Below are 55989 nucleotides of genomic sequence, written 5' to 3' on the forward strand. Positions count from 1 at the left end.
CGACCGCCACGGCGGGGGCCGGGGGCGGGGCCGGCGGGAACACGGTGGTTTCGATGGACCGGATCTGGCCGCCGCCGCTCACCGAGCCCGAGACATCGCCCTCGCCGCGCACCATGCGTTCGCAGACCTCGCGGTCTTCGGCGATGGTGTGCACCTGGCAGCGCTGCAGGGCGTTGCGCTGAAGTTCCGCCTGCGAGACGGGCGCGCGTGGCTGGCGTTGTGCCTGTTGTCGCGCGGCGCCCACGTCGCGCAGGCAGTTGGTGCGCGCCTCGGGGCTGCTCATGGCCGCGCAGGCGGCGCGTTCCTGTTGGTAGCGGCTGTCGGTCGAGGTCTTGGCCGTGCCCTGGGCCCACGCGGGCAGCGTGAGCGCGATGGCCGCGGCGGCCAGGCAGTGGCGGGTGAAGGAAACGTTGGAAAGGCTCATGGGGGGTTCTCCTGTGCGCACCCGGGCCAGGCCCTGGTGCGTTCACCCATGCTAGGCAGGGCCTGGCCTGGCGCTTGTAGGAGGGGTCCGACCCGCGCGCCGGACAAGGCCCGTCACCGATCGTGACGGGCTCGGTGGCGCCGCCTCAGCCTCCCGCGCGCTCCAGGGCCTTGGCCATGGTCTTGCCCAGCTCCACGCCCCATTGGTCGAAGGCGTTGATGTTCCAGATGGCGGCCTGGCAGAACACCTTGTGCTCGTACAGCGCGATGAGCGCGCCCAGGCGCTCAGGGTCGAGCCGGTCGAGCCAGAGGATGTGGCTGGGGATGTCGCCGGGGAACTGGCGGTGCGGCGCCAGGGCGTGCGCGGTTTCGGCGTCGGCGCCGTCCTGCAGCAACTGCGCCTCGGTCTCTTGCAGCGTGCGGCCCAGGGCCATGGCCTGGGCCTGGGCGCGCAGGTTCAGGTTGACCACCGCGTGGTGCGCGCCGGCCAGCGGCAGCGGTGTGTCCTCGCTCTGCACGCCGATGAAGTCCACCGGCAGCGCGTGCCGGCCCTGGTGCACGAGCTGGAAGTAGGCGTGCTGCCCGTCGATGCCCAGGCCGCCCCAGACGATGGGGCCGGTGTCCACCGCCGCCTCAGTGCCATCGAGTTGCATGCGCTTGCCGTTGGACTCCATGTCCATCTGCTGCACGAAGGGCACGAAGCGCACCAGGCGAGAGGCGTAGCTCGCGATGAGTTGCGTGGGCATGCGCAGGAAGTTGCGGTTCCACACGCCGTGCAGGGCCAGGCGCACGGGCAGGTTCTCGGCCAGCGGCGCGTGTTGGAAGTGCTCGTCCATGGCCCGCCCGCCCGCGAGCAGTTGCCGGAAGGCCGCCGCGCCGATGCCGATGGCCAGCGGCAGGCCCAGCGAGGACCACAGCGAATAGCGCCCGCCCACCCAGTCCCAGAAGAGGAAGGTGCGTTCGGGGTCGTAGCCCAGCTCGGCGGACTTGGCCGGCGTGGCGGTGATGGCCACGAGGTGCTTCGCGATCGCGTCGGCGGGCACGCCGTTGTCGGCCAGCCAGTGGCGCGCGCTGGCGGCGTTGGTCAGCGTTTCCTGCGTGGTGAAGGTCTTGCTGGAGACGATGAACAGGGTGCGCCTGGCGTCGAGCCCGCGCAGCACGCTCCACAGCGCCCAGGCGTCGGGGTTGGAGACGTAGTGCACGCGCACCGCGTCGCTGGCCAGGTGGGCCAGCGCGTCGGCCGCCATGCGCGGGCCCAGGTCGGAGCCGCCGATGCCGATGTTGACGACGTCGGTGAAGGCGTCGTTGGCGTGGCCGCGCGCGGTGCCGGCGCGCACCTCTTCGGCGAAGCGGCACACGCGGTCGAGCTCGCGCTGCACCTGGGCGTGGATCTGGTTGCCCCAGGGGCCGCCGGATTCGCCGCCGCGCAGCGCCACGTGCAACACGGGGCGGTCTTCGGTGGTGTTGATGGCGTCGCCGCGGAACATGGCCTCGCGCCGATCGGCCAGGCCGCTTTGCGCGGCGAGTTCGAGCAGGGCTTGCTCGATGGCGGGCGTGAGGCGCTGGCGGCTCGCGTCCAGCGTGAGGCCGGCGGTGGACCAGGTCAGGCGCTCGGCGCGGCCGGGTTCGGCGAGCAGTTCGCGCAGGTGCGGCTGGGCTTGGGTGGCGAGCCGGTCGAGGCTGTGCCAGGCGGGCAGGGCGGTGGGCAAGCTCATGTCAATTCGTGTTCGCGATGGTGGTGGCCTCGCGTGCCAGCTTCGTGACACGCGCCCAGTCGCCGTCGCGCAGCGCGTCGGCCGGGGTGAGCCAGGAGCCGCCGGCCATGGCGACGTTGGGCAGGGCGAGGAAGTCGCGCAGGTTCTCCGGGCTCACGCCGCCGGTGGGGCAGAAGCGCACATCGGGAATGGGCGCGCCCAGGGCCTTGAGCATGCCCAGGCCGCCGGCCTGCTGCGCGGGGAAGAGCTTCATCAGCGTGAAGCCCTGGTCGCGCGCGCGCATCACCTCGCCCGGCGTCATCACGCCCGGAATGAAGGGCAGGCCGGTGGCGCGCATGGCGTCCACCAGCGCGTCGGTGCAGCCGGGCGAGAGCGCGAAGCGCGCGCCGGCGTCGATGACGCGCGGCACGTCGCTGGCGCGGGTGACGGTGCCGGCGCCCAGGTGCATCTCGGGCACGGCCTTGGCCACGGCTTCGATGGCGTCGAGCGCGACGTCGGATCGCAGGGTGATTTCCATGACGTCGATGCCGCCTTCGAGCAGGGCGTGCGCGAGGGGCACGGCCTGCTTCGCGTCGGCCAGCACGATGACGGGCACGACGCGCGAGGTGAAGGCGGGGTGGCTGAGGTGTTGGTCTTGCATGGCGATGAAGCAGATGGCGGTATCAGGCAAACAGTGGGGACGCACCCTGCTCGGCGCCGCTGACATTGGCGCGGAACAGGCCGAAGAGCTCGCGGCCGGTGCCGTGCGTGTTGTGCGACAGGTCGGGCTCGGGCAGCGCGCGCGCGGCCAGCGTGGCCTCGTCCACGTCCACCTTGAGCAGGCCGCGCTCGGCGTCCAGCGTGATCATGTCGCCATCGCGCACACGCGCGATCGGGCCGCCGGCCAGGGCCTCGGGCGTGAGGTGGATGGCCGCGGGCACCTTGCCCGAGGCGCCGGACATGCGGCCGTCGGTGACGAGCGCGACCTTGAAGCCCTTGTCCTGCAGCACGGCCAGCGGCGGCGTGAGCTTGTGCAGCTCGGGCATGCCATTGGCGCGCGGGCCCTGGTAGCGCACCACGGCCACGAAGTCCTTCTCCAGCTCGCCGGCCTTGAATTTGGCCAGCAGCTCCAGTTGGTCGTGCACCACCACGGCGGGCGCGCGCACCACGCGGTGTTCGGGCTTCACGGCCGACACCTTGATGACGCTGCGGCCCAGGTTGCCGGTGAGCAGGCGCAGGCCGCCGTCGGCGCTGAAGGGGTCGCTGGCGGGGCGCAGCACGTTCAGGTCGGCGCTGCGCTCGGGCACGGGGCGCCAGGCCAGGCGCTCGCCGTCCAGCCAGGGTTCCAGGCCATAGGCGTCCAGGCCAGGGCCCATCACGGTGTGCACGTCGGCGTGCAGCAGGCCGGCACCGCGCAGCTCGCGCATCAGCACGCCCAGGCCGCCGGCCGCGTGGAAGTGGTTCACGTCGGCGCTGCCGTTGGGGTACACGCGCGCCAGCAGCGGCACCACGGCGGAGAGTTCGGCGAAGTCGTCCCAGTCGATGAGGACGCCGGCCGCGCGCGCCATGGCCACCAGGTGCAGGGTGTGGTTGGTGGAGCCGCCCGTGGCCAGCAGGCCCACGATGCCGTTGACGATGGCCTTCTCGTCCACGATCTGCCACAGCGGCAGGTAGGGCTGGCCGGTGCGCCCGCTGTTGGCCACGGCGCGCTCCACGGCGGCCTTGGTGAGCGCCTCTCGCAGCGGCGTGCCCGGGTTCACGAAGGAGCTGCCCGGCAGGTGCAGGCCCATGATCTCCATGAGCATCTGGTTGCTGTTGGCGGTGCCGTAGAAGGTGCAGGTGCCGGGGCTGTGGTACGCGCGCGCTTCCGATTCGAGCAGCGCCTCGCGCCCCACCAGGCCTTGCGCGTACTGCTGGCGCACCTTGGCCTTGTCCTCGTTCGACAGGCCCGAGGTCATGGGCCCGGCCGGCACGAACACCGTGGCCAGGTGGCCGAACTGCAGCGCGCCCATGAACAGGCCGGGCACGATCTTGTCGCACACGCCCAGCATGAGCGCGGCGTCGAACACGTTGTGCGAGAGCGCCACGGCCGTGGCCAGGGCGATGGTGTCGCGCGAGAAGAGCGAGAGCTCCATGCCGGCCTCGCCCTGGGTGATGCCGTCGCACATGGCGGGCACACCGCCGGCCACCTGCGCGGTGGCGCCCACCTGCTGCGCGTGCCAGCGGATGAGGCTGGGGTAGGCCTCGAAAGGCTGGTGGGCGGACAGCATGTCGTTGTACGATGTGACGATGCCCACGTGCGGCGCGCGCTCGGCGTGGATGCGCAGCTTGTCCTCGGCGGGCAGCGCGGCCGTGGTGTGAGCCATGTTGGCGCAGCCCAGGCCGGCGCGCTGCGTGCCGCGCGTGCGCTGTGCGGCCATGTGTTCCAGGTAGGCGGCGCGCGTGGGCGCGCTGCGTTCGGTGATGCGGCGCGTGACGCGCTCGAGGATGGGGTTGGGTGGGGTCTTGTTCATGGTCGTGGGGCGATCAGGCGAGCCACACCTGCACGGGCGTCGTGTGCTGGTGAAGGACCAACGAGATCGGCAGCGTGTCGTCTTCGGACAGCCGGGCCTGCTGGTACACGCGCAGCTTGGCGGGGCCGATGAGGGGCAAGACCAGTTCCCGCGTGGCCAGCAGCGCGGGAAGGGTCATGGTGAGGCGCGCATGGGGCGCGTTGAGCGGGCGCGTCCAGGCCACGGGGCCGCTGGCGTGCAGGGCCTGCGTGAGGCCGGGCGCGTGGGGAAACAGCGAGGCGGTGTGGCCGTCTTCGCCCATGCCGAGGATGGCGAGGTCCCAGGGCCAGGGCTGGGTCGCCAGCCGTTGGCCGGCGGCGTCGGCGAGGGTTTGCAAGGCCGCGTCGTCCAGCGTGTCGGGCAGTTCGTCGAACCAGGGCACGAAGGTGGCGGCCGAGGCCGGGCCCTGCAGCAGGTGCGTGCGCACCAGGGCGGTGTTGCTGTCGGGGTGGTCGTGCGGCACACAGCGCTCGTCCACCAGGGTGATGCTCACGCGCGACCACTCCAGCGGCTGCGCGCGCAAGGCCTCGAACAGCGGCACCGGCGACTTGCCGCCCGAGACCGCCAGCACCGCGTGGCCACGCCCGTCGATCGCCTGGTGCAGGCGAAGGCCGATCCACGCGGCCAGGCGCTGCGCGAGTTCGGCGGGCGTGTTGCAGGGGTGCTGGTTCATGCGATCAGTTTTCTTCCGACCAGGTGGAGTCTTCGCGCGCCATCAGTGCCGAGGACGCGGCCGGGCCCCAACTGCCGGCCGCGTACGCGCGCGGCTTCTCGCCCAGGGACTTCCAGCCGTCGATGATGGGCTCGACCCAGGTCCAGGCGGCCTCCAGCTCGTCGCGCCGCATGAAGTGCGTGAGCCGGCCCTTGATGACGTCGATGAGCAGGCGCTCGTAGGCCTCGGCGCGGCGGCCCGCCAGGGCGGACTGCAGGTCCAGGTCGAGCGCGACGGGGCGCAGCTTCATGCCGCTGCCGGGTTGCTTGGCCATCATCTGCAGCTGCACGTGTTCCTCGGGCTGCAGGCGGATCAGCAGGCGGTTGACGGGCTGGCGCGGCGCGTCCGGGAACAGCGAGTAGGGCAGGGGCGCGAACTCCACGACGATTTCGCTGCGCCGCTCGGCCAGGCGCTTGCCGGTGCGCAGGAAGATGGGCACGTTGGCCCAGCGCCAGTTGTTGATGTGCGCGCGCAGGGCGACGAAGGTCTCGGTGTCGCTGCCGGCGGGCACGTTGTCTTCCTGCAGGTAGCCCACGGCGCGCTCGCCGCCCACGTTGCCGGCGGTGTACTGGCCGCGCACGGTGTCGCGCGCCACGTCGGCCACCGTCATGGGCCGCAGCGAACGCAGCACCTTGAGTTTTTCGTCGCGCACGGCGTCGGGGTCGAGCGAGACGGGCGGCTCCATCGCCACGATGCACAGCAGTTGCAGCAGGTGGTTCTGCACCATGTCGCGCAGCGCGCCGGTGCCGTCGTAGAAGCCCGCGCGGCTGCCCACGCCCACGGATTCGGCCACCGTGATCTGCACGCTCTTGATGCTGGGGCTGCGCCACAGCGGCTCGAAGATGGCGTTGCCGAAGCGCAGCACCATGAGGTTCTGCACCGTCTCCTTGCCCAGGTAGTGGTCGATGCGGAAGGTCTGCGATTCGCTGAAGTACTTCGCCACCTCGTCGTTGATGGCGCGCGCGGAGGCGAGGTCGTGGCCCAGGGGTTTTTCCAGCACCACGCGCGAGCGCGGATCGACCAGGCCGGCGCCGTGCAGGTGGGCGCAGATGGTGGTGAACAGCGTGGGCGCGGTGGCGAGGTAGTAGACGCGGTCCACGTTGGCGCGCAGGGCTTGGCCCAGGGCGGCGAAGTCCTCGGCGCGCGTGGCGTCGAGCGAGACGTAGACCAGCCGCTGCACGAAGCCCTGCCAGGCCAGCGCGTCAAGCGCGTCGCTGGCGATGAAGCCGCGCACCTTGTCGTCGATGAAGGCGGTGAAGGCCGCGCGGTCCCAGGCGTGGCGGCCGAGCGCGACGATGCGCGTGTCGTCCGGCAGGGTCTTGTGCAGGTGCGCCATGTACAGCGCGGGCAGCAGCTTGCGCAGGGAGAGATCGCCCGCGCCGCCGAAGATGACGAGGTCCAGGGGCGCGTCGGTTGGGGTGCTGGTCTCCATCGTTCTTTCTCGGGGCTTCATGAGTTACGAAGTGGTCCGATGATAGTGAAATAAAGTTACCAACGGGTTACCTTTGGTTCGCGACGCAGGGTCCTTGCTCAGGGTGCGACCGTGTCGCACCGCGCGGGTTCCGTCAAGTCGGCGCGGGGTCGGCCCGCAGGCCATCGGCCGTGAGCCGCAGCACGCGGTCGGCGCGGCGCGCGGCGGCGTCGGCGTGCGTCACCAGCACCAGCGAGGCGCCGTGCTCGCGGGTCTGCGCGCAGAGCAGGTCCATCACACGCGTGGCGGTGGCAGGGTCCAGGTTGCCGGTGGGCTCGTCGGCTAGCACGATGGCGGGCCGGTGCACCAGGGCGCGCGCGATGGCCACGCGCTGCAATTGCCCGCCGGAGAGTTGCGCGGGCAGCCGCGCGCCCAGGCCTTCGAGTCCCACCGCGTCCATCAAGGCGCGCACGTGCGCGGGGTCGGGGCGGTTGAGCAGCAGCAGGGGCAGGCCGATGTTCTGCGCCACGTCCAGGTGCGGCAGCACGTGGAAGGCCTGGAACACGAAGCCCAGGTTCGCGCGGCGCCAGTGCGCGCGCTGCGCTTCGTCGAGCGTGCCGAGGTCGGTGCCGTTGTGCAGCACGCGGCCCTCGCTCCAGTCGTCCAGCGCGGCCAGGCAGTTGAGCAGGGTGGACTTGCCCACGCCGGACTCACCGACGATGGCGATGAACTCGCCGGGCTCCACGCGCAGGTCCACGTGGCGGAACACGGGCGTGTCGCCGTAGAGCTTGCCGAGGTTCTCGGTGACGAGGCTCATGCGGAAACCTCGAGCCAAGTCCGTGCGCGCGCGAGCACCTGCTCCAGCGCGTCAGGCGCATCGGCCGGCACCACCGCGCGCTTCGGCATGGAGCGCAACCAGGTGAGCTGGCGCTTGGCGAGCTGGCGCGTGGCGAAGACGCCGCGGTCGCGCAACTCGGCGAGCGCGGCGGCGTCGGGCACGGGGTGGGCGTCGAGCGCGGCCCAGGCCTGGCGGTAGCCCACGCAGCGCATGGACGGCAGATCGGCGTGCAGGTCGCCACGCGCGCGCAGGGCGCGCACCTCGTCGAGCAGGCCGGCGTCGAGCATGGCGTCGAAGCGCTCGGCGATGCGCGCGTGCAGCCAGGCGCGGTCGCTCGGTTCAAGCGAGATGAGATGGGCCTCGTCGAGCGGGCCATCGCGGTCTCGCTCGCGGCCCGAGTGGAAGCTGGAGAGCGGGCGGCCCGAGACCTGGAACACCTCCAGCGCGCGCTGGATGCGCTGCGCATCGTTGGGGAACAGGCGCGCGGCGGTGACGGGGTCCACGCGCTGCAGCTCGGCGTGCAGCGCGGGCCAGCCCTCGGCGCGGGCGCGCGCGTCGAGTTGTGTGCGCACGGCGGGGTCGGCGGCGGGCAGATCGTCCAACCCGTCGAGCAGGGCCTTGAAATAGAGCATGGTGCCGCCCACCAGCAGCGCGGTGCGCCCGCGCGCGGCGATCTCGTCGATGAGGCGCGTGGCGTCGCGCGCGAAGTCGGCCGCGCTGTAGGCCTGCGCGGGGTCGCGGATGTCGATCAGGTGGTGCGGCACGGCGGCGAGCTCGGCCGCCGTGGGCTTGGCGGTGCCGATGTCCATGCCCCGGTAGACCAGGGCCGAGTCGACGCTGATGACCTCCACCGGCCAGCGCGCGGCGATGGCCAGGGCCGCCGCCGTCTTGCCGCTGGCCGTGGGGCCGGCCAGGGCGATGCTGCGCGGCGCTGGTCTGTTCACGTGGTCGCGACCCGGGTCGGCGGCGTGTGCGGCTCGCCGTGGCGCTGCACCAGCGTCCAGGCCGTGGTGGAGATGACCACGCACCAGAACCACACGCTGTCGGTGAGCGGGCGCACGGTGCCGGCGCCCAGCGCGGGGTCGGCCAGCGCAAGGCCCAGCCAGCCGCCGATGCCGAAGGCCACCACCATCATGATGAAGCCGGCCAGCGCCGAGGCCGCGCCCGCCGCCTGCGGAAAGGGCGCCACCGCGCCGCTCTGCCCGCAGGGCTGGTGCACGCCGTGGGCCAGCATGAAGAGGTAGAAGGGCAGCAGCACGCTCCAGAGGTTTTGCACCCCCAACAGGGGCAGCACGCCAACGAGCGTGCCGCCGGTGAGCGTGACGCAAGCCGCCAGGCCCACCGTGCGGCGCACACCCAGGCGCACCAGCAGACGGCGGCAGATGAAGGTGCCCACGATGTAGACCAGCGACATGGTGAACATGACGATGCCGTACTGCGTCTTGCTGAGACCCAGCACACCGATGAGCACGAAGGAGGAGGACGCGAGGTAGCTGAACAGGCCCGCGTAGGAGCCGGTGGCCAGCAGCGTCCAGGCCCAGAAGGTGGGGTTGCGCGCGATGGTGGACCAGTTGCGCAGCAGGGGCCCCGGGCGCAGCGCGTCGGGGTTGAGGCGGGGCACGGTTTCCTGAAAGCGCGTCACCAGCACCACCAGCGTGCCCGCGCCGAACACCGAGAGCGCGAGCAGGGCCACGCGCCAGCCGAAGTGGTCGGACAGCACGCCGCCCAGCGGCGCGCTCACGCAGGCGATGACGCCCAGGCCGGTGAGGCCCTTGCTCATCATGCGTGCGCCCTCGGCAGGGGCATACAGGTCGCGCACGATGGCGCGCGCGCACATCACGGCCGCGCCCATGGCCACGCCCTGCAGCGTGCGCCAGGCGATGAGCTGTTCCATGGACTGCGAGAAGGCGCCGCCGGTGGTGGCCAGCATGTAGAGCACCATGCCGCCGATGAGGATGGGGCGGCGCCCGAAACGATCGGACAGCGGCCCCCACACCAGTTGCGATACGCCGAAAGCCAGCAGCAGCGCGGTGAGCGTGAACTGCGCTTGCGCGACGCTGCCGCCGAAGCCCTGCGTGAGCGTGGGCAGGGCGGGGAGGTAGAGGTCGGTGGTGACGGGTTGGATGCCCAGCAGCAGCGTGAGCACGAGCACGACCAGGCCCGGCGACATGGCGGAGGAGGGGGCGGACATCCGGCTGAGGGTAGCAGATGCCTTGCGGGTTTTCCCGGTACCCCCGGGGGGTGAATCAGCGCTCGACGACGCGGATCGTGTCGTCCAGGCCGAAGAGATCGGCCAGGGCCGCGCGGTACTGCGCCTGGCCCACCGAGTTGGTGTTGTGGTGTGAGCCGCCTTCCACCATCACCAGCGCCTTGGGCTCGCGCGCGGCCTCATAGAGGCGTTGGCCCAGCTCGGGGAGGATGAGCTTGTCGTCGGTGCCGTGCACCACCAGCAGGGGCGAGCCGATGTCGGGCACGCGCTTGATGGACTCGAAGCGCTGCGTGATGAGCAGCGACACCGGCAGCCAGCCCCACTTGAAGGTGCTCACCACGTCGGGGATGGAGGTGAAGGTGCCTTCCACCAGGGTGCCCTTTTCATCGCTCACGTGGGTGGCGAGTTCGATGGCGATGGCGCCGCCCAGCGAGTGGCCGAAGATGTACCGGGGCCGGTCGGGGTAGCGCTGGGCCAGCCAGTCCCAGGCGGCGCGCGCGTCCTCGGCGGCCGTGCGTTCGGAGGGCAGGCGGTTGGTGCTCTGGCCGAAGCCGCGGTAGTCGATGCCCAGCACCGAGAAGCCCAGCTCTTCCATGCGGCGCATGCGAAAGGCCGAGCCGGTGACGTTCCAGCGCGCGCCGTGCAGGTAGAGCAGCACCGGCGCCTTGGGATTGGCGGCGAAGTTCTCGTGCTGCGCCCACAGGCCGTGCAGGCGCACGTCCTCATCGTCTTGCGCCGAGTGGAAGTCGATCCACACGTCCTCCATGGACTCGGCGGCGTATACACCGCCGCTCCAGGCGCGGTCGGAGGGCTGGAAGATCCAGACGCGCTGCTTCTCGTCCAATGTGGCGCACCCGGCCAGCAGGGCCAGGGCGGTGGCGAGGATGAGCAAGAGTCGGGTCATGGACCGGGATAGTGAGGCCGCTTGCACCGGAAAAGTTCATGTCGCTGGGGTAAATCCCAGGCAAGCAAGTGCGATGCCGGGCCGATGGCGCCGACTTTTTCACGCCGCCCGCTCCGCGCGGGCGGGGGCTCAACGGCCTCGCAGGAACAGGGCGTCGAGCTCGCGCAGGCTCAGTTGCCGCCAGGTGGGGCGGCCGTGGTTGCACTGGTCGCTGCGCTCGGTTACTTCCATCTGGCGCAACAGGGCGTTCATCTCGTCCAGGGTGAGGAGCCGGTTGGCGCGCACCGCGCCGTGGCAGGCCATGGTGGCCAGCAACTCGTGCTCGGCGCGCTGCAGCACGTGGCTCGCGTCGTGCTGGGCCAGTTCGGCCAGCACGCTGCGGGCGAGTTCCACCGGGTCGCCCTGCGCCAGGGTGGTGGGCACGGCGCGCACCGCCAGGGTGCGCGCGGACAGGGGCGCCACGTCCAGGCCCAGCGCGGCCAGTGCCTCGGCACGGCTCTCCGCGGTGGCTGTTTCCTCGGGCGTGGCCGCGAAGGTGGCGGGGATCAGCAGCGGCTGGCTGGCCAGCGCGCGCTCGGCGAGCTGGCGCTTGAGCCGTTCGTAGACGATGCGCTCGTGCGCCGCGTGCATGTCCACGATGACCAGGCCCTGCGCGTTCTCGGCCAGGATGTAGATGCCCTGCAATTGGGCGATGGCGCGGCCCAGGGGCCAGTCGCCGTCGGGGAGGGGGGTGTGGGCTTCGACTGACTCAGCACGAACGGGCGAGGTGGGGCCGTCGCCCAGGGGCGTGGGGGCGCCTGCTCGGGCGCCACCCCACAGCGCCGCCACATCGCTGATCCGGTGCCCCGCCGTTTCCTCGCGCGGCGCGAAGCTGAAACCGCTCTGTCGCACGGGCGGCGTCCAGGCGGGCGCTGCCATGGGTGTTGCCGCCTGCGTGGGCGTCTGGGCACCCGCCTCCGCCGCCTGCCCCGCGCGCGGCACCGCCAGCGCCGCGTCCACCGCCTTCTGCACCGCGTGGTGCACCTCGCGGCTGTCGCGAAAGCGCACCTCGATCTTGGTCGGGTGCACGTTCACGTCCACGCGCTCGGGCGCGATCTCCACGAACAGCGCATACACCGGCTGGCGCTGGCCGTGCAGCACGTCGTCGAAGGCCGCGCGCACCGCGTGCGAGATGACCTTGTCGCGCACGAAGCGGCCGTTGACGTAGGCGAACTGCTGGTCGGCGCGCGAACGCGCCGCGTCGGGGATGCCGGCGAAGCCGCTCACGCGCAGGCCGCGCGCATCAGACCCATCGGCCGGCCACATCAGCGGCACGGCGCGTTCGATGAAGTCTTCGCCCAGCACGTCGGCCAGGCGCCGCGCGATGCCGTCCAGCCCCGGCAGCGGCACGGCGCGCCACTGCGCCGACAGCTTGCCCTCGTGCCAGATGGCGAAGCCCACGTCGGGCCGCGCCAGCGCGTGGCGGCGCACGGCCTCGATGCAGTGCGCGAGTTCGGTGTTGTCGCTCTTGAGGAACTTGCGCCGCGCGGGCGTGGCGTAGAACAGCTCGCGCACCTCGATCGAGGTGCCTGGCGAGCGCGCGCCGGGCGCGAGTTCACCGCTGCGCACGTCCAGTTGCCAGGCGTGGCCGTCGCCCTGGGTGCGCGAAAGCAGGCCCATCTCGGCCACCGAGGCGATGGCGGCCAGCGCCTCGCCGCGAAAACCCATGGTGCCCACCGATTCGAGCTCGGCCAGGCTGGCGATCTTGCTCGTGGCGTGGCGCTTCACCGCCTGCGACAGCTCGGCCTGGGGAATGCCCACGCCATCGTCCTCCACCGCGATCAGCCGCACGCCACCGCCGAGCAGGCGCACGGTGATCTGCTTCGCGCCCGCGTCGAGCGCGTTGTCCACCAGCTCGCGCACCACCGAGGCGGGCCGCTCCACCACCTCGCCCGCGGCGATCTGGCTGATCAGCTCGTCCGGCAGTTCGCGGATGGGGCGGCGTGGGGGCAGGGAGGTCATCACGGCATTGTAGGAAGCGGCATTGATAATGCCCCGCCATGGAACTGATCTCCTTCCTCATCGACTTCATCCTGCACGTCGACCAGCACCTGCAGGCCTTCGTTCAGGCCTACGGCCCGTGGGTGTACGCCCTGCTGTTCCTCATCATCTTCACCGAGACGGGCGTGGTGGTCATGCCCTTCCTGCCGGGCGATTCGCTGCTGTTCGTGGTGGGCACGCTGTGCGGCGCGGGGCTGATGAGCCTGCCGCTGGCCATGGCGCTGCTGGTGGTGGCGGCCGTCCTGGGCGACCAGACGAATTACTCCATCGGCCGCTACTTCGGCCCCAAGGTGTTCCAGTGGGAGAAGTCCCGCCTGTTCAACAAGGACGCTTTCAACCAGGCGCACATGTTCTACGAACGCTACGGCGGCATCACCATCATCCTGGCGCGCTTCATGCCCTTCATCCGCACCTTTGCCCCCTTCGTGGCGGGCGTGGCGGAGATGACGCGCAGCAAGTTCACCGCCTACAACGTGATCGGCGCGCTGATCTGGGTGATCGGCCTGGTGGGCGCGGGCTACCTGTTCGGCAACCTGCCCTGGGTGCAGGCCAACCTCAGCAAGATCATCTGGGCGTTGATCATCATCCCGGGCCTGATCGCCATCTTCGGCGCGTGGCGCGCCCGGCGCCAGGCCGCGCGCGACGCCGCCGGCGTCTGACGCGGTTCAGGCCGCCACCGCCACCGTGCGGTGCAGCACGGGCGTCTCGGGCACCGGGTAGCCCGCCGCGCCGAAGGTGCTGACGATGGCCTTGTGGGTGTCGAAGTAGACCTGCCAGTAGTGGTCGGTGTGCGTGTAGGGCCGCACGCACAACAGCGGGCCTTCGGGCGTGAACTGCAGAATCTCCACGTCGGGCGCGGGAGAGTCCTTCACGTTGGGTATGGCTGCCACGGCGGTGCGCAGGCGCTGCATGGCGTCGGCCACGTCCACGCCATTGGCCACCTTGGCCACGCAGTCCACGCGGCGGAAGGCCTCGGTGCTGTAGTTCTGGATGTTGTCGCCAAAGGCCTTGTTGTTGCCCACGATGGTGGTCACGTTGTCGGGCGTGAGGATGGTGGTGGCGAACAGGCCCAGCTCCTTGACCGTGCCGGTGACGCCGCCCGCGCTGATGAAGTCGCCCACCTTGTAGGGCCGCAGCACCTGCAGGAAGATGCCCGCCGCGAAGTTGGCGAGCATGCCGCTCCAGGCCGCGCCGATGGCCAGGCCCGCGCCGGCCAGCAGAGCCGCGAAGGACGTGGTGCGGATACCGAAGATGTCCAGGATGGCCATGATCAGCACCACGGTCAGCAGCACCGAGAGGATCGACTTCAGGTAGCGGATCAGCGTCATGTCGATCTTGCCGCCGCGCTCCATGGTCACGCCGATCAGTCGCACCGCGATGCCGATCAGCCAGCGGCCGATGATCCAGGCCGCGATCGCGCCCAGCACCTTCAGGCCGAAGTCGGCCCCCTCGGTGACGATGAAATTCCAGATGACTTCCGTGTTCATAATGCTCCTGCCTTCCCGTTGGTGGATGGTTCCCTCGCGGCCTGGCCGCGGACGAGAAGGTAGCGCTGCGCACCGATGAAAAACACGAATCCCCTGCCCGAAGTCAACATCTCCGAAGACGGTGAGGTGCGTTTCCTGCACCTGGGCACCGAATGGATCCAGGGCTCCATGCTGCTGGACGCGCCCTTCGACATCGAGCTGGAGTACGTGCAGCGCATGATGGCCTGGCTGCTGTTCGTCGAGCCCGATTCGGTGTCCCGGCGCAGCGCGCTGCAACTGGGCCTGGGCTCGGCCGCGCTCACCAAGTTCAGCCACAAGCGGCTGCGCATGGACACCACCGCGATCGAGATCAACCCGCAGGTGCTGGCGGTGTGCCGGCAGTGGTTCAAGCTGCCGCCCGATGGCGCGCGCCTGCGCGTGCTGATGGGCGACGCGGGCGAACTGATCCGCCGGCCCGAGCACCTCGGGCGCTACGACGCGCTGCAGGTGGACCTGTACGACCACGAGGCCGCCGCGCCCGTGCTCGACTCGCCGGATTTCTACGCCGATTGCCGCCACGCGCTCACCGACGAAGGCTGCCTCACCGTCAACCTGTTCGGCCGCCACTCGAGCTACGAGCGCTCGCTGGAGAGCCTGTGCGCGGCCTTCGGTCAGGACGCGGTGTGGGCCTTCAAGCCCACGCGCGAAGGCAACACGGTGGTGCTGGCACAGCGCCACGCCTCGCGTCCCTCGCGGCTGGAGCTGCTGGCGCGCGCCGAGGCGGTGCAGCAGCGCTGGGGCCTGCCGGCCGTGAAGTGGATGCGCTTATTCAAACCCGTCGCCGCCTGATCCATGAAGACCACCACCGCCGCCGCACCGCCCGCCACGCCCTCCGGCCCGCTCGACTGGCGGCTCGTGCTTCGCTGGCTGACGGAGGACAGCGTGATCAGCGAGGGCGAGGCGCGCCGCACCGAGGCGCGCATCTCGTCGGCCCACAGCGCGCAGCACCCGCTGCAGCGCCTGGCCGTGGTGGGCATGGCGCGCGCGGCCGACGGCCACGTGCTCGACGCCGAGGCGCTGACGCAATGGCTCGCGCAGCGCTGCGGGCTCACGTATCTGCGCATCGATCCGCTGAAGGTGGAGGTGGGCAAGGTGGCCGACGTGATGAGCGCGGGCTACGCCGAGCGCCACAAGGTGCTGCCCGTGCAGGTGGGCCCGGCCGAGGTGGTGGTGGCCACGGCAGAACCCTTCCTCACCGACTGGGTGGGCGAGGTGGAGCGCCAGACCCGCAAGACCGTGCGGCTGGTGCTGGCGAGCCCGGCCGAGATCACGCGCTACACGGCCGAGTTCTTCGCACTCGCGAAATCCGTGCGCGCCGCGACGAAGAGCGGCGGCAGCGCCGGCTTCCAGAGCTTCGAGCAACTGGTGGAGTTGGGCAAGGGCAACAAGCAGATCGATGCCAACGACCAGGGCGTGGTGCAGGTGGTGGACTGGCTGTGGCAATACGCCTTCGACCAGCGCGCCAGCGACATCCACCTGGAGCCTCGCCGCGAGCAGGGCGTGATCCGCTTCCGCATCGACGGCGTGCTGCACCCGGTGTACCAGTTGCCGCTGGGCGTGATGAACGCGATGACGGCGCGCATCAAGCTGCTGGGCCGCATGGACGTGGTGGAGCGCCGCCGCCCGCAGGACGGGCGCATCAAGACGCTCAAACCCGGCGTCGGCGGCGCCAAGGGGGACGAGGTCGAGATGCGCCTGTCCACGCTGCCCACGGCCTTCGGCGAAAAGCTGGTGATGCGCATCTTCGATCCCGAGTCGACGGTGAAGGACCTGGCAGCGCTGGGCTTCGGCGCGCACGACGCCGCGCGCTGGGAAGGCCTCACGCGCCGCCCGCACGGCATCGTGCTCGTCACCGGCCCCACGGGCTCGGGCAAGACGACCACGCTGTACGCCACGCTCAAGCGCCTGGCCACGGAAGAGGTGAACGTGAGCACGGTGGAGGACCCGATCGAGATGATCGAGCCGGCCTTCAACCAGACGCAGGTGCAGCCGCACCTGGACCTGGACTTCGCGCAGGGACTGCGCGCGCTGATGCGGCAAGACCCGGACATCATCATGGTGGGCGAGATCCGTGACCTCCCCACCGCGGAGATGGCGGTGCAGGCCGCGCTGACGGGCCACTTGGTGTTTTCCACGCTGCACACGAACGACGCACCCTCGGCGGTGATGCGGCTGATGGAGCTGGGCATTCCGCCCTACCTGATCAACGCGACGGTGCTGGGCGTGCTGGCGCAGCGGCTGGTGCGCACGCTGTGCGCGGCCTGCAAGACGCGGGTGGAGAAGGACGAAGCGGCCGAGGCGCGCGAGCAGCTCGCGGAGCTGGTGAAGCCCTGGCAGATCACGGGGAGCTACCGGCCGTACCAACCGGTGGGTTGCGTGGATTGCCGGATGACGGGGTTTCGGGGGCGCATGGGGCTGTACGAACTGCTCACCGTGACCGAGGCGTTCAAGAACCAGGTCATTCGCGAGCCCAAGTTGGAGACGATGCGGGCGCAGGCGGTCACGGATGGGATGCGTCCGCTGCGGTTGGCGGGGGCGGCGCGGGTGGCCGAGGGCTTGACCACGCTGGACGAGGTGCTGGCTACAACGCCGCCGGTGCAGTAGTTTTTCTTTCTGCGTTTGGTGTGGGTTTTCTCCGGCTGGTCCGGTCGGCGGCGCTCGGGTGTCCGGCTCCGCGACTGTCCCCCGGAGCGGATCGCTGGCGCGCTCCGCTCCTCCTCCTTTATGTCGCTACGCCGGACACCCGATCACCACCGACCTCGTTGGCACTCGTCTGTCGGAGCGCCACCGCTCCTTCTGCTCGCGGACGCTGGGTGCGCTGCGTAGCGAAATAAAGGAGGAGGACGGCGCAGCCGTCCGGGGGACATTCGCGGAGCAGCGCACCCAGTGGCCGCGAGCAACCGCGAGGTGCAGCGAGCGAAACGCCACAAGCACCAATAGCCCACAACAAAAGCGGCTCATGCAACGCCACAGATAATCACAGGCTCATGTCGCGCGACCCCCACCCCCACCTCGCCTCCGGCCTCACCCTCGCCATCCTCGGCTCCATCGCCTTCAGCGGCAAGGCCATCATCGTGAAGCTGGCGTACCGCTACGGGGTCGACGCGGTCACGCTCATCATGTACCGCATGCTGTTCGCGCTGCCGCTGTTCCTGGCGCTCACCTGGTGGTCCACCCACCGCCCCGGCCTCGCGAAAAAACCCGAACCCCTCACCCGGCGCGACTGGCTCGGCGTGATGGGCCTCGGCGTCACCGGCTACTACCTCGCCAGTTTCCTCGACTTCTGGGGCCTGGAGTACATCACCGCCAGCCTCGAGCGCCTCATCCTCTACCTCAACCCCACCCTCGTGCTGTTGCTGGGCTGGCTGCTCTACCGCCGCCGCATCAGCGCGCTGCAGGCCGTGGCCATGGCCGTGAGCTACGCCGGCGTGCTGCTGGTCTTCGGGCACGAACTGGGTGAACAAGGCCCCAACGCGGCCCTGGGCGCCTTGCTGGTGTTTGCCAGCGCCATCAGCTACGCCATCTACCTCGTCTACAGCGGCGAGCTCGTCAAGCGCCTGGGCTCCACGCGCCTGGTGGGCCTGGCCACCACCGTGGCCTGCGTGCTGTGCATTGCGCAGTTCGGGCTGCTGCGCCCGCTGTCGGCCGCCGAGGTTGCGCCCGAGGTCATCTGGCTGTCGCTGCTCAACGCCACGCTGTGCACCTTTGCGCCGGTGCTCATGGTCATGATGGCCATCGAGCGCATCGGCCCCGGGCTGGCCGCGCAGACCGGGATGATCGGCCCCATGTCGACCATCCTCATGGGCGTGTTCATCCTGGGTGAGCCGTTCAACGGCTGGATCATCGTCGGCACGGTGCTCGTGCTCTCGGGCGTGTTTCTGGTGACGCGCTTCGGCGCCCCGAAGGCGCCGGCCGCCCCCATCAAAACTGGAGATTGAAGAACATGGATCTGGGCATCAAAGGCAAATGGGCGCTGGTGGGTGGCGCCAGCAAGGGCCTGGGGCTGGGCTGCGCGCAGGCGCTGGCGGCCGAGGGCGTGAACGTCGTGATGGTGGCACGCGGCGCCGAGGCGCTGCAGGCCGCGGCGCAGGCCATCCGCGCCGCGCACCCGGGCGTGCAGGCGCTGCCGGTGGCGGCCGACATCACCACCGCCGAAGGCCGTGCAACGGTGTTCGGCGCGGCGGGCGGGCCGGGCAAGGCCTTCGACATCGTGGTCACCAACGCGGGCGGCCCGCCGCCGGGCGACTTCCGCCAGTGGGACCGAGACACCTGGATCGCCGCGCTGGACGCCAACATGCTCGCGCCCATCGAACTCATCAAGGCCACGGTGGACGGCATGGCCGAGCGCGGCTTCGGGCGCATCGTGAACATCACCTCGGGCGCGGTGAAGGCGCCGCTGCAGGTGCTGGGCCTGTCCAACGGCGCGCGCACCGGGCTCACGGGCTTCGTGGCCGGCCTGGCGCGCAGCGAGATCGCCGCGCGCGGCGTGACCATCAACAACCTGCTGCCCGGCGCCTTCGAGACGGACCGCCTGCGCACCACGCTCGGTGGCCTGGCGCAGAAGCAGGGCAAGAGCTATGAGGCCATCGCCGACGGGCGCCGCCAGAACGTGCCCGCCAAGCGCTTCGGCGAGGCGGGCGAGTTCGGCGCCATCTGCGCCTTTCTGTGCAGTGCGCAGGCGGGCTACATCACGGGCCAGAACGTGCTGGCCGACGGCGGCGCTTACCCGGGCACGTTCTGAGGCACCGCCGGCGGCGCGGGGCGCGCCGGGGGTCAGGCGTGCACCAGTTTTGCGCAAATCGTGCACCAGCTTCGAGCAAATGCGCGCCTCTTCGGTGAATGTGGCGCGAGACGCTCAATTCGCCGGGTGAGCCGTCGATAGGCGGGACAGACAGGCTCGAACGCGGGATGCGCCGCGCGGGCCGCTGCCTCCGACCCGACCGAACGCTCCCATGACCTCCTTCATCCAGAACCTGCGCCTGGCCCGCAAGCTGATGCTGCTCGGTGCCGTCGCCGCGCTGCTGGTTGCCGTGCCGCTCACGGCCTACGTGCGCAACGCGCTGGCCGACCTGAACACCATCGCCACCGAGCGCGCCGGGCTCGCGCCCTCGCGCGCCCTGCTGGAGGTGGTGCGCCTGGCGCAGATCCACCGCGGCATGACGGCCACCGTGCTGGGCGGCAAGGCCGACGCGGAGCCGCAGCGCCAGGCGCGCGCGGCCGAACTGCAAAAGGCCATGCAGGCCTTCGACGCCCTGGTGGTCAATCACGTCGGCGATGCGCGCATCCGTACCGACTGGCAGCGTGGCAGCCAGCAGTGGCAGGCACTGTCGCAAGCCATCGGCGCGCGCGGCGTCACGGCCGCGGAGAGCTTCGCGCGCCACACCGAAATGATCGCCGGCTTCATCGAACTCAACGACCGCGTGGCCGACCACTTCGGCCTGACCGCGGACCCGGAAAAAGCCACCTACTTTCTCATCATCGGCACGCTGCAGCAGATGCCGCGCCTCACCGAAATGCTGGGCCAGGCGCGTGCGCGCGGCTCGGCGCTGCTGGTGCGCATGACGGCCTCGCCCGAGGAGCGCGCCGAAGTGGCCAGCCTGGTCGATCGGGCCCGCGTGGGCGTGCGCGAGTTGGGCATCAGCATGGAGAAGTCCTTCGAGCAGGACGCCGCCATCAAGGCCCGCCTGGAGACGCCGCTGACGCAGTCGCGCGCCACTTTCGAAGGCGCGATCCAGCTCGCTCGCGAGCAGATCGTGCAGGCGCAGGCGCTGCAGTACGCGCCGGCCGACTACTTCAAGGCCACGACGCAGGCCATCGACGGCATGTACGCGCTGAGCGACATGGCCGCCCGGGAGCTGGACACGGCGCTGGGCCAGCGTTACGCGGCGCGCCGCACCGAGATCGCCGTGGTGCTGGGCGCCATCGGCGCGCTGCTGGCGGCGGGCCTCGGGTTTGCGTTGCTGGTCGGCCGCTCCATCATCCGCCCGGCCGAACTGGCGCGCGAGGTGGCGGCGCGCGTAGCCTCCGGCGACTTGAGCCAGGCCGTGCCCGAGGGCGGGCGCGACGAGATGGGCCAACTGCTCACGGCCATGGCGCGCATGCAGGCCGCGCTGACCCAGGTGGTGGGCAGCGTGCGGGGCAACGCCGAGGGCGTGGCCGCCGCCAGCTCGCAGATCGCGCAGGGCAACAACGACCTATCGGCCCGCACCGAGCAGCAGGCCTCGGCGCTGGAGGAGACGGCGGCGTCGATGGAGGAGCTCAGCTCCACCGTGAAGCTCAACGCCGACAACGCACAGCAGGCCAACCAACTGGCCATCAGCGCGTCCTCGGTGGCCACGCAGGGTGGCGACGCGGTGGCGCGCGTGGTGGACACGATGAAAGGCATCAACGACAGCTCGCGCCGCATTGCCGACATCATCAGCGTGATCGACGGCATCGCGTTCCAGACCAACATCCTGGCGCTCAACGCCGCCGTGGAAGCGGCGCGCGCGGGCGAGCAGGGCCGTGGCTTCGCGGTGGTGGCGGGTGAAGTGCGCAACCTCGCGCAACGCAGCGCAGGCGCGGCGCGCGAGATCAAGGAGCTGATCCAGCAGAGCGTGGAGCGCGTGGAACAGGGCTCGGCCCTGGTCGATCAAGCCGGCAGCACCATGGGCGAAGTGGTGGCCAGCATCCGCCGCGTGACGGACATCGTGGGCGAGATCAGCGCTGCCAGCCGCGAGCAGAGCTCGGGCGTGTCGCAGGTGGGCGAAGCCGTCACGCAGATGGACCAGGCGACGCAGCAGAACGCGGCGCTGGTGGAAGAAAGCGCCGCCGCCTCGCAGAGCCTGAAGCAGCAGGCCGCGCAACTGGTGGACGCGGTGGCGGCCTTCCGCCTACGTTGAGGCCTTGCCGCGCGACGAGATGAGGATGCCGCCGACGATGAGCGCGAAGCCCGCGAGGTGGTGCAGGCGTGGCAGCTCGCCCAGCATCGCCGCCGACAGCAGTGCCGCGAACAGCGGCGTGAGGTTGGTGAAGAAGCTGGCCACGGCGGGCCCCACGCGCGCCACGCCAGCGCCCCAGAAGCGGTAGGCGAGCAACGAGGGAAAGATGGCCACGTAGGCCAGGGCCTCTACCAGCGGCCAGCCCCAGGTGATGTGCAGGTCGGCCGCCGGCAGGTAGACCCATTCGGCCGCGGCCAGCGCGCCCGACCACACCAGACCCAGCGCCACCTGCGCCATCAGGAAGGCGGCCCAGTCGCCCTTGATGTCGGGCGGATCGCCGCCCTCGGGCGGGCGCACCAGCAGCCAGCTGTACCAGGACCACACCAGCGTGGCCAGCAGGATCCAGCCATCGCCCGGCACCAATTGCACGGCCAGCAAGCGGCTCAGACTGCCGCCCGACAGCACCACCGCCACACCGCTCAGCGAGAGCGCGGCGCCAAAGGCCGCGCGGCGCGTCACCGGCACGCCGTAGAGCATGCGGCCCACCAGCAGCATCCACACCGGCATGCTCGCGGCCACCAGGGTCACGTTCAGGGGCGTGGAGGTGCGCAGCGCCAGGTACTGCAGCGCGTTGTAGCTGCCCACGCCCAGCGCGCCCAGCAGCGCGAAGCGCCGCCAGTTCGGCCACAGGCTGCTACCCGGGCGCAGCACCCAGGCGGCCAGGGGCAACAGCACCAGCAGCGCCAGCGTCCAGCGCAGGAAGTTGAGCGTGCTGGGTGGCACGGTCTGGTTCATCAACCGCCCCACCACCGCGTTGCCGGCCCAGAACAACGGTGGCAGCACGAGCAGGGCGATGGTGGACGGGCTCAGCCGGCCAGGGGGTGCAGCGGACATGGGGCGCGACTGTAGCAAGCGACGGAAGACCTGCGCCGCTGCGGGGGCGCCACGGTCGAGGGCGGGACAGGCGCGCGATTCGTGGCAGCATCGGCCCCGATCCGCCCCTTGCCCAAAACGAACAGGAGACTCCCATGAGCACCAGCAGCCGCGCCGTCCGCATCCACGCCAATGGTGGCCCCGATCAACTCGTGATCGACACCGTCGAGGTGGGCGAGCCCGGTCCGGGCCAGGTGCGCATCCGCCACCACGCGATCGGGCTGAACTTCATCGACGTGTACCAGCGCACGGGGCTCTATCCCTTCCCCATGCCGCTGTCGCTGGGCATGGAGGGTGCGGGGGTCATCGAGGCCGTGGGCGAGGGGGTGACGCACCTGAAGGCGGGCGACCGCGCGGCCTACGCGTCCAACCCGCCGGGCAGCTACAGCGACGCGCGCGTGATGCCGGCGATGAACGTCTGCAAGCTGCCCGATGCGATCGATTTCGAGACCGGCGCGGCCATGATGTTGAAGGGCCTGACGGCGCAGTACCTGCTCAAGCGCTGCAAGCCGGTGGAGGGCCTGGAGGCGGGCGACTTCGTGCTGTTCCACGCCGCTGCGGGCGGTGTGGGCTTGATTGCCTGCCAGTGGGCCAAGGCCCTGGGCCTGCGGCTGATCGCCACCGCGGGTTCGGCGGACAAGTGCCAGCTCGCGCTGGACCACGGCGCTGAGCACGCGATCAACTACCGCACCGAGGATTTCGCGGTGCGGGTGAAGGAGATTACCGGCGGGCAGGGCGTGAAGGTGGTGTACGACTCGGTGGGCAAGGACACCTGGGACAAGTCGCTGGACTGCCTGCGGCCGTTCGGGCTGATGGTGAGTTTCGGCAACGCCTCGGGCCCGGTGGCGCCGTTCGCACCGGGCATCCTGGCGGGCAAGGGCTCGATCTACGTGACGCGCCAGACGCTGTTCACGCACATCAACAACCGCGAGCGCACGCAGCAGATGGCGGACGATCTGTTCGACGTGGTGGTGAGCGGGAAGGTGAAGATCCGCATCGACCAGCGATTCCCGCTGACGGAGGTGAAGAAGGCGCACGAAAGTCTGGAGGCGCGGGCAACCACCGGTTGCACGGTTTTGCTGCCTTGAGTGTTTGATTTCTCGGAGCCGTGTCTGGTGGCCCGAGGCCACTGGGTGGCCAGCTCCGCGAATGTCCCCCGGACGGCTGCGCCGTCCTCCTCCTTTATTTCGCTGCGCTGGCCACCCAGCGTCCTCGGGCAGCCAACGCGCAGGCAGGCCACCGTTGGTGTGCCTGCCTCACCTCTGGATCGGGTGACAGGGCGCTCTGTGTAGCGAAATAAAGGAGGAGGGCGGCGCAGCCGCCCGGGGGACATTCGCGGAACAGAGCGCCCTGGCGCCCGATCCCCGCGAGGTCTTGGCGCGCTGGGACGAGCGCCCGACCGCTAGGCCTCCGAGACGTCAGGCCGCGCGGGCCTCGCGCAAGGGCGCCACGCGTTGCAGGGCGGCTTCAAGGCGCGCCACGGTGGCCGGCACGTCGTGCCACTTGTCCAGGCCGAACAGGCCGATGCGGAAGGTCTTGAAGTCCGCGCCTTCGTCGCACTGCAGCGGCACGCCTGCGGCGGTTTGCAGGCCCAGGGCCAGGAAGGCCTTGCTCGACTGCACCTCGGCGTCGGTGGTGTGGCTCACCACCACGCCCGGGGCCTTGAAGCCCTCGGCCGCCACGCTGGGGAAACCGTGGCGTTCCACCACCTCACGCACGGCCTGGCCGAGCGCGATCTGTTCCTGGCGCACGCGATCGAAGCCGTACGCCTCGGTCTCCAGCATGGTGGCATGCAGGCGGGCCAGCGCGTCGGTGGGCAGCGTGGCGTGGTACGCATGACCACCGCCTTCGTAGGCCTCCATGATCTGCAGCCACTTCTTCAGGTCCATGGCGAAGGTGGTGCTTTGCGTGGCGTCGATGGCCGCCCGCGCGCGTTCGCTCAGCATCACCATCGCGCAGCAGGGCGAGCTGCTCCAGCCCTTCTGCGGCGCGCTGATGAGGATGTCCACGCCGGTGGCCTTCATGTCCACCCACATGGCGCCGGAGGCGATGCAGTCGAGCACGAAGAGGCCGCCCACGGCGTGCACGGCGTCGGCCACGGCCTTGAGGTAGTCGTCGGGCAGGATCATGCCGGCCGCGGTTTCCACGTGCGGGGCGAAGACCAGCGCGGGTTTCTCGCGCGCGATGGTGGCCACCACCTCGTCAATGGGCGCGGGCGCCCAGGGCGACTGCGGATTCTTGTGCACCGGGCGCGCCTTCATCACCGTGTGGCTGGCGGGGATGGAGCCCATGTCGAAGATCTGCGTCCAGCGGTAGCTGAACCAGCCGTTGCGGATGACCAGCACGTGTTTGCCGTGCGCGAACTGGCGCGCCACCGATTCCATGCCGAAGGTGCCGCTGCCGGGCACCAGCACCGCCGAGTGCGCGCCGTACACGCGCTTGAGCAGGGACGAGATGCCCGTCATCACGCCCTGGAAGCGCTTGGACATGTGGTTGAGCGCGCGGTCGGTGTAGACCACCGAGAACTCGTACAGGCCGTCGGGGTCGACGTCGGGCAGCAGGCCGGGCATGGGTGTCTCCTCGGATGATCGAATGAGCGGGCATTCTGTCATCGCGCAGCCGCCGCCGCGAGGACCGGCGCTAAAGGGCCTTGGCCGCGCGTGACTTCCGAATGCGCAGGATCTCGTCGAGGATGAGGCAGGCCGCGCCGATGGAGATGAAGGTGTCGGCCAGGTTGAAGGACGGGAAGTGCCCCCCCGGGAACAGGCCGGCCAGGAACGACCAGTGAAAGTCCAGCCAGTCCACCACGTAGCCGTGCACCAGGCGGTCAAGCACGTTGCCGATGGCGCCGCCCAGGATGCAGGCGAGCGCGAAGGCGAAGAGTTTCTGCCCGGGGTGGCTGCGCAGCATCCAGACGATGAAGACGGACGCGGCGATGCCGATGGCGGTGAAGAACCAGCGCTGCCAGCCGCTGGCGCCGGCCAGGAAGGAGAAGGCCGCGCCCTCGTTGTGCACGCGCACCACGTTGAAGAAGGACGTGACCGTGACGCTGTCGCCGAGCGCGAACGAGGCCAGGATCAGCCACTTGGTGATCTGGTCGAGCGCGAAGGCCAGCGCAGCCAGGCCCAGCCAGGGCGCGATGTCGCGCAGGCTCGCGCGTGCCATCAGGCCACCGTGCGGGTTTCGCCCGCGCCGAACAGGTTGCTCGTGCAGCGGCCACAGATCGTGGGGTGCGCGGGGTCGTGGCCCACGTCGTCACGGTAGTGCCAGCAGCGTTCGCACTTGGGCGCGGTGGCGGGCGTCACTTGCACGGCCAGTTCGTTGCCGTCGGCCACTGTGGCGGCCGAGGTGATGGTGACGAAGCGCAGGTCATCGCCCAGCGAGCGCAGCAACGCGGCGTCGTCGGCCGGCGCGGTGATGGTGAGCAAGGCCTGCAGCGAGGAGCCGACGGCGCCTTGGGTGCGCACGGTCTCGATCTCCTTGTTGGCCAGGTTGCGGATTTCGCCCAGGCGCGCCCACTTGGCCAGCAGGCCCTCGTCGGCTGGCGGCAGGTCGGCCCAGGTCTCGAAGAAGATCGAGCCCTTGTTCTGGGCGCCGGCCAGCACGGGCCAGGCCTCCTCGGCGGTGAAGCTCATGAAGGGCGCCATCCAGCGCAGCATGGCGTGCGCCACGTGATGCAGCGCGGTCTGCGCGCTGCGGCGGGCCCGGCTGTCGGGCGCGCTGGTGTAGAGCCGGTCCTTCAGCACGTCGAGGTAGAAGGCACCCAGGTCTTCGGAGCAGAAGACCTGCAGCTTGGCCACCACAGGGTGGAACTCGTAGCGCTCGTAGTGGGCCAGCACCTCGGCCTGGAACTGCGCCGTGCGCGCCAGGGCCCAGCGGTCGATCTCGAGCAACTCGCCCAGCGGCACGGCGTGTTTCGCGGGGTCGAAGTCGCTGAGGTTGGCCAGCAGGAAGCGCAGGGTGTTGCGGATGCGGCGGTAGGCATCGACCACGCGCGCGAGGATTTTCTCGTCGCCTGCGATGTCGCCGGAGTAGTCGCTGGCGGCGACCCACAGGCGGATGATTTCGGCGCCGAGCTTCTTGTTGACGTCCTGCGGGTCGATGCCGTTACCGAGCGACTTGCTCATCTTGCGGCCCTGGCTGTCCACCGTGAAGCCGTGCGTGAGCAGGCCGCGGTAGGGCGCGCGGTCGTTCAAGGCGCAGCCCAGCAGCAGCGAGCTGTGGAACCAGCCGCGGTGCTGGTCATGGCCTTCGAGGTAGAGGTCGGCCTCGGGGCCCTGAGAGTGGAAGGCGCCGTTGGGGTAGGCCTTGGCGTGGCTGCCGCGCAGCACGTGCGAGAAGGTGGAGCCGGAGTCGAACCAGACCTCGAGGATGTCGCTGCTCTTGTCGTAGTTCGGCGCGTCTTCGGCCCCCAGGATTTCTTCGGTGGTCACGCGGCTCCAGGCCTCGATGCCGCCCTTCTCGACGATGTCGGCCGCCTGGTCGAGGATTTCCATGGTGCGCGGGTGCAGCTCGCCCGTGGCCTTGTGCAGGAAGAAGGGGATGGGCACGCCCCAACTGCGCTGGCGCGAGATGCACCAGTCGGGCCGGTTGGCGATCATGTCGCGCAGGCGGGCGCGGCCGTTCTCGGGGTAGAAGCCGGTGTGGTCGATGGCTTCGAGCGCGGTCTGGCGCAGGGTCTTGGGCGCCTTGTCCTTGGTGAACACGCCCTCACCTTCGTCCATGCGCACGAACCACTGCGCGGCGGCGCGGTAGATCACGGGCGTCTTGTGGCGCCAGCAGTGCGGGTAGCTGTGGCTGATGCCCACGGTGCTCATCAGGCGGCCCGCGGCCTTGAGCGCCGCGATGATGAGCGGCACGGCCTTCCAGATGTGCTGGCCGCCGAAGAGCGGGAAGTCGGCCGCGTAGACGCCATTGCCCTGCACGGGGTTGAGGATGTCTTCGACGGTGAAGCCGTTGTGGATGCAGGAGTTGAAGTCGTCCAGGCCGTAGGCGGGTGAGGAGTGCACGATGCCGGTGCCGTCGCTGTCGCTCACGTAGTCGGCCAGGAACACGGGCGACAGGCGCTTGTAGCCCTTGTCGGCGTCGTACAGCGGGTGACGGAAGTTCAGGCCACCGAGTTTGTCGCCCGTGGCGGTGGCGATGACCGTGCCCTCGAGGCCGAAGCGCTCCAGGCATTTTTCGACCAGGGTCTCGGCCAGCACCAGACAGCCCTTCGGTGTGTCAACCAGGGCGTAGGTGAGTTCGGGGTGGGCGTTGAGCGCCTGGTTGGCGGGGATGGTCCAGGCGGTGGTGGTCCAGATGACGGCGAAGCCGCTTTTGCCGGCCGGCAACGCGCTCAAGCCGAAGGCAGCGGCCAGTTTCGCGGCGTCGTCGGTTTCGAAGGCCACGTCCAGCGTGTCGCTGTTCTTGTCGGCGTACTCGATCTCGAACTCGGCCAGCGAACTGCCGCAGTCGAAGCACCAGTAAACGGGCTTGAGGCCGCGGTAGACGAAGCCGCGCTCGATGACGCGCTTGAAGGCGCGGATCTCGCCAGCCTCGTTGGCCGGCGCCATGGTGAGGTAGGGGCGTTCCCAGTCGCCCAGCACGCCCAGGCGCTTGAAGTCCTCGCGCTGCTGGCCGATCTGCTCGGTGGCGTAGGCGCGGCTCTTGGCCTGCATCTCGTCGCGGCTGAGGTTGCGCCCGTGCTTCTTCTCGATCGCGTTCTCGATCGGCAGCCCGTGGCAATCCCAGCCGGGGATGTACTGCGCGTCGAAGCCGGCGAGCTGGCGGCTCTTGACGATCATGTCCTTGAGCACCTTGTTGACGGCGTGGCCCATGTGGATCTGGCCGTTGGCATAGGGCGGGCCGTCGTGCAGCACGAACAGCGGCGCGCCGCGGCGCGCGTCGCGCAGGCGCTGGTACAGGCCCTCGTCGTTCCACTGCTTGACCCAGCCCGGCTCGCGCTTGGGCAGGTCGCCGCGCATGGGGAAGGGCGTGTCCAGCAGGTTGACGGGGTAGGCGTTCTTGGTCTCGGACATGGTGATTCGCGTGTTGGCTTCGACAAGCTCAGCCCGAGCGGGGGAGCGCGTGTGCGAGAGATTCAGCAGCCGTTCGCCCTGAGCTTGTCGAAGGGCAGCGAGCGGGCCTTGGCCCGTCAAATTCGGTCGCGCGTGGTCTGCCGGTGCGTGCGGCCGTGCATGGCCTCGAAGAACGCACGCGCGTCGGCGACGTCCTTCGCGATGCCGTGCGTGAGGGCATCGAGGCTGTCGTACTTCAGCTCGTCGTGCAGTTTGTGCAGCAGTTCCACCCGCACGATTTTACCGTAGGCCTCCCCGCCGGGCAGGCTGGCCGCCAGGCCCACAGGCCAGTCCAGGCAATGGGTTTCGAGCAGCACGCGCCCGCCGTTGACGTCGTCCGGGTCGAGCGACGGGCGCACGCCCAGGTTGGCCACGCCGCGCAGGGGCTCGGCCCACAGGCCGTGCACCAGCACCGCGAAGATGCCGCTGGCGGCCGGCTTCCAGTGCGCGAAGCGCAGATTGAGCGTTCGAAAGCCGTCGCCCTTGCCGGGGGCGGTTTCGGCCAGCGCCCGGCCCAGCTTGCGCCCGTGCACCACGTGGCCGCTGATGGCGTAGGGCCGGCCCAGCAGGGCGGCGGCGTCGTCCATGCGGCCCTCGGCCAAGGCGTCTCGCACAGCCGAACTGGACACGCGCAGGCCGTGCACCTCGTAGCTCTGCATGCGCGCCACGTCGAAGCCCAGGCGCGCCCCGGCGGCGTCGAGCATGGCGTAGTCGCCCACGCGCTGGGCGCCGAAGCGGAAGTCATCACCCACCAGCACGTACTTCACGCCCAGGGCGCCGACCAGGGTGTCCTCGATGAAGGAGGTGGCGGTCTGCGAGGCCAGGCGCTCGTTGAAGGGCAGGATGACGCAGCGGTCGACGCCGCAGCGCTGCAGTTCCTCCAGCTTGTCGCGCAGGGTGGCGATGCGGGCCGGCGCCAGCTCGGGCTTGCGGTGGCGCGCCGCGAAGTAGTCGCGCGGGTGCGGCTCGAAGGTCATGACGCAACTGGGCACGCCGCGGTGGCGGGCCTCGCTCTGCAACAGGGCCAGCATGGCCTGGTGGCCGCGGTGCACCCCGTCGAAGTTGCCGATGGTGAGGGCGCAGCCGCGCACGCCGTCGGGCGTGCCGTGGGGGCGGCGGGAGAGGCCGCGGAGAATTTGCATGGGTCGGGCGCCTGGTTTTGTCACATCGCGGGGGCATGTCCCGCATGGGCACGTTCAGTCATCAAAGATTGTTATATTGGCACACGAAAAACGCAGGCCCCGTGGCCCTCGGCGGGTTCCGGGCCCTTCCAGTGTCTCGATTGCACGAAGGAGCCGGTTTTGAAGGTCTTGAAGCTCTCGGCCCAGGGACTGCCCCAGTCCTGGATCAGCCTCGAAGAAGCCGTGTTGCACTACGCGGCCGAGGAGGTGCGCTGGGAGGCGGGTGCCGAGATCGCGGTGTTCCATGGCGGACACAACGCGGTGACCGGGCTGCAGTCGGTGATCACGATCAATTCGATCATCGGCACGCAGGGTGTGCCGCGCATCAATCCCTTCGAGCTTCGGCCGACGCTCACGAACCAGAAGCTGTTCTCACGCGACCGCAACGTGTGCGCGTACTGCGGCCACCACTTCCACGAGGAAGACCTGACGCGCGAGCACATCGTGCCCTTCGGCCAGAACGGGCGCGACATCTGGATGAACGTGGTGACGGCCTGCAAGTCGTGCAACCACCGCAAGGGCAACCGCACGCCCGAGCAGGCGCACATGCCTCTGCTGTACGCGCCCTACGTGCCCAGCCTGTGGGAGGACTTCATCCTGCGCAACCGCCGCATCCTGGCGGACCAGATGGAGTTCCTGATGGCGCACCTGCCGAAGTCGTCGCGGCTGCACGCCTAGGGCGCGCAGCCGCGGCCGGTCAGGCAAACACCCCGGCGGTGTCCTGCATGCGCGAGGACACCTCACCCAGGTGGTGCAAGGTGTCGCCGAAGCTCATCTCCAGCTGCGTGAGCTTCTTGAAGTAGTGGCTGCCGATGTACTCGTCGGTCACGCCGATGCCACCGTGCAACTGAACCGATTGCTGGCCGATGAAGCGCATGGCGTTGCCCAGTTGCACCTTGGCGCGCGCCATGGCGGCGCGGCGCTCGGCCGCCGGGGCGTTGAGCTTGAGGCTGGCGTAGTAGCTCATGGACCGCGCCAGCTCCAGTTGCATCTTCATGTCGGCCACGCGGTGGCGCAGGGCCTGGAAGGTGGCGATGGCCACACCAAACTGCTTGCGCGTGTTCATGTAGTCCACGGTGAGCGCCAGCGTCTGCTCCATGGCGCCCACGCCTTCTGCGCAGGTGGCGGCGATGCCGATGTCCACCGCGTGTTCCAGCGCGGCCTGGCCATCGGCGCAGACGAGCACGGCCGGGGCCTTGTCCATCGACAGATTGCCCGCGCGGCTGCCGTCCTGCGTGAGGTGGCCGGTGGTCGTCACGCCCTTGGCGCTGGCCTCCACCAGGAAGAGGGCGGGCTGGCCATTGGCCACGGCCGGCACCAGGAATGCGTCGGCGCGGTCGGCCGCGGCCACCAGGTGCTTCTCGCCGGATACCGTCCAGGCGCCGCCGGCCTGGCTGGCGGTGGCGGCCACGCGGTCGAGCCGGTAGCGCGCGCCGCGCTCCTGCAGCGCCAGCACCACCAGGGCCTCGCCGCTGGCGATGCGCGGCAGCCAGGCGGCCTTCACGTCATCGGCCCCGTAGGCGCCGATCACGCCGCTGGCAATGAGGGTCTGCGCCAGCGGCTCCAGCACGATGCCGCGCCCGAGCTCTTCCATCACCACCATGGCCTCCACCGGGCCCATGCCCAGGCCGCCATGAGCTTCATCCACGTACAGGCCCGCCAAGCCCAGTTCGGCCAGCTCGGTGTAGACCGCGCGGTCGAAGCCGCCGGCCTCGACGATGGTGCGGCGGCGCTCGAAGCCGTAGCCCTTTTCCACCCATTTCTGCACGGCGTCGCGCAGCGCGACCTGATCGTCGGAAAAATCGAAGTCCATTCCTGTCTCCTCAGCCGAGCACGGTTTGCGCCACGATGTTGCGTTGCACCTCGTTGGAGCCGCCGTAGATCGTGGTCTTGCGCATGTTGAAGTAGGTCGAGGCCAGCGGCGCGTTGGCCGTCACGCCGCCCGGGAAGTCGCCCTGCCAGCCGGCTTCCATGGCCTCTTCGATAAAGGGCAGGCTGTAGGGGCCGGCCGCGAGCATCATGAGTTCGCTGTAGCGCTGCTGGATCTCGCTGCCGCGGATCTTGAGCAGGCCGGCGATGTCCAGCGAGTTCTTGCCCGACTTCTCGGCCGAGAGCACACGCAGCACCAGCATCTCCAGCGCCACCACGTCCACCTCCAGCAGGGCGATCTGGTCGCGGAAACGCACGTCGTCCCACACGCCTTCCGTCTTGGCAATGCGCTTGAGGCGCTCGAGCTCGCGCTTGGCGCGGTTCACGTCGGCGATGTTGGTGCGCTCGTGGCTGAGCAGGTGCTTGGCGTAGGTCCAGCCCTTGTTCTCCTCGCCGATGAGGTTCTCGGCCGGCACCTCGACGTTGTCGAAGAAGACCTCGTTGACCTCGCACTCGCCGTCGAGCAGTTTGATGGGGCGCACCGAGACGCCCTTGGACTTCATGTCCAGCAGCAGGAAGGAGATGCCGGTCTGGGGCTTGCCCTCGGTGCTGGTCCGCACCAGGTTGAACATCCAGTCACCGTACTGGCCCAGGGTGGTCCAGGTCTTCTGGCCGTTCACGATGTACTTGTCGCCCTTGCGCTCGGCGCGGGTCTTGAGCGAGGCCAGGTCGGAGCCCGAGCCCGGCTCGCTGTAGCCCTGGCTCCACCAGACCTCGCCGCTGGCGATGCCGGGCAGGAAGCGCTCGTGCTGTTCCTTGTTGCCGAAGGCCATGATCACGGGCGCCACCATCACCGGCCCGAAGGGCACGATGCGTGGCGCGCCGGCCAGGGCGCACTCCTCTTCGAACAGGTGCTTCTGCACCGCGTTCCATCCCGGGCCACCAAATTGCTTGGGCCAGCCGTAGCCCAGCCAGCCCTTCTTGCCCAGGATCTTCGCCCAGCGCTGCATGTCGTCTCGCGTCAGGCGCAGGGCGTTGTGAACCTTGTGGCTGATCTCGGCGGGCAGGTTGGCGCGCACCCAGGCGCGTATCTCGTCGCGGAACGCCTGCTCCTCAGGCGTGAAGGCCAGATCCATCGTGTGTCTCCTCGGCAGGGGCGCTCAGGGCCCCGGGTTGCGTGACGATCGAGTTTACGCACGACCGTTCGTTTTTGCGTGTCGAGGCGGCGACAAGCCGCCGGCCGGACCGGTCTCGGTCACCGGTCTCATTACACTCCCGCCCCATGCCCGCGCCCCCAGCCCGTCCGATCGTCATCCTCATCTCGGGCAGTGGCTCGAACATGGCCGCGCTGGTGGAAGCGTCGAAACAGGCCCGCTGGGGCGAGCGCTTCGGCGCAGGCGTGGTGGCGGTGCTGAGCAACCGGCCCGACGCGGCCGGCTTGGCCTGGGCCCGCGAACGGGGCCTGGCCACTGCGGTGGTCGATCACAAGCAGCACGCCGATCGCGAGGCCTTCGATGCCGCCCTGATCACCGCCATCGACGCCCACGCGCCCGCGCTGGTGCTGCTGGCGGGCTTCATGCGCATCCTCACGCCGGGCTTCGTGCGCCACTATGAGGGGCGGCTGCTCAACATCCACCCCAGCCTGCTGCCGGCCTTTCCCGGCCTGAAGACGCACCAGCGCGCCATCGAGATGGGCTGCCGGTTCGCCGGTGCCACCATCCACCGCGTGACCAGCGAACTCGACCACGGCGAGATCCTGGAGCAGGCCGTGGTGCCGGTGCTGCCGGGCGACACGCCCGAGGCGCTGGCGGCGCGGGTGCTCACGCAGGAGCACCTGATCTATCCGCGTGCGGTGGAGCGCTGCCTGGCGGGGGGATGAGGCCCCGTCGCTCAGCGCTCGCTCGCGGCGAGCTTGGCGGCCATCAACGCAAAAGCGGCCGAAAAGCCTCGCCGCAGCGCGTTCTGCGTGCGCGGCGAAGCCAGCACGCGCTGGCGGAAGGCATCGGCGAGCACGCCGTAGACCACGAACACGCCCAGCGTCATCACCATGAACACCGCGCTCAGCGCGGCGAACTGCCGCATCGGCGCCGGATCGGCCGGATCCATGAACTGCGGCAGGAAGGCGAAGAAGAACAGGGTGAGCTTGGGGTTGAGGGCATTGAGCAGCACGGCCTTGCCCATCAGGCGCAGTGGCGAGCGCGTGGGCGCCGCCGGATCGGCGGCGAAGGCCGAGCGGTCGCGCCACGTGGCCCAGGCCAGGTACAGCAGGTAGAGCACGCCGGCCAGCTTCAGCAGCTGGAAGGCGAGGGCGCCCGCATGCATCACGGCGGCCAGGCCCATGGCGGTGGCGGCCATGTGCGGCACGATGCCCAAGGTGCAGCCCAGCGAGGCGTAGGCCGCGGCAAGCCGCCCCTGCGCCAGGCCGGTCGAGACGGTGAACAGCACGCCCGCGCCCGGCGTGACCACCACGACGGCGGAGGTGAGGAGGAAGTCGAGGCTGGGCATGTGGTGCTCCGGATGTGGGAACGCGGCCCGGGGTGGGCCGCTCGCGCATCCTGGCGCGCCGCGCGCCGGCGGTCTTGAACGCTATTGCAGCCAGGCCTGGCGCCAGGCGCCGGGGGTGAAGCCGAAGCTGCGCAGGAAATGCCGGTGCAGGTGGCTCTGATCCGCGAAGCCGCAGGCCAAAGCGGCCTCACTCAAGGCCATGCCACCGGCAATGAGGGCGCGCGCCCGGCCCAGGCGCTGCTGTTGCAGCCAGGCGAAGGGCGGCAGGCCGTGCGCCCGGGCGAAATGCCGCACGAGCTGGAAACGCGACAGGCCCGCCAGCCGGGCCAGTTCGTCCAGGCCGGGCGGCTGCTCCAGGTCGTCGAGCAGTCGCTCGCGTGCGCGCCTCAGTCCGGCGTGGTCGATACCGTCGGCGTCTGTCGGCCGGTGGTTGCCGTGGCGCCGCATGAGCAGGCCGCAGGCATCGGTCAAGGCCTCGGCCCGGCGTCCTTCCCCGTCCGCACCGGTGCCCTGGGTGGTCCAGCAGCGGAACACGCGATCGATGGTCGCGCGCAGCAGCGGGTCGTCCAACACCGGGCGGGTGATTTCCTGATCGGGGCGCCCGTCGGCCAGCGCGGCCATCGCCTCGGGGCTCACGTGCAGCATGCGCCAGCGGCGCGCCCGCTCGCCCAGGGGCAGGCCGTCGTGTACTTCGCCGGGGTTGGTGGTGATCACCTGGCCGGCGCTCACCAGCACCGGACCGCGCCCGCTGGCGGAGCGGTGAGCGCCTTCGTCCATCACACCGAAGCCGAAGCCGTCGTGCCAGTGCCGGCCGAAGCCGCGGGCGCTGTGCGTGAGCACGGCGTGCACCCCGGCCACGGGGCCCGGCCGCACCTGGACGTGATGGATGTCGGGGTTCACATGGATCGGTGGAAGACCAGGCCCGCGTGTTCGCGCATCGCGTGGAACTTGATTTTCGGCCAGTTCGCCTCGACCGCGCGCAGCGTGGCCATGTGGTCCAGCAGCACGGTGGGCGCGTCCACCGCGTCCAGCGCCACGCGGTGCGCGTTGGCGTCGATGAAGCGCTTGAGCTCCTGCTCGCCGCCGTCCTCGGGGGCGCAGGTGACCCAGCGTGCCACGTGGTACGAGCTGCTGGTGATGCGCGCCTTGACGCCGTACTCGTGCTCCAGGCGGTGCGCCACCACCTCGAACTGCAGTTGCCCCACGGCGCCCAGCAGCAACACGCTACCGGCCACGGGGCGGAAGACCTGGATCGCGCCTTCCTCGCCGAGCTGGGTGAGGCCCGCGCGCAACTGCTTGCTGCGCAGCGGATCGGCCACTTCCACGCTGCGGATGATCTCGGGCGCGAAGAAGGGCAGGCCGGTGAACTGGAGCGCTTCGCCCTCCGTGAGGGTGTCGCCCAACTGCAGCACGCCGTGGTTGGGAATGCCGATGATGTCGCCCGCGAAGGCCTCATCGAGCAGCTCGCGGCGCTGCGACAGGAAGCTCACCACGGTGTTCGGCCGCAGTTCCTTGCCGCTGCGCACCACCTTCAATCGCATGCCGCGCTCGAAGTGGCCGCTGGCCACGCGCACGAAGGCGATGCGGTCGCGGTGCGCCGGGTCCATGTTGGCCTGGATCTTGAACACCACACCGCTGAACTTGGGCTCAACCGGTTCGACCGTGCGCTGGATCGCCGGGCGCGGGCCGGGCGGCGGCGCCAGGTCCACCAGGGCGTCCAGCACCTCGCGCACGCCGAAGTTGTTGACGGCCGAGCCGAACAGCATGGGCGTCTGGTGGCCTTCCAGGAAGGCCTGCTCGTTGAAGGCCGGCGAGGCGCCCGCCACGAGTTCCAGTTCGTCCCTGGCCTGCGCGAACTCGCTGCCGAAGCGCTGGGCGCTCTCGGGGTTGTCCAGGCCGGCCAGCACTTCTTCTTCGCCGCCGCGTTTGTCTTCACCCGCGGCGAACACGCGCATCTGCTCGGCGCGGCGGTCGTACACGCCGCGGAAGGTCTTGCCCATGCCCACCGGCCAGGTGAAGGGCACTACCGTCATGCCGAGTTCACGCTCGATCTCGTCCATCAGGTCCAGCGGCTGCTGCACCTCGCGGTCCATCTTGTTGATGAAGGTAATGATGGGTGTGTTGCGCGCGCGGCAGACCTGCAGCAGCCGCCGCGTCTGCGGCTCCACACCGTTGCCCGCGTCGATCACCATCAGCGCGGCGTCCACCGCGGTGAGCACGCGGTAGGTGTCTTCCGAGAAGTCCTGGTGGCCGGGTGTGTCGAGCAGGTTGATGACGCAGTCCCGGTATTCCATCTGCATCACGCTGGAGGCGACCGAGATGCCGCGCTGCTTCTCGATCTCCATCCAGTCGCTGGTGGCGTGGCGCGCGGCCTTGCGCGCCTTCACGCTGCCGGCGATGTTGATCGCGCCCGAGAACAGCAGCAGCTTCTCGGTGAGGGTGGTCTTGCCCGCGTCGGGGTGGGAAATGATGGCGAAGGTGCGGCGTCGGCGCACCTGGTCTTGAATCTCGGACATAACCGGTGATTATCGATCCGAGGACAATACCGCCCCCATGCACCCCAAAGCCCTGCTCGATGAATGCACCGCCCTGGTCGAGGCCGTGTTCCGTTTCGATCACCCCGCCGATGCCGTCGTCGCCCGCCACTTCCGCGAGAACAAGTCGCTCGGCCCGCGCGAGCGCGGCACGCTCTCCGACACGGTCTATGCCGCATTGCGCGAACGCCTGAAGTTCGAGTGGCTGGCGCGCTCGGGCAGCGGCTCCAAGTGGCGCCGACTGGCCATCCTGGGCTTCTCGGGCGACCGCGATTTCCTCAAGAGCGCGCTGAGTGAGCCCGAGAAGGTCTGGCTGGACGCCTGCGCCAAGGTGCGCGAGGACGAATGGCTGGCGCCGCATCGCCACAACTTGCCCGAGTGGTTGGCGGGCGCCTTGCGCGAGCAGGTGGGCGACGAATTCGACGCCCTGGCCGCCTGCCTGCTGCAGCCCGCGCCGCTGGACCTGCGCATCAACATCCTCAAGACCAAGCGGGACGACGCGCTGGCGGCCTTGCGGGCCGCGGGATTGAAAGCCACAGCCACGGCGCACTCGCCCTGGGGTGTGCGCCTGGAGGGCAAGCCCTCGCTGGCCCGCTTGCCCGCGTTCGCGAATGGCGAGCTCGAGGTGCAGGACGAAGGCTCGCAATTGCTCGCACTGCTGCTCGATGCCAAGCGCGGCGAGATGGTGGTGGACTTCTGCGCCGGCGCCGGAGGCAAGACCCTGGCCATCGGCGCCACCATGCGCAACACCGGCCGCCTCTACGCCTTCGACACCTCGGCGCACCGGCTCGACGCGCTCAAGCCGCGCCTGGCCCGCAGCGGCCTGTCCAACGTGCACCCGGTGGCCATCGCGCACGAGCGCGACGAGCGCATCAAGCGCCTGGCCGGCAAGATCGACCGCGTGCTGGTGGACGCGCCGTGTTCGGGCCTGGGCACGCTGCGCCGCAGCCCCGATCTGAAATGGCGCCAGACGCCGCAGACCGTGGCGGCGCAGGCGGCCCTTCAGCGCGCCATCCTGGAGAGCGCGGCGCGCCTGCTCAAGCCGGGCGGGCGACTGGTCTACGCCACCTGCAGCCTGCTGCGCGAGGAGAACGAAGATGTCGTCGAGACCTTCAGCGCCGCGCAACCCGGCTTCGAGAGCGAGGCCGTCGCACCGCTTCTGCAGGCGCTGAAGGTGCCCGATGCGCAGTCCTTGTGCGGTGCCCACGAGGGTGAGCGCTTCCTGCGCCTGTGGCCCCATCGACACCTGACAGACGGCTTTTTTGCCGCCGTCTGGCGGAAAAAAGCTTGATGAGGGTCAATTGGCCCCGAACTGACGGGCACTTCCGGCCTTAGAGCGGGACCAAAGGCTTGGTCGGGAGACACCCCCCGCCTAAAATCCCGCCTGCGCTGCCCGCCTGCCCCGGGCACGTGTGAAGGCTTGTCCTCCGTTTCCGGGCAGTCCTGATAGGACTTCGATGACCGCTTCCGACCCTGGTGCCTTTTCCGCGTTGCTCGACGGCGTGGTGAACTTCCTGATCAACGGCGTGACCGGTGCGAGCTGGTGGCAGGTCGTGCTGATCGCGCTGGTGCTCACGCACGTCACCATCGCCAGTGTGACGATCTACCTGCACCGCCATTCCGCGCACCGCGCCCTCGATCTGCACCCGATCGCAGCGCACTTCTTCCGTTTCTGGCTCTGGATGACCACCGGCATGGTCACCAAGGAGTGGACGGCCATCCACCGCAAGCACCACGCCAAGTGCGAGCAGGAAGGCGACCCGCACAGCCCGCACATCTTCGGCATCAAGAAGGTGTTCTGGGAAGGCGCCGAGCTCTACCGCGCCGAGGCCAAGAACGCCGACACCATGGCCCGCTATGGCCACAACACGCCCAACGACTGGATCGAGCGCAACGTCTACTCGCGTTACTCGGCCCTGGGCGTGAGCCTCATGCTGATCCTGAACGTGGTGCTGTTTGGTGCGCTGGGCCTCATGGTCTGGGCGATCCAGATGATCTGGATCCCGCTAACGGCGGCCGGCATCATCAATGGCATCGGCCATTGGTGGGGCTACCGCAACTTCGAGGCGGTGGACGGCAGCACCAACGTGTCGCCCTGGGGCATCATCATCGGCGGCGAAGAGCTGCACAACAACCACCACACCTATCCCACGTCCGCCAAGCTGTCGGTCAAGCCCTATGAATTCGACATCGGCTGGATGTACATCAGCATCCTGCAGTCGCTGGGGCTGGCCACCGTGAAGAAGGTGCCGCCCAAGATGGCCTTCGGCGACGTGAAGCCGGTGGCAGACGAGAAGACCCTTGAAGCCATCATTGCCAACCGCTACGAGGTCATGGCCGGTTACGCCCGCGAACTGCGCGTGGCGTGCAAGTCGGAACTCGCTGCGCTCAAGGCTCGCCAGGCCGATGCCTCGGTGCTCAAGGCGGCAAAACGCTGGCTGCACCGTGACGACGACAAGGTGCCGCCGGCCGTGAAGCCGCAGTTGGCACAGGCCCGTGCCGAGCACCCGGTGCTCGACAAGATGGTGACCATGCGCGAAGAACTGCGCGCCCTGTGGTCGAGCACCAACGCCACACGCGAGCAACTCGCCGCTGATCTGCAGGCCTGGTGCCACCGCGCCGAAGAGAGCGGTATCGCCGCGCTGCGCGACTTCTCGATCCGCCTGCGCTCTGCCCATGCGTGATTGACCACCCCCCCTCAAAGGGGGCGGTGCCATGGACCGAGAAACCCGGATCCATGGCACCCTGGAAAAAAAAGCCCGCTGAAATCAGCGGGCTTTTTGTTGGGGGAGATGGCTCTTACTTGAGCTTCACTTCCTTGTAGTCCACGTGCTTGCGGGCTTTCGGATCGAACTTCTTGATCAGAAGCTTGTCCGGCGTGGTCTTCTTGTTCTTGTCCGTGGTGTAGAAGTGGCCGGTGCCCGCGGTGGACTCCAGCTTGATCTTTTCGCGACCGCCTTTGGTTGCCATGGTGGTTCTCCTTAAGCTTGGCCGTTGGCGCGCATGTCGGCCAGCACGACGTCGATGCCCTTCTTGTCGATCAGGCGCAGCGCGGCGCCCGACACACGGAGACGAACCCAGCGGTTCTCGCTCTCGACCCAGAAACGGCGGTATTGCAGGTTCGGCAGGAACCGGCGCTTGGTTTTGTTGTTGGCGTGGGAAACGTTGTTTCCGACCATGGGCTTCTTGCCCGTGACGTCGCAGACGCGTGCCATGAGGACACTCCGATTCAATTTCACGGCTGTTCGCAGCGGGCCGCGAGGGGATTTCCTCGCGACTGGCGCCCAGCCTCACCTCGCCAGTTGTGGGTGGCGGTAACCCGGATTTGCGGCCCGTTCGGCAAGCGCCGGACTTTCAGCAAAGCCCGCGATTATAGCCATAACCGCAGGCCGCCGGGACTCAAACCCCTTGCTGCTCCAGGAAGCGCTGGGCGTCCAGCGCGGCCATGCAGCCGGTGCCGGCGCTGGTGATGGCCTGCCGGTAGACGTGGTCCTGCACGTCGCCCGCGGCGAAGACGCCGGGCACGCTGGTCATGGTGGCCATGCCGCTCAGGCCCGACTTCGTGACGATGTAGCCGTCCTTCATGTCGAGCTGGCCCTGGAAGATCTCGGTGTTGGGCCGATGGCCGATGGCGATGAAGCAGCCCTGCAGGTGCAGGTCTTCGGTGGCGCCGGTCTGCGTGTCCTTCAGGCGCACGCCCGTCACGCCGCTCTGGTCGCCCAGCACCTCGTCCAGGGTCTTGAACAGCTTGAGCTCGATCTTGCCTTCCTTGACCTTCTCCATCACCTTGTCCACCAGGATGGGCTCGGCGCGGAACTTGTCGCGCCGGTGCACCAAATAGACCTTGCTGGCGATGTTGGAGAGGTACAGCGCTTCCTCGACGGCGGTGTTGCCACCGCCGATCACGCAGGTGGTCTGGCCGCGGTAGAAAAAGCCGTCGCAGGTGGCGCAGGCGCTCACGCCTTTGCCCATGAAGGCTTCCTCGGACGGCAGGCCCAGGTACTGGGCAGAAGCGCCGGTGGCGAGAATGAGCGCGTCGCAGGTGTAGGTGCCGCTGTCACCGGTGAGGGTGAACGGGCGCTTGGAGAAGTCGACCTTGTTGATGTGGTCGAACACGATCTCGGTCTTGAAGCGCTCGGCGTGCTGCAAAAATCGTTGCATCAGGTCGGGGCCCTGCACGCCGTCCACGTCGGCGGGCCAGTTGTCCACGTCGGTGGTGGTCATCAGTTGGCCGCCCTGGGCGATGCCGGTGATGAGCACGGGGTTGAGGTTGGCGCGGGCCGCGTAGACGGCCGCGGTGTAGCCGGCGGGGCCGGAACCCAGGATCAGGACTTTGGCGTGTTTCATCTTGGTGCGCGCTATCGAAAAACGCAGCAATTGGTTTAGAGTCGAGGGGGTATATGGAGATACCCGGCGCGATAGTCAAATAACGCGCGTCAATGGCTTCGATCGCAACAAGCCATGACCGGCCGGGATTGTAGGGAAGCGGGCCCTTTCTTTCCCCGCTGTCTGGGAATACACGCATGTCCATTCTGTCCAATCTCGACCTGATCCGCCGTGTGCCGCTGTTTTCAACCCTCACACAGGCCCAGGCCGAGTCGGTGGCCGATGCGGTGGTCAAGCGCCGCTACAAGCGCGGCGAAATGATCGTGGAACAGGGCAAGAAGTCGAACTGCCTGGCCATCGTGCTCACCGGCCGGGCCCGGGTCGTCACCACCGACAGCCGAGGCCGCGAGGTCATCCTGGCGACCATGAACCCCGGCGACTACGTGGGCGAGATGAGCCTGATCGACAACCAGCCGCACTCGGCCACCGTGCGCGCCGAGGTGCAGACCGACGTGCTGATCCTGGGCCGCAACGAGTTCGCGCGCTGCCTGCCCGAGAACTCGTCCATGGCCTATGCCGTCATGCGCGGCCTGGTCCAGCGCCTGCGCCAGGCCGACCGCAAGATCGAATCCCTGGCCCTGCTCGACGTGTACGGCCGCGTGGCCCGTGCCCTGCTGGAGCAGGCCCAGCCGGGCCGCGACGGCCAGTTGATGATCCGCGAGCGCGTCTCGCGCCAGGACGTGGCCAAGATGATCGGCGCCTCGCGCGAAATGGTCAGCCGCGTCATGAAGGACCTGGAAGACCGGGGCTTCATCGAGGTCGCCGAGGACGGCAGCACCATCATCAAGGAACGGCTCAACACCCTCGGTTGAGCCCCCGGGCGGGGCAGGGCGCTGGGGTAAGCTAGGCCCCTGATTCGCGCCATGACGTACTCGCTCAATACCCTCAACGCCGATCGACAGGGCGCGTCCGCGCCCAGTGGCATCGCGCGCTTCGCCCAGGAAATCGGTCTCGTCTTCGGGGCCGCAGCGCTGGCTTTCTGGCTGCTGGCCCTGCTGAGTCATTCGCTCGCCGACCCCGCCTGGAGCACCACCGGCACCTCGCCCGAGGTCGGCAACTGGGCCGGTCGCCTCGGCGCCATCGTGGCCGACGCCAGTTATTTCCTCTTCGGGTTCTCGGTCTGGTGGTGTTTCGCCGCCGGCGTGCGCGCATGGTTGTCGGGCCTGGCGCGCTGGCTGCGTGGCCCCTCGCCCGTGCCCGAGGCGCCGCGCTGGTGGCAGCGCCCGCACATGCGCCGCGCGGCTTTCTGGGGCGGGCTCGTGGTGTTGCTGATGGTGAGCTGCGCGCTCGAATGGAGCCGCCTGTACCGGCTGGAGCCCTTGCTGCCGGGCCACTCGGGCGGTGTGGTGGGGCACGCGCTGGGGGCGCTGGCCGAGCGCTGGCTGGGCTTCACCGGTGCGGCGCTGGCGCTGCTGGCGGGCCTGCTGGCCTGCTTGCCGCTGGTGTTCCGCTTCTCCTGGGGCCATTGGGCCGAGGTGGTGGGCCACACGGTGGACGGCTGGTTCGAGGCCCGACGCGAGAAGCGCGAGGCGGTGGAGGACGAGCGCATCGGCCGCGTCGCGGCGCGTGAGCGCGAAGAGGTGGTCAAGACCGAGCGCGTGGAGATCGAGGAACACCACCCGGTGCCCGTGGTCATCGAGCCCACCATGGTTGAGGTGCCCAAGAGCGAGCGCGTGGCCAAGGAGCGCCAGAAGCCGTTGTTCACCGAACTGCCCGACAGCAAGCTGCCGCAGGTGGACCTGCTTGACGCCGCGCCGGGCCAGCAGAGCACGGTGGATTCTCAGACGCTGGAGATGACCAGTCGCCTGATCGAGAAGAAACTCAAGGACTTTGGCGTCGACGTGCGCGTGGTGGCGGCAGCGCCCGGCCCGGTGATCACGCGCTACGAGATCGAGCCCGCCACCGGCGTCAAGGGCTCGCAGATCGTCAACCTGAGCCGCGACCTCGCGCGCTCGCTCTCGCTGGTGTCGATTCGCGTGATCGAAACCATCCCTGGCAAGAACCTGATGGCGCTGGAGCTGCCCAACGCCAAGCGCCAAACCATTCGCCTGTCCGAGATCCTGGGCTCGCAGGTATACAACGACGCGCGCTCGCTGCTCACCATCGGCCTGGGCAAGGACATCGGTGGCCAGCCGGTGGTGGCCGATCTGGCCAAGATGCCGCACTGCCTGGTGGCCGGTACCACCGGCTCGGGCAAGTCGGTCGGCATCAACGCCATGATCCTGTCGTTGCTCTACAAGGCCGACCCGAAGGACGTGCGCCTGCTGCTGATCGACCCGAAGATGCTCGAGATGAGCGTGTACGAGGGCATCCCGCACCTGCTCGCGCCGGTCGTCACCGACATGAAGCACGCGGCCAACGGCCTGAACTGGTGCGTGGCCGAGATGGAGAAGCGCTACAAGCTCATGAGCAAGCTGGGCGTGCGCAACCTCGCGGGCTACAACACCAAGCTCGAGGAAGCCAAGGCGCGCGGCGAGATCATCGGCAATCCGTTTTCGCTCACACCCGAACAGCCCGAGCCGCTGGAAACGCTGCCCTACATCGTGGTGGTGATCGACGAACTCGCCGACCTGATGATGGTGGTGGGCAAGAAGATCGAGGAGCTGATCGCGCGACTGGCGCAGAAGGCGCGGGCGGCCGGCATTCACCTGGTGCTGGCGACGCAGCGCCCCAGCGTGGACGTGATCACCGGCCTGATCAAGGCCAACATCCCCACGCGCATCGCCTTCCAGGTGAGCAGCAAGATCGACAGCCGCACCATCCTCGACCAGATGGGCGCGGAGAGTCTGCTGGGCATGGGTGACATGCTCTATCTGCCCTCGGGCATGGGCTTTCCCACACGCGTGCACGGCGCCTTCGTGAGCGACGACGAGGTGCATCGCGTGGTGGGCTACCTCAAGCAGCAGGGCGAGGCCAACTACATCGACGGCGTGCTCGACGGCGGTGGTGGCGATGGCGAAGGCGGCGACATGCTCGGCGAGGGCGGCGACGCCAGCGGCGAGAAGGACCCGCTGTACGACCAGGCCGTGGCCATCGTCCTGCAAGACCGCAAGGCCAGCATCTCCTACGTGCAGCGCAAGCTCAAGATCGGCTACAACCGCGCCGCGCGCCTGCTGGAAGACATGGAGAACGCGGGTCTGGTGAGCGCGCTCACCAGCAGCGGGCAACGCGACATCCTGGTCGGCGGGCGCGTCGAATGAGTGCAACTCATCGGCCACGGGGGAATCACATCGCCATGAACATCCGCACCCTCCTGACCGCGGCCACCGTGTCGCTGCTGAGCCTGGCCTGGCCCGCGCACGCCGACGGCCTGCAAGCGCTTGACACCTTCCTGCGCGAGGTGGGCAGCGCGCGTGCCGACTTCACGCAGGTGGTCACGTCACCCAAGAAATCCGGCGAGGCCGCGCCGCGCCAGCGCACCAGCTCGGGCCGCTTCGAGTTCCTGCGGCCCGACCGTTTCCGCTTCGTCTACGCCAAGCCCTTCGAGCAGACCATCGTGGCCGATGGCCAGCGGCTCTGGCTGCACGACGTGGACCTGAACCAGGTGACCGTGCGCGCCCAGAAGGACGCACTGGGCAGCACGCCCGCCGCGCTGATCGCTTCGGGGGGCGACCTCTCGTCCCTGCGCGCCGCCTTCGACTTCAAGGCCCTGCCTGACAAGGACGGGCTGCAGTGGGTCGAGGCTGTGCCGAAGGCGCGCGATGGCCAACTCCAGCGCGTGCGCGTGGGCCTGCGCGCGAAGCAGCTCGCCGTGCTCGACATCGAGGACGGCCTGGGCCAGCGCTCCGAACTCACCTTCAAGGGCTGGCAGGCCAACCCGGGCCTGGCCACCGGCGACTTCCGCTTCGAGCCGCCGGCCGGCGCCGACGTGATCCGCCAGTGAGCCCACTCGCTCACGCGCCCCTGGCCGAGCGCTTGCGCCCGCGCACCCTGGGCGAGGTGATCGGCCAGCAGCACCTGCTGGGCGAGGGCATGGCGCTGCGCCTGGCCTTCGAATCCGGCCAACCGCACAGCTGCATCCTCTGGGGCCCGCCGGGCGTGGGCAAGACCACCATCGCGCGGCTCATGGCCGACTCGTTCGATGCCCAGTTCATCACCATCAGCGCGGTGCTGGGGGGCGTGAAGGACATCCGCGAGGCGGTGGAGAAGGCCCAGCTCGCGCGCGACGGCCTGCACCCGCAACGCACCATCGTCTTTGTCGACGAGGTGCACCGCTTCAATAAAAGCCAGCAGGACGCTTTCCTGCCGCACGTCGAAAGCGGGCTGTTCACTTTCATCGGCGCCACCACCGAAAACCCCTCGTTCGAAGTCAACTCGGCGCTGCTGTCGCGCGCGGCGGTGTACGTGCTGCAACCGCTCACCGAGGACGACCTGCGTGCCATCGTGGCCAAGGCGCGCGCCATCGACGCCATCCCCGCCGTCGAGGAGGCCGCGCTCGACCGTCTCATCGCCTATGCCGATGGCGACGCGCGCCGCTTGTTGAATACGCTGGAAACCCTGGCCGTGGCCGCCACGCGCGAGAAGCTCGCCACCGTCACCGACGCCTGGCTGCTCAAGGTGCTGGGCGAGCGCATGCGCCGCTACGACAAGGGCGGCGAACAGTTCTACGACACCATCAGCGCGCTGCACAAGAGCGTGCGCGGCTCCGACCCCGACGCGGCGCTGTATTGGTTCGTGCGCATGCTCGACGGCGGTGTAGACCCGCGCTACGTGGCGCGCCGCCTCATACGCATGGCGGCGGAGGACATCGGTCTGGCCGACCCGCGCGCGCTGCGGCTCGCGCTCGACGCGAGCGAAGTCTACGAGCGACTCGGCTCGCCCGAGGGCGAGCTTGCGCTGGGCGAGTGTGTGGTCTATCTGGCGATCGCGCCCAAATCGAACGCCGTCTACAAGGCCTTCAACGAGGCCAAAGCCTTCGTCAAGCGCGACGGCACGCGCCCCGTGCCCCTGCACCTGCGCAACGCGCCGACGAAGCTCATGAAGTCGCTCGACTACGGCAAGGACTACCGCTACGCCCACGACGAGGCCGGCGGCTTCGCCGCGGGCGAGAACTACTTCCCCGACGGCATGTCACCGCCGAGCTTCTACGAACCCGTGGACCGCGGCCTGGAAATCCGCATCGGCGAGAAGCTGCGCGAGCTGCGCCGCCTCAATCATCAGAAGGACTGATGCCCCCGCAGAGACGCTGATACCGTCATTCTTGCCCCGGGTTTTCCCTTGATTTACCTGGGAATCTCCTCAGTCGGAAGGCCGATACCCCTCGCTACAATCGCGCACCACCGACCCGCCCCCGGCCTTATCCAGGCCGTCTCTGGCGGGTTTTTTGCTAGGTTGAAACGGGGGGCGTGTCCACAGCACCCCCGCGGTCAAAAACCACGGAGAACCTTTCATGGAAGTCTTGCTACAGCAGATCCTCAACGGTCTGGTGCTGGGCAGCATGTACGCACTGGTGGCCCTTGGCTACACCATGGTGTACGGCATCATCGGCCTCATCAACTTCGCGCACGGCGACGTGCTCATGGTGGGGGCACTCACCAGTTGGACGCTCATCACCACGATGCAGGACGCCTCGCCCGGCATGCCCGGCTGGCTGATGCTCATCGTCGCCACCGTCATCGCCATGGTGGTCTGCGCGGCACTCAACTTCACGATCGAAAAGCTGGCCTACCGGCCGCTGCGCAACTCGCCGCGATTGGCCCCGCTGATCACCGCGATCGGCGTCTCCATCCTCTTGCAGACGCTGGCAATGATCATCTGGAAGCCCAACCCCAAGTCGTATCCCTCCACGCTCTCGCGTGAGCCGATCGAGTTCTTCGGTGCCGTGCTCTCCATCACCCAGATCACCATCCTGGCCACCACGGTCATCGTGCTGGCGCTGCTGATGTGGCTGGTCAACCGCACCAACCTGGGTCGCGCCATGCGCGCCACCGCCGAGAACCCGCGCGTGGCGGCACTGATGGGCATCAAGCCCGACGTGGTCATCTCCGCCACCTTCATCATCGGCGCCATGCTGGCGGCCATCGCCGGCATCATGTGGGCGTCCAACTACGGCACCGTGCAGCACGCCATGGGCTTCATGCCTGGCCTCAAGGCCTTCGTGGCCGCGGTCATGGGTGGCATCGGCAACCTGGCCGGCGCCGTGCTCGGCGGCGTGGCCCTGGGGCTGATCGAATCGCTCGGTGCCGGCTACCTGGGCCGTCTCACCGGTGGTTTCCTGGGCAGCCAGTACACCGACATCTTCGCCTTCATCGTGCTGGCCTTCGTGCTGATCCTGCGCCCCTCGGGTCTGCTGGGCGAGCGTGTGGCCGACCGTGCCTGATCCGACGGGAGAGACCATGATGAACTCCAAACCCGTCAAGCTGATCGCCTTCCTGGTGGTCGCGGCGCTGATGCTGATCCTGCCGCTGGTGCTGCAGTCCACCGGCAGCAACTCCTGGGTGCGCATCGTCGACGTGGCGCTGCTCTATGTGCTGCTGGCCCTGGGCCTGAACATCGTGGTGGGCTACGCCGGCCTGCTCGACCTCGGCTTCATCGCCTTCTTCGCGGTGGGCGCGTACCTGTACGGCCTGCTCGCCTCGCCGCACCTCACCGACACCTTCGCCTGGCTGGCCGCCACTTTCCCGACCGGCCTGCACATGAACTTCTGGCTGGTGATGGTGCTGGCGGGCATCGTCGCAGGCGTCACGGGCCTGATCCTGGGCTTTCCGGTGCTCAAGCTGCGCGGCGACTACCTGGCCATCGTCACCCTGGGCTTCGGCGAGATCGTGCGCATCTTCATGCTCAACCTCGACCGGCCCATCAACCTCACCAACGGCCCCAAGGGATTGACCAACGTGGACGCGGTGAGCGTCTTCGGGCACCGGATGAGCCAGCGCCTGGAAATCAACATCGGCGACTTCTCGTACACCTTCGAGTCGGTCACGATGTACTACTACCTCATCCTGTTCTTCGTCGTGCTGGCGATCATCATCGCGAGCCGCCTGCAGGACTCGCGCATCGGCCGCGCATGGATGGCCATCCGCGAAGATGAAATCGCCGCCAAGGCCATGGGCCTGAACACGCGCAACCTCAAGCTGGCCGCCTTCGGCATGAGTGCCACCTTCGGCGGCATCGCCGGCGTGCTGTTCGCGTCCTTCATGCGCGGCGTCTACCCCGAGTCCTTCATCCTGATGGAGTCGGTGATGATCGTCGCCATGGTGGTGCTGGGTGGCCTGGGCCACATCCCCGGCGTCATCCTGGGCGCGCTGGTGCTGGCGGGTCTGCCGGAGCTTCTGCGCCACGTGGCGCACCCGCTCACGGCCATGACGGACGGCCGCCTCGGCCCCGAAATCCTGCGCCAGCTGCTCATCGCCCTGGCCATGATCGTCATCATGCTGCTGCGTCCCAAGGGCTTGTGGCCGTCTCCCGAACACGGCAAGTCCCTGAGCAAGTGAGGAGCGCGGCATGACAGACACCATCCTGAAAGTCGCCAGCGTCTCCAAACGCTTCGGTGGCCTGCAAGCCCTCAGCGACGTGGGCATCGAAATTCGTCGCGGCCAGGTCTATGGGCTGATCGGCCCCAACGGCGCAGGCAAGACGACCTTCTTCAACGTGCTCACCGGCCTGTACACGCCCGATAGCGGCAGCTTCGAACTCGCGGGCCAGGCCTACACGCCCACCGCGGTGCACGAAGTGGCCAAGGCCGGCATCGCGCGCACCTTCCAGAACATCCGCCTGTTCGCCGAGATGACGGCGCTGGAGAACGTCATGGTCGGGCGCCACGTGCGCACCGGCTCGGGCCTGCTCGGCGCCATCCTGCGCACACCGAAGTTCAAGCGAGAGGAACGCGAGATCGCCGATCGCGCGAAGGAATTGCTCGACTACGTGGGCATCGGCAAGTTCGCCGACTACAAGTCCCGCACGCTCAGCTACGGTGATCAGCGCCGCCTGGAGATCGCGCGCGCCCTGGCCACCGACCCGCAGCTCATCGCGCTCGACGAGCCCGCCGCCGGCATGAACGCGACCGAGAAGATCCAGTTGCGCGAGCTCATCGACCGCATCCGCAACGACAACCGCACCATCCTGTTGATCGAGCACGACGTGAAGCTCGTGATGGGCCTGTGCGACCGCGTGACCGTGCTCGACTACGGCAAGCAGCTCTCCACCGGCACACCGGCCGAGGTGCAGAAGGACCCGAAAGTGATCGAGGCCTACCTCGGCACGGGCGGTCATTGAGTCGGCAGGAGAACAGCATGGCAAACACACTACTCAAAGTCGCCGGCCTGAAGGTCGCTTACGGCGGCATCAAGGCGGTCAAGGGCATCGACCTCGAAGTGAACGAGGGCGAGCTGATCTCGCTCATCGGCTCCAATGGCGCCGGCAAGACCACCACCATGAAGGCCATCACCGGCTCGCTCGCCATGGAGGCGGGCGACGTCGAGTACATGGGCAAGAGCATCAAGGGCAAGGGCGCGTGGGACCTGGTGAAACAAGGCCTGGCGATGGTGCCCGAGGGCCGCGGCGTGTTCACGCGCATGAGCATCACCGAGAACCTGCAGATGGGCGCCTACGTTCGCAAGGACAAGGCCGGCATCGCGCAGGACATCGAGCGCATGTTCGGCATCTTCCCGCGCCTGAAGGAGCGCAAGGACCAGCTCGCCGGCACCATGAGCGGTGGCGAGCAGCAGATGCTGGCCATGGCGCGCGCGCTGATGAGCCAGCCCAAGGTGCTGCTGCTCGACGAGCCATCCATGGGCCTGTCGCCCATCATGGTCGACAAGATTTTCGAGGTGGTGCGCGACGTGTCGGCACAGGGCGTGACCATCCTGCTGGTGGAGCAGAACGCCAGCCGCGCGCTGCAGATCGCCGACCGTGGCTACGTGATGGACTCGGGCGAGATCATCATGAGCGGAGATGCGAAGCAGATGCTGACGGATCCGAAAGTGCGCGCCGCGTACCTCGGCGAATGACCGCTGGCGGCCCGGTGGGCCGCCCAAAACTACAATCGCGGGTTGCGCGCCATTCAGGCGCCCAACCCGCTTTTTCATTCATGAGCCAAGCCAACACCCCCGACACCGCCGCCGCGCCCGTCGCACACGACGAAAACCAGCTCATCGCCGAACGCCGCGAGAAGCTCAAGGCCCTGCGCGAGGCCCAGAAGCGGGGCGAGGGGGTGGCCTTCCCGAACGATCACAAGCCCACCGACAACGCGGCGGCCCTGTTCGCCGCGCACGGCCAGCGCAGCAAGGAAGAGCTGGAGGCCACGCCGGTTCGTGCCAGCGTGGCCGGCCGCATGATGCTCAAGCGCGTGATGGGCAAGGCCAGCTTCGCCACGCTGCAGGACGCCTCTCTGGGCGAAAGCGGTGGGCGCATCCAGATCTACCTGAACAACGACAGCGTGGGCGAGGCGCAGCACGGCGCCTTCAAGCACTGGGACCTGGGCGACATCGTGGCCGCCGAGGGCGTGCTGTTCCGCACCCGCACCGGCGAGCTCACCATCCACGCCGACAAGATCCGCCTGCTCACCAAGAGCCTGCGGCCCCTGCCCGACAAGTTCCACGGCGTGGCCGACCAGGAGATCAAGTACCGCCAGCGCTACGTGGACCTGATGACCGACGAGGCCGCGCGCCGCCGCTTCGTCGCGCGCAGCCAGGCCATCACCGCGCTGCGCCAGTTCATGGTCTCGCATGGCTTCCTCGAGGTCGAGACGCCCATGCTGCACCCCATCCCCGGCGGTGCCAACGCCAAGCCCTTCGTCACGCACCACAACGCGCTGGATCAGGAGATGTTCCTGCGCATCGCGCCCGAGCTGTATCTCAAGCGCCTGCTGGTGGGCGGCTTCGATCGCGTGTTCGAGATCAACCGCAACTTCCGCAACGAAGGTATCTCGGTGCGCCACAACCCCGAGTTCACCATGATGGAGTTCTACGCGGCGTACTGGAACTACAACGATCTCATGGATTTCTCGGAGCAGCTCATCCGCCACGTGGTGCGCACCGTGCGCGGCGAGGGCGAGGTCACCTACCAGGGCCGCGCGGTCGACATCGATTCGCCCTTCGAGCGCCTGACCATCCGCGACGCCATCGTCAAGTACACCGACGCCGGTGCGAACGTGGACGAGGCCGACTGGCTGCGCGGCCAGTTGCGCAAGCTGGGCCTCACGGAAGAGAAGGACCAGTTGTCCACACGCAGCCTGGCCTCGCTGCAGGTGATGTTCTTCGAGGAGAAGGTGGAGAGCGAGCTCTGGAACCCCACCTTCATCATGGAGCACCCCACCGAAATCTCGCCGCTGGCGCGCGCCAACGACGAGCGGCCCGAGGTGACCGAGCGCTTCGAGCTCTACATCACCGGCCGCGAGTTCGGCAACGCCTTCTCGGAGTTGAACGACGCCGAGGACCAGGCCGCGCGCTTCCAGGCGCAGGCCGACGCCAAGGACGGCGGCGACGACGAGGCCATGCACTTCGACGCCGACTACATTCGCGCGCTGGAGTACGGCATGCCGCCCGCGGGCGGCTGCGGCATCGGCATCGACCGTCTCATGATGCTGCTGACCGACAGCCCCAGCATCCGCGACGTGATCCTGTTTCCCGCGCTGCGCCGCGAGGTCTGAGCCCGCCGCTCAGAAGTTCAGCCGCAGGATCGCCTTGCGAGGGTCCTCGCTCAGTGTGAGCATGCCCTGGCGCAGCCATTCGAGGTGCGCGCCCGCGTCCTGGGCAAGCTCGCCCTTGGCATCGGGCAGGAGCGCCGCCACCACACGCAAGCGCAGCGTGGTGCCCGCCGGCAGGCGGGGCGAAGGGCGCAGGCCGTTGGCCACCAGGCTGGTGGCGGTGTGCAGCACCTGTTCGTTCTTCACGGGGCCTTCCATCAGCAACGCGAAGCTGTCGTCGTCCATGCGCGCGGCGATGTCCACGTCGCGCGCGACCGAGCGCAGCTGAGAGGCCGCAATCACCAGCGCGCGATCGGCGATCTCGCGGCCATGGCGCTGATTGATCTCGGCGTGGTTGTCCAGGTGCACCAGCAGCACCGCGCCCTGGTGCCCGTATCGCTCGGCGCGCACCAGGCTGTCGTGCAGGCGCTGCAGGAAATGCGGGCGGTGCGTGAGCCCGGTGAGCGGTTCGGTGCGTTCCAGCGCCAGCGCCCGCACCTGGGCCTCGTGCTGCAGTTGCGAACGCTGCAGCAGCGCGTAGATGAGGATGGGAGCTTCCATCGCCGCCGCGATGACCATGCCGTACTGCGACAGGAAGCCTGAGGAAATCAGGTTGAAGTTGCGCATCACGGGCAGGGCGGCGGTCACCAACATGGGCAGCATGCCCACCACGAACCAGCGGATCCAGGTGTCGCCGCTGCGCCAGGCCTTCCAGAGCATGGCGGCGACCACCGCCATGCAGATCGCGACCAGTGCGGTGAGGGCCTGCAGGCTGAGCGGGCTGGGCAGGAGTTGATCCCACACGATGCCGGCCAGCCACAGCGGCGCCAGCAGCAGGCATTGCCGGTCCAACATGCGGCCGATGCGCCGTGGCTGGGCCACCTGGCGCACGAACATCATGGCCACCAGGCCCAGGAGCGGCAGAAGAATGAATTCGGCCTCCTGGTTCCAGCGCGCCAGGCCTGGCCACAGGAACTGCCCGGCCACGCCCAGCGACGCGGCGAGCGACAAGCCCAACAAGGTGATGTACAGGGCATACGCGGCAAAGGCTGCGTCGCGAAAGACCACCATGTTGACCAGTGCCACCAGCGTCAGCAGCATGGCCATGCCGAAGTAGGCGCCGAGCCCGAACTGCTGATGGATGCGCTGCTCCCGCAGGCTGTTGTGGTCGTGAAGCTGGAACACGCCCGAGAAGGGCACCCTCGCGTGCTCAACCCGCACCCAGTAGCGAACGGTTTCGTCGGGTCTCACGTCCAGGCTGAAGACGGGGTAGCGGTCGGGGTTGGCCCAGTCGCGCACGGGCAGTCGGTCGCCAGCGCGCTGCACGCGCCATTGGCCCTGGCTGTCACGGTAGTAAAGCTCGATGGCATCGGTGCCCGACCGCGCCAGCTCGAGTTCCCAGTGCACATCGGTGTTTCGCATCAGTACGTCGAAGCGCAGCCACAGAGCGGCGTGATCATCGAGTCGCACCCGGTCGCCCGCGCGATGCAAGCGCCAGGGCCGCTCATGCAGCCCCGACGCGATCTCCTCGATGCCCAGCGAGCCGCTGGCGTCCACCAGTTGGAGGCTGCGACCGGCCAAGGGAATGGTGGCGCGGCGCTGGTCGAGCACGATGGGCCCGTCGTTGGTGGACGCGGCCGGGTCGGAGGCGAAAGCGAGGGAGGAGAACAGGGCCAGGCACAGGCCCAAGGCAGCGCTCAGGCGCCGCCACAAGGAAGCAGAAGGCATGGGGAGCGATTGTGCAATCGCTCCGGCCGGATCAGGCGTAGGCGGCGAGCGCCTTGCGCATCTTTTTCATGGCGGCCACCTCGATCTGGCGAATGCGCTCGGCGCTGACGCCGTACTCGGCGGCCAGTTCGTGCAGCGTCATGCCGCCCGAACCGTCGTCGTTCACCTGCAGCCAACGCTCGCTCACGATGCGGCGCGAACGCTCGTCGAGCTCGCTCAGGGCGCGTGCCACGCCCTCGGTGGCGAGCTGGTCGCGCTGCGCGGACTCGATCATGGCGGTGGGCTCGTGCGAGCCGTCGGCCAGGTAGGCAATGGGACCGAAGGCGTCGTCGCCGTCGTCACTGGGCGCGGGGTCAAGCACCACGTCGCCGCCCGACAGGCGCGTTTCCATCTCGCGCACCTCTTCGGGCTTGACGTTCAGTTCGCGCGCCATCAGACCGATCTCGGCGTCGCTCAGCACCTCGCGGTGTGTGTCGCCGTCGGCGGCCTCGGCGCGCAGGCCTTGCTTGCGTGAGCGCAGATTGAAGAACAGCTTGCGCTGGGCCTTGGTGGTGGCCAGCTTCACCATGCGCCAGTTCTTCAGGATGTACTCGTGGATCTCTGCCTTGATCCAGTGGATGGCGTAGCTCACCAGGCGCACACCCTGGTCGGGGTCGAAGCGCTTGACGGCCTTCATCAGGCCCACGCTGCCCTCCTGGATCAGGTCGCCGTGGGGCAGGCCGTAGCCCAGGTACTGTCGAGAGATGGAGACCACCAGACGCAGGTGCGACATGACCAGGCGGCCGGCGGCCTCCAGGTCGTTGTGATCGCGCAGGCGGCGCGCCGCGTCCTGCTCCTCTTCCAGGCTGAGCATCGGCAGGCGGTTTACGGCGGAGATGTACGCATCCAGATGGCCCAGCGGCGGCAGCGTGAGCGCGCGGCTCCAGGAACCGGCCACGGCCAGATCGCTGCTCGGCGCAGCGGCCACGGGTACAAGCGAATGGGTCATGGATGATCTCCTCGGGGTATCGAACAAGAATATTAGCACTCGCTTGGAGGGAGTGCTAAGGCGGAAGTTCCATTCACTCCAGTGGTCGTGGGGTATGTTTGCGATCACTCACTTTTTTGCAGATGAAGTGGTGCGGTACATGGATTGCCCGATGAGATTTCCTTTCAATTCAAGGAGATACGCCATGGCGAAGTACGGCCCCAAGGCATCGGAGAAGGTCGAGAAAGCGGTGCACGAGATGAAGGAAGGCAAGCTCCGGTCCAGTTCGGGCAAGAAGGTGACCAGCCGCAAGCAGGCGGTGGCCATCGGGCTGTCCGAGGCGCGTGAGGCCGGTGGCAAGGTTCCGCCAGCGCCGGACAAGAAGCGTTAGGGAGCGGTGAGGCCCCGCGCAGCGGTTTGCGGGGGGCAATGCAGGGGCGTAGGATCGGCCGCTTGCTGAGCTTTCCCGGAGACGACGAGGCATGCCACGCGAACCCGAACGAGACGACAACTCCCGCCTTTCCCTGTACCTGTTCGCGCTGCTGGTCCTGGCCGTGGCCGGCTACTTCGGCTGGCAGTATTACCAGTCCCGGCAGGCGCAGCCCGCCCCGGAACCCGAGCCGGTGGCGACCGCACCGGTCGTTCCCCCGGCCCCGGGCGAGCCGGCGGCGCCCGCCATCCAGCACCCGGTGGAGCCCCCGGCCGCCGAGCCAGCGACAGAGCCGACACCCCTTCCCGCGCTGGCCGATGCCGATCCCTACGTGGGTGACCGCCTCGGCGAACTGCTGGGCCGCCCCAACGTGCTGCGCTTCCTGCAGTTGGAGGGCTTCGTGAAGCGCACGGTGGCCACGGTAGACAACCTGGGCCGCTCGCACGCGCCGGTGCTGGTGTGGCCGGTCAACCCCACCCCGGGGCAGTTTGCGTCGGTCAAGGGGGCCGACGGCGCGGCCGAGACCATCCACCCCGACAACGCCGCGCGCTACACGCCCTTCGTGCGGTTCGTCGAATCGGTGGACACGGGCCAGGCCGTGGCGCTGTACCGCCGCCTCTACCCGCTGTTCCAGCAGGCATACGAGGAACTGGGCTTTGGCGGTCGCTACTTCAACGACCGCCTGGTGCAGGTGCTGGACCAACTCATCGCCACGCCCGTGCCCGCCTCGCCGCCGGCCGTGGTGCTGGTGGAGGTGAAGGGCGAGGTGGTCTCCACCCGGCCCTGGGTGCGCTACGAGTACGTCGACCCCAAGCTGCAAGCGATGTCGGCGGGCCAGAAGATCCTGCTGCGCATGGGTGCGGACAACCAGCGCCGCGTGCAGGCCAAGCTGGTGGACATTCGCGGTCGCGTCGCGCGGCGCTGAGGCGCCGGGCCGCGTGGGGTAGATTGGCGCGATGCCCGCCCGCCAACGCCCGACCTCCCCGCCGTCCCCCACGGTGCTGCTCACCGGTTTCGATCCCTTCGGCGGCGCGTCCGTGAACCCGAGCTGGCAGGCCGTTCAGGCCCTGCACGGCGAACACCTGCTGGACCACGCGGTGGTGGCGGCGCAACTGCCCACCGTGTTCGGCGAATCGCTGCGGTGTCTGACGGCTCTGCTCGACGAGCACCGGCCTGCGCTGGTGATCTGCGTGGGCCAGGCCGGGGGGCGCGGCGCCATCTCTCTGGAGCGCGTGGCCATCAACGTGGACGACGCACCCATCGCCGACAACGCGGGTGGGCAGCCCATCGACACACCTGTGCGGCCGGGCGCGCCCGCCGCCTACTTCACCGGCCTGCCGATCAAGGCCATGCTGGCCGAACTGCGGGCGGCCGGCATCGCGGCCGAGGTCTCGCAGACGGCCGGTACCTTCGTCTGCAACCACGTGTTCTACGGCCTCATGCGCACGCTGGCCACCCGCCGCACCTTGCGCCACACCCGTGGTGGCTTCGTGCACGTGCCCTGGTTGCCCGAACAGGGCACGCCCAGCATGGCGCTGGACGAC

General features: G+C 68.9%; 50 protein-coding genes (1 of these 50 only partly in view). 23 read left to right on the forward strand and 27 right to left on the reverse strand.

Annotated elements, in window-relative coordinates:
* The 11 genes from BN948_RS25715 to mutL all read right to left on the reverse strand — a co-directional run.
* Positions 1-424: hypothetical protein (locus BN948_RS25715; RefSeq protein WP_051756140.1), on the reverse strand; the 424-nt coding region annotated here is incomplete at its 3' end.
* A 145-nt stretch (positions 425-569) separates the two neighbouring features.
* Positions 570-2138, reverse strand: a complete 1569-nt coding sequence (pgi, locus tag BN948_RS14055; protein WP_009518169.1) for a glucose-6-phosphate isomerase — start codon at positions 2136-2138, stop codon at positions 570-572.
* A gap of 1 nt (position 2139) precedes the next feature.
* A complete protein-coding gene (eda, locus tag BN948_RS14060) occupies positions 2140-2778 on the reverse strand; it encodes a bifunctional 4-hydroxy-2-oxoglutarate aldolase/2-dehydro-3-deoxy-phosphogluconate aldolase (RefSeq protein ID WP_009518168.1) in 639 nt (212 codons plus the stop codon).
* Positions 2779-2800: 22 nt separating this feature from the next.
* Positions 2801-4630 (reverse strand): phosphogluconate dehydratase, encoded by a 1830-nt coding sequence (edd, locus tag BN948_RS14065; protein ID WP_009518167.1) that lies wholly within the window; start codon positions 4628-4630, stop codon positions 2801-2803.
* Between the two features lie 13 nt (positions 4631-4643).
* A complete protein-coding gene (gene pgl / locus BN948_RS14070; RefSeq protein ID WP_009518166.1) occupies positions 4644-5342 on the reverse strand; it encodes a 6-phosphogluconolactonase in 699 nt (232 codons plus the stop codon).
* Positions 5343-5346: 4 nt separating this feature from the next.
* Positions 5347-6813 carry a glucose-6-phosphate dehydrogenase gene (gene zwf / locus BN948_RS14075; RefSeq protein WP_009518165.1) on the reverse strand — a complete coding sequence of 489 codons (1467 nt, stop codon included), beginning with the start codon at positions 6811-6813 and terminating at the stop codon, positions 5347-5349.
* Positions 6814-6946: 133 nt separating this feature from the next.
* A complete protein-coding gene (locus BN948_RS14080) occupies positions 6947-7609 on the reverse strand; it encodes an ABC transporter ATP-binding protein (RefSeq protein ID WP_009518164.1) in 663 nt (220 codons plus the stop codon).
* Positions 7606-8574 (reverse strand): tRNA (adenosine(37)-N6)-dimethylallyltransferase MiaA, encoded by a 969-nt coding sequence (gene miaA, locus BN948_RS14085; protein ID WP_009518162.1) that lies wholly within the window; start codon positions 8572-8574, stop codon positions 7606-7608. Before miaA ends, BN948_RS14080 begins: the two co-directional genes overlap by 4 nt.
* Positions 8571-9821, reverse strand: a complete 1251-nt coding sequence (locus BN948_RS14090) for a multidrug effflux MFS transporter (RefSeq protein ID WP_009518161.1) — start codon at positions 9819-9821, stop codon at positions 8571-8573. The genes miaA and BN948_RS14090 overlap by 4 nt, the downstream gene beginning before the upstream one ends.
* Before the next feature lie 55 nt (positions 9822-9876).
* Positions 9877-10743 (reverse strand): alpha/beta hydrolase, encoded by an 867-nt coding sequence (locus tag BN948_RS14095; protein WP_009518160.1) that lies wholly within the window; start codon positions 10741-10743, stop codon positions 9877-9879.
* 129 nt (positions 10744-10872) lie between these two features.
* Complete coding sequence (gene mutL / locus BN948_RS14100) at positions 10873-12744, reverse strand: DNA mismatch repair endonuclease MutL (RefSeq protein ID WP_035622231.1); 1872 nt, start codon at positions 12742-12744, stop codon at positions 10873-10875.
* 38 nt (positions 12745-12782) lie between these two features.
* Between mutL and BN948_RS14105 the strand changes: the two genes are divergently transcribed.
* Positions 12783-13442 (forward strand): DedA family protein, encoded by a 660-nt coding sequence (locus BN948_RS14105; RefSeq protein WP_009518158.1) that lies wholly within the window; start codon positions 12783-12785, stop codon positions 13440-13442.
* Positions 13443-13448: 6 nt separating this feature from the next.
* Here the strand turns inward: BN948_RS14105 and BN948_RS14110 are convergent, their stop codons facing one another.
* Entirely contained in the window at positions 13449-14270 is an 822-nt protein-coding gene (locus BN948_RS14110; RefSeq protein WP_009518157.1) for a mechanosensitive ion channel family protein, read from the reverse strand.
* A 75-nt stretch (positions 14271-14345) separates the two neighbouring features.
* Here BN948_RS14110 and BN948_RS14115 point away from each other — a divergent pair, with 75 nt between their 5' ends.
* The 5 genes from BN948_RS14115 to BN948_RS27490 all read left to right on the forward strand — a co-directional run bounded on the left by BN948_RS14115 (position 14346) and on the right by BN948_RS27490 (position 21190).
* Complete coding sequence (locus tag BN948_RS14115) at positions 14346-15098, forward strand: class I SAM-dependent methyltransferase (protein ID WP_009518156.1); 753 nt, start codon at positions 14346-14348, stop codon at positions 15096-15098.
* 3 nt (positions 15099-15101) lie between these two features.
* On the forward strand, positions 15102-16913 hold the full coding sequence (gene tfpB / locus BN948_RS14120; protein ID WP_009518155.1) for a type IV pilus assembly ATPase TfpB: 1812 nt from the start codon (positions 15102-15104) through the stop codon (positions 16911-16913).
* Between the two features lie 383 nt (positions 16914-17296).
* The gene (locus BN948_RS14125; RefSeq protein WP_009516809.1) at positions 17297-18247 is read left to right on the forward strand and encodes a DMT family transporter; all 951 of its coding nucleotides are present in this window, start codon (positions 17297-17299) and stop codon (positions 18245-18247) included.
* A gap of 5 nt (positions 18248-18252) precedes the next feature.
* A complete protein-coding gene (locus tag BN948_RS14130; protein ID WP_009516810.1) occupies positions 18253-19050 on the forward strand; it encodes an SDR family oxidoreductase in 798 nt (265 codons plus the stop codon).
* A gap of 211 nt (positions 19051-19261) precedes the next feature.
* On the forward strand, positions 19262-21190 hold the full coding sequence (locus BN948_RS27490; protein ID WP_009516811.1) for a methyl-accepting chemotaxis protein: 1929 nt from the start codon (positions 19262-19264) through the stop codon (positions 21188-21190).
* Here BN948_RS27490 and BN948_RS14140 read toward each other — a convergent pair.
* On the reverse strand, positions 21182-22123 hold the full coding sequence (locus BN948_RS14140; protein ID WP_009516812.1) for a DMT family transporter: 942 nt from the start codon (positions 22121-22123) through the stop codon (positions 21182-21184). The genes BN948_RS27490 and BN948_RS14140 overlap by 9 nt on opposite strands.
* A 134-nt stretch (positions 22124-22257) precedes the next feature.
* On the opposite strand from BN948_RS14140, the gene BN948_RS14145 reads away from it, so the two are divergent.
* A complete protein-coding gene (locus BN948_RS14145) occupies positions 22258-23250 on the forward strand; it encodes a quinone oxidoreductase family protein (protein ID WP_009516813.1) in 993 nt (330 codons plus the stop codon).
* Between the two features lie 330 nt (positions 23251-23580).
* Here BN948_RS14145 and BN948_RS14150 read toward each other — a convergent pair whose 3' ends face one another.
* From BN948_RS14150 to BN948_RS14165, 4 genes are all read right to left on the reverse strand, one after another.
* Complete coding sequence (locus tag BN948_RS14150) at positions 23581-24732, reverse strand: aminotransferase class V-fold PLP-dependent enzyme (RefSeq protein WP_009516814.1); 1152 nt, start codon at positions 24730-24732, stop codon at positions 23581-23583.
* A gap of 70 nt (positions 24733-24802) precedes the next feature.
* Positions 24803-25327 carry a signal peptidase II gene (gene lspA, locus BN948_RS14155; protein WP_009516815.1) on the reverse strand — a complete coding sequence of 175 codons (525 nt, stop codon included), beginning with the start codon at positions 25325-25327 and terminating at the stop codon, positions 24803-24805.
* Positions 25327-28182 carry an isoleucine--tRNA ligase gene (gene ileS, locus BN948_RS14160; RefSeq protein ID WP_009516816.1) on the reverse strand — a complete coding sequence of 952 codons (2856 nt, stop codon included), beginning with the start codon at positions 28180-28182 and terminating at the stop codon, positions 25327-25329. Before ileS ends, lspA begins: the two co-directional genes overlap by 1 nt.
* Before the next feature lie 116 nt (positions 28183-28298).
* Positions 28299-29363 (reverse strand): bifunctional riboflavin kinase/FAD synthetase, encoded by a 1065-nt coding sequence (locus tag BN948_RS14165; RefSeq protein ID WP_009516817.1) that lies wholly within the window; start codon positions 29361-29363, stop codon positions 28299-28301.
* 159 nt (positions 29364-29522) lie between these two features.
* Between BN948_RS14165 and BN948_RS14170 the strand changes: the two genes are divergently transcribed.
* Positions 29523-30080 (forward strand): HNH endonuclease, encoded by a 558-nt coding sequence (locus BN948_RS14170; RefSeq protein ID WP_009516818.1) that lies wholly within the window; start codon positions 29523-29525, stop codon positions 30078-30080.
* 19 nt (positions 30081-30099) lie between these two features.
* Here the strand turns inward: BN948_RS14170 and BN948_RS14175 are convergent, their stop codons facing one another.
* Both BN948_RS14175 and BN948_RS14180 read right to left on the reverse strand, forming a co-directional pair.
* Positions 30100-31215: an acyl-CoA dehydrogenase family protein gene (locus tag BN948_RS14175; protein WP_009516819.1), complete on the reverse strand. Its 1116-nt coding sequence runs from the start codon at positions 31213-31215 to the stop codon at positions 30100-30102.
* A gap of 10 nt (positions 31216-31225) precedes the next feature.
* Positions 31226-32407 (reverse strand): acyl-CoA dehydrogenase family protein, encoded by a 1182-nt coding sequence (locus tag BN948_RS14180; protein WP_009516820.1) that lies wholly within the window; start codon positions 32405-32407, stop codon positions 31226-31228.
* 146 nt (positions 32408-32553) lie between these two features.
* On the opposite strand from BN948_RS14180, the gene purN reads away from it, so the two are divergent.
* Positions 32554-33150 (forward strand): phosphoribosylglycinamide formyltransferase, encoded by a 597-nt coding sequence (gene purN, locus BN948_RS14185; RefSeq protein ID WP_009516821.1) that lies wholly within the window; start codon positions 32554-32556, stop codon positions 33148-33150.
* 11 nt (positions 33151-33161) lie between these two features.
* Here purN and BN948_RS14190 read toward each other — a convergent pair whose 3' ends face one another.
* The 3 genes from BN948_RS14190 to BN948_RS14200 all read right to left on the reverse strand — a co-directional run bounded on the left by BN948_RS14190 (position 33162) and on the right by BN948_RS14200 (position 36292).
* Positions 33162-33776: a LysE family translocator gene (locus BN948_RS14190; RefSeq protein WP_009516822.1), complete on the reverse strand. Its 615-nt coding sequence runs from the start codon at positions 33774-33776 to the stop codon at positions 33162-33164.
* Positions 33777-33857: 81 nt separating this feature from the next.
* A complete protein-coding gene (locus BN948_RS14195; protein ID WP_009516823.1) occupies positions 33858-34676 on the reverse strand; it encodes an AraC family transcriptional regulator in 819 nt (272 codons plus the stop codon).
* Positions 34673-36292: a peptide chain release factor 3 gene (locus tag BN948_RS14200; protein ID WP_009516824.1), complete on the reverse strand. Its 1620-nt coding sequence runs from the start codon at positions 36290-36292 to the stop codon at positions 34673-34675. Before BN948_RS14200 ends, BN948_RS14195 begins: the two co-directional genes overlap by 4 nt.
* Positions 36293-36329: 37 nt before the next feature.
* Here BN948_RS14200 and BN948_RS14205 point away from each other — a divergent pair, with 37 nt between their 5' ends.
* Both BN948_RS14205 and BN948_RS14210 read left to right on the forward strand, forming a co-directional pair.
* Positions 36330-37601 carry an RsmB/NOP family class I SAM-dependent RNA methyltransferase gene (locus tag BN948_RS14205; protein WP_009516825.1) on the forward strand — a complete coding sequence of 424 codons (1272 nt, stop codon included), beginning with the start codon at positions 36330-36332 and terminating at the stop codon, positions 37599-37601.
* Positions 37602-37767: 166 nt separating this feature from the next.
* Positions 37768-38994: a DesA family fatty acid desaturase gene (locus tag BN948_RS14210; protein ID WP_009516826.1), complete on the forward strand. Its 1227-nt coding sequence runs from the start codon at positions 37768-37770 to the stop codon at positions 38992-38994.
* 115 nt (positions 38995-39109) lie between these two features.
* Here the strand turns inward: BN948_RS14210 and rpmG are convergent, their stop codons facing one another.
* From rpmG to trxB, 3 genes are all read right to left on the reverse strand, one after another.
* On the reverse strand, positions 39110-39280 hold the full coding sequence (gene rpmG, locus BN948_RS14215; protein WP_009516827.1) for a 50S ribosomal protein L33: 171 nt from the start codon (positions 39278-39280) through the stop codon (positions 39110-39112).
* A gap of 11 nt (positions 39281-39291) precedes the next feature.
* Complete coding sequence (rpmB, locus tag BN948_RS14220; RefSeq protein WP_009516828.1) at positions 39292-39525, reverse strand: 50S ribosomal protein L28; 234 nt, start codon at positions 39523-39525, stop codon at positions 39292-39294.
* A 184-nt stretch (positions 39526-39709) separates the two neighbouring features.
* On the reverse strand, positions 39710-40657 hold the full coding sequence (gene trxB / locus BN948_RS14225) for a thioredoxin-disulfide reductase (protein WP_009516829.1): 948 nt from the start codon (positions 40655-40657) through the stop codon (positions 39710-39712).
* 176 nt (positions 40658-40833) lie between these two features.
* Between trxB and BN948_RS14230 the strand changes: the two genes are divergently transcribed.
* The 9 genes from BN948_RS14230 to lysS all read left to right on the forward strand — a co-directional run bounded on the left by BN948_RS14230 (position 40834) and on the right by lysS (position 51284).
* Entirely contained in the window at positions 40834-41508 is a 675-nt protein-coding gene (locus tag BN948_RS14230; RefSeq protein ID WP_009516830.1) for a Crp/Fnr family transcriptional regulator, read from the forward strand.
* Positions 41509-41559: 51 nt separating this feature from the next.
* Entirely contained in the window at positions 41560-43896 is a 2337-nt protein-coding gene (locus tag BN948_RS14235) for a DNA translocase FtsK (RefSeq protein WP_009516831.1), read from the forward strand.
* A 35-nt stretch (positions 43897-43931) separates the two neighbouring features.
* Complete coding sequence (gene lolA / locus BN948_RS14240; RefSeq protein WP_009516832.1) at positions 43932-44579, forward strand: outer membrane lipoprotein periplasmic chaperone LolA; 648 nt, start codon at positions 43932-43934, stop codon at positions 44577-44579.
* Positions 44576-45865 (forward strand): replication-associated recombination protein A, encoded by a 1290-nt coding sequence (locus BN948_RS14245; protein WP_009516833.1) that lies wholly within the window; start codon positions 44576-44578, stop codon positions 45863-45865. Before lolA ends, BN948_RS14245 begins: the two co-directional genes overlap by 4 nt.
* Positions 45866-46085: 220 nt before the next feature.
* Positions 46086-47015: a branched-chain amino acid ABC transporter permease gene (locus BN948_RS14250; RefSeq protein WP_009516834.1), complete on the forward strand. Its 930-nt coding sequence runs from the start codon at positions 46086-46088 to the stop codon at positions 47013-47015.
* Between the two features lie 19 nt (positions 47016-47034).
* The gene (locus tag BN948_RS14255; RefSeq protein ID WP_138820071.1) at positions 47035-48129 is read left to right on the forward strand and encodes a branched-chain amino acid ABC transporter permease; all 1095 of its coding nucleotides are present in this window, start codon (positions 47035-47037) and stop codon (positions 48127-48129) included.
* A 10-nt stretch (positions 48130-48139) separates the two neighbouring features.
* Positions 48140-48910 (forward strand): ABC transporter ATP-binding protein, encoded by a 771-nt coding sequence (locus BN948_RS14260; RefSeq protein WP_009516836.1) that lies wholly within the window; start codon positions 48140-48142, stop codon positions 48908-48910.
* Between the two features lie 17 nt (positions 48911-48927).
* A complete protein-coding gene (locus BN948_RS14265; RefSeq protein ID WP_009516837.1) occupies positions 48928-49644 on the forward strand; it encodes an ABC transporter ATP-binding protein in 717 nt (238 codons plus the stop codon).
* An 80-nt stretch (positions 49645-49724) separates the two neighbouring features.
* On the forward strand, positions 49725-51284 hold the full coding sequence (gene lysS / locus BN948_RS14270; RefSeq protein ID WP_009516838.1) for a lysine--tRNA ligase: 1560 nt from the start codon (positions 49725-49727) through the stop codon (positions 51282-51284).
* 9 nt (positions 51285-51293) lie between these two features.
* Here lysS and BN948_RS14275 read toward each other — a convergent pair whose 3' ends face one another.
* The gene (locus BN948_RS14275; protein WP_009516839.1) at positions 51294-53048 is read right to left on the reverse strand and encodes a sensor domain-containing diguanylate cyclase; all 1755 of its coding nucleotides are present in this window, start codon (positions 53046-53048) and stop codon (positions 51294-51296) included.
* Between the two features lie 31 nt (positions 53049-53079).
* Positions 53080-54036 carry an RNA polymerase sigma factor RpoH gene (gene rpoH / locus BN948_RS14280; RefSeq protein WP_009516840.1) on the reverse strand — a complete coding sequence of 319 codons (957 nt, stop codon included), beginning with the start codon at positions 54034-54036 and terminating at the stop codon, positions 53080-53082.
* A gap of 184 nt (positions 54037-54220) precedes the next feature.
* Between rpoH and BN948_RS14285 the strand changes: the two genes are divergently transcribed.
* The 3 genes from BN948_RS14285 to pcp form a co-directional block, all read left to right on the forward strand.
* Positions 54221-54406: a DUF6496 domain-containing protein gene (locus BN948_RS14285; protein ID WP_009516841.1), complete on the forward strand. Its 186-nt coding sequence runs from the start codon at positions 54221-54223 to the stop codon at positions 54404-54406.
* Positions 54407-54497: 91 nt separating this feature from the next.
* Positions 54498-55370, forward strand: coding sequence for a DUF3014 domain-containing protein (locus tag BN948_RS14290; protein WP_009516842.1), 873 nt, complete (start codon positions 54498-54500; stop codon positions 55368-55370).
* Positions 55371-55401: 31 nt separating this feature from the next.
* On the forward strand, positions 55402-55989 hold the 5' portion of the coding sequence (gene pcp, locus BN948_RS14295) for a pyroglutamyl-peptidase I (RefSeq protein ID WP_009516843.1). The gene runs 84 nt beyond the window's last position; 588 of the gene's 672 nt are visible here — the first part of the coding sequence; the start codon lies at positions 55402-55404; the stop codon falls past the right edge of the window.

The organism is Hydrogenophaga intermedia (assembly GCF_000723405.1).
Classification (GTDB): Bacteria; Pseudomonadota; Gammaproteobacteria; order Burkholderiales; family Burkholderiaceae_C; genus Hydrogenophaga; species Hydrogenophaga intermedia.

Coding starts and splice junctions, on each gene's coding strand:
- pgi (WP_009518169.1), bottom strand. CDS start 2,138: ATGAGCTTGCCCACCGCCCTGCCCGCCTGGCACAGCCTCGACCGGCTC.
- eda (WP_009518168.1), bottom strand. CDS start 2,778: ATGCAAGACCAACACCTCAGCCACCCCGCCTTCACCTCGCGCGTCGTG.
- edd (WP_009518167.1), bottom strand. CDS start 4,630: ATGAACAAGACCCCACCCAACCCCATCCTCGAGCGCGTCACGCGCCGC.
- pgl (WP_009518166.1), bottom strand. CDS start 5,342: ATGAACCAGCACCCCTGCAACACGCCCGCCGAACTCGCGCAGCGCCTG.
- zwf (WP_009518165.1), bottom strand. CDS start 6,813: ATGGAGACCAGCACCCCAACCGACGCGCCCCTGGACCTCGTCATCTTC.
- BN948_RS14080 (WP_009518164.1), bottom strand. CDS start 7,609: ATGAGCCTCGTCACCGAGAACCTCGGCAAGCTCTACGGCGACACGCCC.
- BN948_RS14090 (WP_009518161.1), bottom strand. CDS start 9,821: ATGTCCGCCCCCTCCTCCGCCATGTCGCCGGGCCTGGTCGTGCTCGTG.
- BN948_RS14095 (WP_009518160.1), bottom strand. CDS start 10,743: ATGACCCGACTCTTGCTCATCCTCGCCACCGCCCTGGCCCTGCTGGCC.
- mutL (WP_035622231.1), bottom strand. CDS start 12,744: ATGACCTCCCTGCCCCCACGCCGCCCCATCCGCGAACTGCCGGACGAG.
- BN948_RS14105 (WP_009518158.1), top strand. CDS start 12,783: ATGGAACTGATCTCCTTCCTCATCGACTTCATCCTGCACGTCGACCAG.
- BN948_RS14110 (WP_009518157.1), bottom strand. CDS start 14,270: ATGAACACGGAAGTCATCTGGAATTTCATCGTCACCGAGGGGGCCGAC.
- BN948_RS14115 (WP_009518156.1), top strand. CDS start 14,346: ATGAAAAACACGAATCCCCTGCCCGAAGTCAACATCTCCGAAGACGGT.
- tfpB (WP_009518155.1), top strand. CDS start 15,102: ATGAAGACCACCACCGCCGCCGCACCGCCCGCCACGCCCTCCGGCCCG.
- BN948_RS14125 (WP_009516809.1), top strand. CDS start 17,297: ATGTCGCGCGACCCCCACCCCCACCTCGCCTCCGGCCTCACCCTCGCC.
- BN948_RS14130 (WP_009516810.1), top strand. CDS start 18,253: ATGGATCTGGGCATCAAAGGCAAATGGGCGCTGGTGGGTGGCGCCAGC.
- BN948_RS27490 (WP_009516811.1), top strand. CDS start 19,262: ATGACCTCCTTCATCCAGAACCTGCGCCTGGCCCGCAAGCTGATGCTG.
- BN948_RS14140 (WP_009516812.1), bottom strand. CDS start 22,123: ATGTCCGCTGCACCCCCTGGCCGGCTGAGCCCGTCCACCATCGCCCTG.
- BN948_RS14145 (WP_009516813.1), top strand. CDS start 22,258: ATGAGCACCAGCAGCCGCGCCGTCCGCATCCACGCCAATGGTGGCCCC.
- BN948_RS14150 (WP_009516814.1), bottom strand. CDS start 24,732: ATGCCCGGCCTGCTGCCCGACGTCGACCCCGACGGCCTGTACGAGTTC.
- lspA (WP_009516815.1), bottom strand. CDS start 25,327: ATGGCACGCGCGAGCCTGCGCGACATCGCGCCCTGGCTGGGCCTGGCT.
- ileS (WP_009516816.1), bottom strand. CDS start 28,182: ATGTCCGAGACCAAGAACGCCTACCCCGTCAACCTGCTGGACACGCCC.
- BN948_RS14165 (WP_009516817.1), bottom strand. CDS start 29,363: ATGCAAATTCTCCGCGGCCTCTCCCGCCGCCCCCACGGCACGCCCGAC.
- BN948_RS14175 (WP_009516819.1), bottom strand. CDS start 31,215: ATGGACTTCGATTTTTCCGACGATCAGGTCGCGCTGCGCGACGCCGTG.
- BN948_RS14180 (WP_009516820.1), bottom strand. CDS start 32,407: ATGGATCTGGCCTTCACGCCTGAGGAGCAGGCGTTCCGCGACGAGATA.
- purN (WP_009516821.1), top strand. CDS start 32,554: ATGCCCGCGCCCCCAGCCCGTCCGATCGTCATCCTCATCTCGGGCAGT.
- BN948_RS14190 (WP_009516822.1), bottom strand. CDS start 33,776: ATGCCCAGCCTCGACTTCCTCCTCACCTCCGCCGTCGTGGTGGTCACG.
- BN948_RS14200 (WP_009516824.1), bottom strand. CDS start 36,292: ATGTCCGAGATTCAAGACCAGGTGCGCCGACGCCGCACCTTCGCCATC.
- BN948_RS14205 (WP_009516825.1), top strand. CDS start 36,330: ATGCACCCCAAAGCCCTGCTCGATGAATGCACCGCCCTGGTCGAGGCC.
- BN948_RS14210 (WP_009516826.1), top strand. CDS start 37,768: ATGACCGCTTCCGACCCTGGTGCCTTTTCCGCGTTGCTCGACGGCGTG.
- rpmG (WP_009516827.1), bottom strand. CDS start 39,280: ATGGCAACCAAAGGCGGTCGCGAAAAGATCAAGCTGGAGTCCACCGCG.
- rpmB (WP_009516828.1), bottom strand. CDS start 39,525: ATGGCACGCGTCTGCGACGTCACGGGCAAGAAGCCCATGGTCGGAAAC.
- trxB (WP_009516829.1), bottom strand. CDS start 40,657: ATGAAACACGCCAAAGTCCTGATCCTGGGTTCCGGCCCCGCCGGCTAC.
- BN948_RS14230 (WP_009516830.1), top strand. CDS start 40,834: ATGTCCATTCTGTCCAATCTCGACCTGATCCGCCGTGTGCCGCTGTTT.
- BN948_RS14235 (WP_009516831.1), top strand. CDS start 41,560: ATGACGTACTCGCTCAATACCCTCAACGCCGATCGACAGGGCGCGTCC.
- lolA (WP_009516832.1), top strand. CDS start 43,932: ATGAACATCCGCACCCTCCTGACCGCGGCCACCGTGTCGCTGCTGAGC.
- BN948_RS14250 (WP_009516834.1), top strand. CDS start 46,086: ATGGAAGTCTTGCTACAGCAGATCCTCAACGGTCTGGTGCTGGGCAGC.
- BN948_RS14255 (WP_138820071.1), top strand. CDS start 47,035: ATGAACTCCAAACCCGTCAAGCTGATCGCCTTCCTGGTGGTCGCGGCG.
- BN948_RS14260 (WP_009516836.1), top strand. CDS start 48,140: ATGACAGACACCATCCTGAAAGTCGCCAGCGTCTCCAAACGCTTCGGT.
- BN948_RS14265 (WP_009516837.1), top strand. CDS start 48,928: ATGGCAAACACACTACTCAAAGTCGCCGGCCTGAAGGTCGCTTACGGC.
- lysS (WP_009516838.1), top strand. CDS start 49,725: ATGAGCCAAGCCAACACCCCCGACACCGCCGCCGCGCCCGTCGCACAC.
- BN948_RS14275 (WP_009516839.1), bottom strand. CDS start 53,048: ATGCCTTCTGCTTCCTTGTGGCGGCGCCTGAGCGCTGCCTTGGGCCTG.
- rpoH (WP_009516840.1), bottom strand. CDS start 54,036: ATGACCCATTCGCTTGTACCCGTGGCCGCTGCGCCGAGCAGCGATCTG.
- BN948_RS14285 (WP_009516841.1), top strand. CDS start 54,221: ATGGCGAAGTACGGCCCCAAGGCATCGGAGAAGGTCGAGAAAGCGGTG.
- BN948_RS14290 (WP_009516842.1), top strand. CDS start 54,498: ATGCCACGCGAACCCGAACGAGACGACAACTCCCGCCTTTCCCTGTAC.